This is a genomic window from Kangiella sp. (assembly GCF_014762745.1).
Taxonomy (GTDB): Bacteria; Pseudomonadota; Gammaproteobacteria; order Enterobacterales; family Kangiellaceae; genus Kangiella.
In genome coordinates this window covers 1-56138 of the sequence record NZ_JABURJ010000110.1, presented here as the reverse complement: position 1 = coordinate 56138, position 56138 = coordinate 1, and the positions used below count along the sequence as shown (strand labels likewise).

Sequence of the window (56138 nt, the reverse complement as noted above, 5' to 3'; positions counted from 1 at the left end):
TGCATATGGTGCACAGTACGATCAACTTCTTCCATCAATTGTTTTTTCCATGCGGCAAGAATATTGCGGAAGTGCTCATATTGAGCATCATTCATGTATTCTTCGCCTTTCTTCTCTTTATAAGGCTTAAGGCCTAATTTCTCGAGAGTGCTATTTGTTACTGATTGTTTACGTGGCATCTAAGCAACGCTCCATTTCGTATTAAAACCAGACGCCTCACGGCGCGCACTTGGCAAAAAAGCAAGCTTTTAAAGGGCTCGCTTTGAAAAAGTGAAACAGGGATATTATCCCTATGACCAGCAATTGAAAAGCCTAATCTGTGCAAAATACATTAAAAAAGTGCAAAAAATAGACTTTTCTGACTTAAGGTGTTGATTAACCTACTGAAAATCAGGGAATAATAACCGGTAGTTCTTTCCCTAAATATATTTCAGCCGAGCTGATATGGGTGTTATAAGCGACAATTTCAACCCCAGTCTTAGCCGCCTTATCTAATAACTTAGCATATTGTGGATCAATATGCGCAGCCGGGCTGACCGTTTTGATGCCGGTATGCTGGACCAGAAAGAACAGCACTGCCCGATACCCCTGCTCAACCATTGCCATCAGCTCGCGCAGATGCTTCTGTCCGCGAGTACTGACTGCATCGGGAAAGAAACCGGCGCCAGCTTTAAATTCATCACCTTGTTCGAGCAAAGTCACCGTTTTGATTTCTACATAGCAGTCAGGCTTATCAGTAGCCTCAAGTAACAGGTCAATGCGACTGTTCTCATCGCCATACTTCACTTCCTGTCTGACAGAATCATAACCATTAAGTTGCTTGATTTTTTTCTCGGCAATGCCTTCCATCACAATTTGGTTGGCTAGATGAGTGTTAATGCAAATAAAGTCACCATCGGGAGTTTCATCCAGCACCCAGGTGTAGCGATATTTGCGTTTCGGATTTTCAGAATCCAGCAGCCAGACGGTATCACCTTCCTGCCAACAGTTTTTCATCGAACCCGTATTGGGGCAGTGGGCTGTAAAGTCTCCCTTCTTGGTGTTGTGAACGTCGGCCAGAAATCGTTTGTAGCGTTTCTTAAGCGTGGCTTTTTCGAGTGGTAGTGAGAATTGCATAAGAATTTAATGGAAGGTTATTAATAAAATCAACTAATGAATCTATGATAAAGAAAGAGCGATGACAAGAGTGAGATATACTTTTTAGCACGTTGTTTACAGTCAAAGAACTCAAAAGTCATTAATAAATTGAGGTTAATGCAAATACGCATTGATACAAACAAATACAAAAAAACGCAAAAAGATACTACCCCCCCCCCATTGATTTGGATTAACTTCTGCACCCGTTGAAGCGCTTTAACAATTTTAATTAATCAAACTTCGACATGGAAACATGGAGAAAAGTAACAAACAAATTAGGAGAATCAAATGAGAAATTTAACAGTAGAAGAAATTACAATTGTTGCTGGTGGAAATGATGGTGGCTCATCATCTAGCAATGTTGACACTTTGCCAGAAGCAATTTGTGACTCTGGTAATGTGGATTCAGCTAGCATGATGCTTGAGGGCGAGGTTACTTTTGGGTCTGTATTTTCTGGTTCATTATCAGGTAAGGTATCAGTAACCTGTAACACTGATACTGGTTCTAATCAACCTTCGGGAGAGGGAAGCTCAAGCGGAGAAACCTCAGAAGGTTAATTATACGTTCAATTTTTTTATTCGCAATTGTAAAGGGCTCAGTAATGAGCTCTTTTATATAAGATTAGATTTTAGGTGTTGTTATGAAGGAATTAGCTTTAGATAGTTTAAATATAATAAGTGGTGGCAATGAAAGCGGGCTTACAGATAGTACTGCTTCAGAAAGACAACAGTTTGTTAGTGATGTATGCGATAGCGGGTCAGTTGATAGTTTTAGTATAGAGGTCACAAAGTCAGTTAATATTTTAGGCTGGGAATTAAATTCAGGGGATTCTCTAACTGTTGATTGTAATGAGCGGACGGTAGATGTTTCGCAAGGTGAGTAAAGGAGTTTGTAAATATGCATAGTAAGTGGAAATTAGTACTTGCACTTGTGCTTCTACTATTGTTTTCAAAGCAGGCTTTTTCTAAAGAGGATAGTTTCGAGCAAAGGGATTGCAAAGCTATCGCTCAGGATATTATAAATAGTGCAACAAGATTTTCATCTGAAAGCACAGAAATCTCAAACGGAGTTTTTTATACAAAGTCAAATGTAAAAGTTAAAATAAACTACTCTAACAATAAATACCAAGTTGAGTGCAGTAAAGCAATAGATGGCAGAAAAGACAATACTGTTAAGGTATCAATTGATGTTGTCAGAGATACTTAAAGTATTAACTGATTTAGTCAGTTCTGTGACAGTATATCCTGCGCCCATGTGGGCGCCCTTTATTAATGAAAATTGCTAGATACACGTGATTATTAGTAATTAATTAAATAAATACATTGTAGTAATGTGGCATGGTTAATTTAATTAAACCTAAATTTAAAATAGGACATTTATGTAGTTCTTGATAAGTTTTCCTCAAACAGAGAAGTTAGACCGTCCCATTTCAAAGAAATCTATTAGAAAGTTATAAGGCATATGAAGGTTTAGAAGTAGTTCTGGGTAGCAAAGATGATAAAACAAGATTGGGCATGGGATCGAGTTTGAAATATTTTCTACATAAATTATTAGAATATATGAAAATTAATGGTAAATGTCAGTCGTATAAATGATAGGGGCACTATATTTGATAGTTTAATTGAAGTTAAAGTCTTTATAGCTCATGTAAAGCAATACTAAAAAATAAATATTAGCAACTGGGAACTTAGTAAGATAGTTATCGAGTCCTTTAAATATTAAATATGGAAGATGTAAAGTTATATCGACAAGAAGCAGTAGACAACAGTTCTTCCAATATGTTGGGAAGTGTAGTTGTAAAAAATCAGCCTTTAAGTTTAGCGTTTGTGTTATTTTTTTTAGCTATAGTGCTGTCGATGGTATTGTTTCTTATACAAGGCACTTATTCCAAAAAGCAGATTGTTAATGGTTATATACTGCCAAATAAGGGAGCGCTGAAAGTATATGCTCCTTATCTAGGCACGGTGGACAAAAAGCTAGTAATAGAAGGTGACTATGTTAAAAAAGGCGATGCTATTTTGCAGGTAGCCACAGGGAGGTATTACGCGGGAGGTCATGCACTTAACGAGCAATTGATTAAGGAAGTTGAAACTCAGATTGATAGCCTTCTTGATCGTGCTTTCAACCAAGAGGAAATTAATGCATCTGAAACAGAGCAGTTGCACCAACAGATAGCGAACTTATCTGATGAGTTGTCGAAGCTTTCTGTACAAATTAAAACGCAAAGAGAGCTTGTGAAGGTAAATAAAAATGAATGGAGCAAGTATATTGATTTTAGAAAAAGGGGGTTAGTTAGAGAGGCTGAGGTTAGCTCTAGGCATAGCACTTACTTAACTCATAAAGCTAATTTGGAATCACTCAAAAGAGTAATTCTCAATAAAGAGTTGGAACTTAGCCAAGCAGAGAAGCAACTATCTCAATTACCAGTTAAAGCCAAAGAACGTCAGAATGAGTTAGAGAGTACGTTAGCTCGTTTAAAAGAAAGGATTATCGAGCTCAAAGGAGCAAGCTCTTATATTGTCAAGGCTCCTGTCTCTGGTCGTGTGACTGCTATGCAGGTAAATGCAGGACAAACTGTTAGTCCTAATAAGCCACTGTTAACTATAATACCTGAAGATACTGTACTGTATGCTGAGTTATACCTTCCCTCCCGTGCAATTGGTTTTGTTAATGAAGGACAAAAAGTATTGTTAAGGTATGATGCCTTCCCTTATCAACGATATGGGCTGTACGAAGGAACGGTGAGCAATATCGCGTCTTCGGTAATTAATCCAAACGAAGCATCGAACTTAATACAGTTGCAAGAGCCTGTTTATAAGGTGAATGTTGAGTTAAAATCCCAGTATGTAACGGCATATGATAAGAAAATGATATTGCAATCTGGCATGTCGGTTAACGCCGATATTATATTGGGTGAGAGAAGTTTAGTTGAATGGTTGCTCGAACCTATTTATAGTTTGCGTGGAAAAATATAATAATAATGGAGAATCCTTCTAAACTACTCCAGTACAGCTGGAGAAAGACGTTACCTTTAATAATCCAAACTGAAGCTTCAGAGTGTGGACTGGCCTGTTTAGCCATGATAGCTAACTATCATGGCCATAAAGTTGATCTAAACTCTCTGCGCCGGAAATTCTCAATATCGTCTAAAGGTGCCACTCTCGCTGATCTCATTAAGCTCGGTGATAACTTAGAAATGTCAGCTCGCCCTTTGAGGCTGGAATTAGAAGAGTTAAATCATTTAAAAACACCTTGCGTACTTCATTGGGATCTCAATCACTTTGTTGTACTCAAAAGTATTAAACGGGATAAGATAACAATTCATGATCCTGCAGTTGGACTAAGAACATTAAAACTTAACGAGGTTTCGAAGCACTTTACTGGGGTGGCACTGGAGTTAACACCTACGCCAGACTTTAAGCCGCAAGAGATAAAGCGAAAGACCAAACTATCTGACTTTTGGAGCAGTATTACTGGGATAAAGCGTGTTCTAGTTCAGATCTTTATCTTGTCGTTATTACTGCAAACTTTTGCTATAGCCAGTCCGTTTTACATGCAACTTGTAGTTGATGATGTAATCGTCAGCCAAGATCTTGATTTGCTGGTAGTTCTTGCTATTGGCTTTGGCTTATTAATGCTGATTAAGGTAGCTGTTACAGCGTTACGTAGTATTATTATTTTGTATATGAGTACTCAGCTGAATATACAGATGGCCGCTAATTTATTCAGACACCTTCTTAGACTGCCAATGGACTACTTTGAGAAAAGACATATTGGTGATGTTGTTTCAAGGTTTGGGTCTTTAGCAAGTATAAGGAATTTATTAACCACGGGATTAATATCGGCATTGGTTGATGGAATTATGGCTGTAGGTCTTCTAATAATGATGTTTGTGTACAGTACATTATTGGGCTTTATTGTAATTGGTGCGGTACTGTTATATACCTTACTAAGGTTGGCCTTGTATAGACCCTACAGGCAACTAAACGAGGAGCAAATAGTTGCAAATGCCAAGCAAAGCTCTAACTTCATGGAAACAGTTCGAGGGGTACAAAGCGTCAAATTGTTTGGAAATGAAGTTCAAAGACAGGCTGTTTGGCAAAATTATTATGCCGATGAAATGAATGCAGGGATCAAGGTTGGTAAGCTTAATATCACATACAACTTTCTAAATGGACTGATATTTGGGATTGAGAACGTTATTGTTATTTATCTTGCGGCAACTCAAGTAATAGATAGTCTCCTGACGGTGGGTATGTTGTATGCATTTATGTCTTACAAATCACAGTTTACCGGCAAGGCTTCGGCACTAGTTGATAAGCTTATTCAGTTTAAGATGCTTTCGCTTCACCTTGAAAGGTTAGGTGATATTGTTTTGGCTGAGCAGGAAAAACATACTGAGGGTTCAAGTAATGTAATAGATAGCAAGGGAGAAGTGGAAGTCAGAAATGTACGCTTTAAGTATTCTTCAAACGAACCCGAGATCCTTAAGGGTATAAATTACAGGATAACGCCGGGTTCATCTGTCGCAATTGTCGGAGCATCGGGAGCGGGTAAAACGACACTAATTAAAATCTTGTTAGGTTTATTAGAGCCGACCCAGGGAGCAGTAATACTTGATGGCCTTGATATACGAAAAATAGGATTAAGGAATTACCGAAAAATGATTGGAACAGTCATGCAGGATGACCAACTGTTATCAGGTAGCATTGCTGACAACATTTGTTTTTTTGATACAACTCATGACCAGGCAAGAATTGAAGAATGTGCCAAAATGGCGGCAATACACCACGATATCATGGCGATGCCAATGGGATACAACACATTGATAGGGGACATGGGAAGCAGTCTCTCAGGTGGTCAAAAGCAAAGACTGCTATTAGCACGTGCATTATATAAAGAACCAAAAGTGCTATTTCTCGATGAAGCAACTTCTCATCTTGATGTAGGACTTGAGAGAGTAGTTAATGACACTGTGAAGAGTTTAAATATCACACGAATTATTGTTGCACATCGCCCAGAAACCATCGCTATGGCCGATAGGGTTTTAGTGCTGGAAGGCGGTATGTTGCATGAGATTAAGAAATAGGTAGATAAATGAAAGGAATACTATATTTTATATTGGGAATTTCCATTGGATACGTTTTAAGGAATGTATTTGCCCTGCCAACATGGCTGGAAGTTGCAATAGTTTTTGCACTAGCTCTGGTTTTATATGTTGCTGACAAAAGATTTAGTAGTCGTAACAAAAACTAGTCTTTAAATCATAGACTCAATGGGAAAGTCATAGTCGGTAACGATAGGTGTTTTAAAATGAATAATATAGGGAAAACTTTAGTTACTCTAAGCTATATATTCTTATGGTTACTATTTCTATTCGATTATATAGTAAAAAGTTCCATGCTAATCGCTAGCGGTGTGTTTGTCTTATGGGTAATTTGGAGAGATAAACGAAGTAAAGTAGAAAGTCTGGACAGTTCAACCCAGTAACTCCACTAACGACTCTCCACCCATTGTATCAGCTCTTTAATCGGGATGGGGCGGCAGAATAAATAGCCTTGCATAAAGTCGCATTGGTGTTCGCGAAGGTATTGGTATTCTTCGTCAGTTTCGACGCCTTCGGCGACCACTTCAATATTCATCTCTGCAGTCATGCCCAATATACCGCGTGTGATGGCGGCGTTATGGGCATTCTGGTTAATATTGCCGGTGAAGCTGCGATCAATCTTGAGCTTGTTTACCGGTAGCATATTAAGGTAGCGCAAACTGGCAAAGCCGCTACCGAAATCATCAATGGCCACATCCACTCCGAGCTGGCGTAGCTCGTGCAACAGCTCGGTAATGTGGTCAGTGTCATGCACCAATACGTTTTCTGTAATCTCAACGGTTAACTCACCAGGCTGGATATTGTGGAGTTTAAGGGTATCGGCAATTTTTTCGATAAAGTCTTCGCGGTAAAACTGGATCGGTGAGAAGTTGACCGAGACAGAGTTAATGCCCAATTTTTTTAGCTGGTATATATCGCTACAAGCCTGATTAAGCACCCATTCGCTGATCGGAATGATTTGCCCAGTTCTTTCAGCGACAGGGATAAACTCAGCCGGAGAAATATAACCTTTAATCGGATGTTTCCAACGAATGAGGGCTTCCACGCCGCCAATGGTATTATCATGGCGCATGATAGGCTGATAAAATAATTCAAACTGGTTTTGTAAAATAGCGTCCTGTAGCTGGGCTCGCACAGCAACCTGCTGATTGATGTTGGTGTTCAAGTCAGCGCTATGCCAGTAGATGTAACTGCCACCTCGTTTCTTGGCCTCATACATGGCAATATCCGCTCGCTGAATCAATTCCATTGGATGCTTAAAGGTTTCTTCACTAGTTGCGATGCCAATGGCGGCGGATAGCGAAACTTCAATATCACCGACCTTATAGGTTTCGGCAACTTTGGCTAACAGTTTCTGTGCCAGCTGTTCAACTTGTTCGCGATCAGATAAGTCTTGAATCACTGCGACAAATTCATCACCACCAAATCGTGCCAGTAGATTAGGCTCAATGATTTCAGCGTTAAGGCGTTGCGCTGTTTCGACCAGTACATGATCGCCGAACTCATGGCCTAAACTATCATTTATTGGCTTAAAGCCATCGAGGTCGATAAAGAGAATATAAATATTGTCTGATTTATTTTTACCTTTGACCCAGTCGGTAAGGTAGCGTTCAAGTGCCGAACGGTTTTTCAGATGAGTCAAAGGATCATGAGAGGCATGGAACTCCAAACTTTCCTGGCGCTGAATGCGCTCGGTAATATCGTTTTGCAGACCGATAAAGTGAGTCACTTTTCCATGCGTATCTTTTACTGGCGAAATCAGCAGTTCATTCCAGAATGGAGTGCCATCTTTTTTATAGTTTTTGATAATGCTGGAAATTTCCTGATTATTTTTTAGTGCCTCGCGAATGGCCTTGCGAGTTTTCTGATCGGTTTCCGGGCCTTGCAGAATACGACAGTTCTGACCAAGTATTTCCTGTTGACTGTAGCCGGTAATGCGCTCAAATGCAGGGTTGGCGTATATCACCGGGAAGTCTTCGGCTCGGGCATCACTAATCAGCAAACCATGGGTGCTGGACTCCACGCTGCGTTCGAGGATTTTTGAGCGTTCTTCATGAAGTTTTTCTCGGGTTAAGTCCAATGCAATGCCATGAACCCCTGTCACTTCACCGTCAACAATGATCGGCATGTTGGTGATATGAAGGTGTAGTAGTTCACCCAAACTATTGTGTCCATGAATTTCATAGCGCTGGGGAATACCTCGACGCGCAGCTTCAAAGTGCTCTTTTGTTCTAGCTCGATCTTCCTCAACAACTGCTAAATTATAGTGCTGTCCTAGAAGCTCCTGCTCAGAGCATTGCATCAGTTCGCATGCGGCTTTATTGACGCTGGTAAAGTGTCCTTCAAGGTCAAGAGTATAAACTGCTTCTGGGTTATGAGTGAATAGGGAGCGATTTTGCTGCTCAAAGCGTTCTCTTTTTATTCGTTGCTGATGCTGTTCAATGATCAGAGCTGCCAGATCGCGGCTACGTAGAATCAGATCAAGTTCACCCTCTTTCGGCGAACGAGGCTTTCTAAAATATAAAGCAAAGGTTCCAACCGGTTTTTTACTGTCGCTGGTGTAGATGGGATGCGACCAGCAGGCTCTCAGGTTATAGCCATGAATGAGATCCTGAAACTGCTCAAAGCGATCGTCTTCCAGCATATCGCGGACAATAACTGCTTTACCGGTAGCTGCTGCTGCACCACAGGCTCCGACCTTTTTGCCAATCGGTAACCCTTTTAAAGATTGCAAAAAACTTTGTGGCAGTTGTGGCGATGCAATAGGGCTCAGTACTTCGCCCTGTTCATCAGCCAGCATGATTGAACTCAGTCCGTCATCAATCTGGCTTTCTATCAGTGAGCAGATATCGTCAAGCTTATCTTCGAGCGATTTGAATTTAACGACAGAATTAAGTGTTCGATATTGAGCGTTGAGAAGGTTCTTTGTGGCTATAGTTTCATCACTTGCCTTGCGCCAGAGGAATATGGCAATAACCAGTCCTGCAGCCAGCATCATGATTAAGATGAGCGGTAGCCATGATGAAGAGAAGCTGGATGTGAACGCGATGAGTGCGAGTTTGCTCAATATTTTCCCCCAACAGTGCTTATGTGAATTGTTTCACAAAAAACAGTATTAAGAATATTCCTTAAGAATGCAATAGGGCGGTAACATTTTGCAACGAAACCGCATTTAGGGAACACGATGTATGGATAATCGGTTTTTTGAGGTCGGGGGGCTACTCTGCTAAATAGACTTTGCCATTTTCTACTTCCAGCGGCACTTCGCCAAGGTGGGCTCCGGCACAGGGGCCGGCGACACATTTGCCGGTTTCAGGCTCAAAAAGGGCACCGTGAGTAAAACACATTAAATACTGTTCGTCATCCGTCATAAACTGATCGTCCTGCCAGTTCAAATCAGTACCGGCATGAGGGCAACGATTGACGTAGCCGTAAACGTTGAGGCCGCGACGTACCACAATAAGATCGCGATCTTTATAAGGAAAAGCTTTGGCTTGGCCGTCCTGGATATCGGTAACTAGGCAAATGTGTGACATACTAATATTACTCGAAGCGTTAAAATAGAATTGGGCTCTGTTAGAATGATTTGATTCTAACAGTATAAAAAGCAGACGCAATAAAAAGCTTATTGGAGTTCTATGACGACCTTACTCTGGATAATTACTATCCCACTTTTTGCTTACCTTATCTATCTTGTCAGTTTCTATTTTATTCAGCATAGGATGTTATTTCCTGTACATGAACTGCCTCCATCGGATCCTGCATTAATAGAAAATGCAGGTGGCGAGATTCACCGTCTGGAATTTTCACAGGGTGAGTTTGAGTTGGCTTACTTGCCACCTTTGCAAAATTTTAAGCAACCGTTTCCAGTGCTTATGGTGGCGCATGGTAATGGCAATATTATTGATGATTGGGCGCCACGGGTCGACTATATGCGAGAACAGGGTTACGCGGTAATACTAGTGGAATACCCGGGTTATGGTCGCTGCGATGGAACCCCAAGTTTTGACAGCATTTCCGAAACCATGAATCTGGCTTATGAGTGGGTAGAGCAGCAGGAGCAGCTGGATAAAGAGCGGATTGTGCTGCTAGGCCGTTCGATGGGCGGTGGCGCTGTGTTGACTCTGGTACCGAAACATAAGCCTGTTGCGATCGTGCTGATGTCGACCTATTCCAGCATTGTCGATTTGGCCTATAAACGCCTGTTGCCTGCTTTTCTGGTGCAGCATCCCTTTGATAATGTTAAAGCGCTGTCCGAATATCAGGGCATGGTCTATCTGATCCATGGAAAGGCTGACAGGACGGTACCGATTGATGCCTTGAATAAACTGCTGACGGTGAAAGAAGATGCCACCCATAAGATTTATGAGACGGCTCATGCGGATACGCCTGCAGACTGGGATGAATTCTGGAAAGAGTTGGAACAGTTTTTAAAGCCCGTGGTATTCAAGGAATAAAAAAGCCGGACTAGCCGGCTTTATAAGTCATGTCTTGTTAAAGATTAGAGTGAACCCACGCAATCCATACCAAGCTGCATGCCCATTTCCATACCGGCTGCTTCGGCATCAGCGACCAGCTGTTCATTGCCAAGACTTAGAATATCGTTTTCATATTGAGTGTACACTCGCATATCTTCAGCAGTCATATCTGGCATGGGTAAGTCTTCGCCAGTTTGAATCCGCACAACGATACCAAATTTTTTGCCTGTTTCTGTTTGGAAGAACTCAGCTAGTCTAACCGCTGTATGTTGGTCAAGGTTAGACTGATAGACGGGAATAAACATCTCATACAGCATGTCATCGGTAAGGTTATCATTCACGCAATTGGCAAATTCATCAGTGATATCGCCCGATGTATCTTCTGCAAAAGAACTCATCATTGCACGACGTGTGATATTGGGTGTATCAATCGCATCCAAAATATCGATAATGGCCTGAGTGTGCGCATTATTAGGTTGACCTCGATCATTCGCTAATGAGGCAGTGGAACATAAAATAGTAAATAGGATTAGAGCCAGGGATTGGGGGAGTTTCATCATATGTCCTCGAATTATAGTAGCCATCGAATATTATCATGCTGTTTCTGCTTTGAACATGGTGTAAAATGGCGGTTTCATTCAATTAAATACCCCGGAAGACGGTTTAATGACGCATAAAGATAGCTTGAGCGCACGCTTACCCACCCCTTGGGGCGACTTCACGATTCACGCGCTTGAGGCTGATGATGGTAAAGAGCATGTGGCTCTAACCTTTGGCGACTGGGACAGCAAACAGCCAGTATTAGCGCGCATTCACTCGGAATGTTTAACTGGTGATGCACTATTTAGTCTGCGCTGTGATTGCGGTTTCCAGCTGAAAGCAGCTTTGCAGAAAATCGCTGAAGAGGGCGCTGGCGTTTTGCTTTATCTGCGTCAGGAAGGTCGCGGTATTGGCCTGACCAATAAAATTCGTGCCTATTCCCTGCAAGATCAAGGTATGGATACGGTACAGGCCAATGAGCATTTGGGATTTGGCGCTGATGAGCGTGACTTTAAGGTTGCTTCGGATGCGCTGGATAAGCTGGGCATTCAAAAAATTCGTTTGATGACCAATAACCCGCGTAAAGTCAGTTCTATGATTGATGCAGGAATTGATGTGGTGGAACGGGTTCCTCTCAAATATGGTCATAACCCTCACAACGAAGACTACCTTTCAACCAAACAATCGAAACTGGGCCATTTGTTTTAGATGCCGCCTATAGGGACGGTTTCTAGACAACAACTTGATAAGGATTGGTATGACATTAAAAGTTTTGTTATCAACAGACAGCGCGCCTGCGCAATGGGGCGAAGGTGCATTACTAAGCTATAAAGAAGATGCAGTAACCATTCACGCCGAAGGTTCCGACCTGGTGCAAATGGCTGCCAGAAAGCTGGTCAGTCAGGGATTATCCTTTTTCACCCTCGAAGGTGATTGGGAATTAGAACAGCAATGGGCATTTTTCCAGGGCGCGTACGATCCGAAGATTGACGTACAAATCGACTTTGCCGAACTTTCTGATGATGACAACAAAGAACTGGAAGCCCGTATTCAGGTCAGCCGCTGGATGCGCTCCATGGTCAATGAAACGCCAGAAGTTCTGGCGCCGCAGGTTTTGGCTCAGGAAGCCGCTGACTTTATTCAAAGTCTGGCTCCCGACAATGTGCGCTATCAGATCGTATCTGGGCAGGATCTTGAGAAACAGGGCCATGTCGGCACCTGGGAAGTGGGGCGCGGCAGTACCAGGCCACCGGCTATTTTAAAGCTTGAGTTTGACCGTAAGAATGACAGTTCAGCCCCTGTGGCTGCCTTGGTCGGTAAAGGCATTACCTTTGATAGCGGTGGTTATAGCATCAAGCAAAGCGCAGGTATGGTCCACATGAAGGCCGATATGGGTGGTGCCGCGACTGTGACTGCAGGTTTGGCATTAGCCATTTTGCGCGGCCTTGATAAGCCGGTTCATCTCTATCTATGCTGCGCGGAAAACCTGATCAGTGGTCATGCTTACAAGTTGGGTGACATCATTACTTACCCTAACGGTATCTCGGTTGAAATTCATAACACCGATGCAGAAGGCCGATTGGTACTAGCTGATGGTCTATTGCTGGCTGGCCAAACGGGCGCACCACTAATTATTGACGCAGCAACGCTTACTGGCGCAGCCGTTACAGCCGTCGGCGAAGACTATAATGCGGTTTTTGCACTGGATGACGATGAGCGTAATGACTATCTCAATGTCGCAAAAAGCGAGAACGAGCGCCATTGGCCGTTACCGCTGGAACCATTCCATGCCGCCAAGTGTCCATCTAACTTTGCCGACACTGCCAACAGCCGTGCGGTAAAAGGTGGTGGACCAGGTGGCGCCAGCAATGCAGCCGGTTTCTTGTCGCGCTTCGTGCCGAATGATGGCAAAGGCTGGGTTCACGTGGATCTTGCCGGAGCCTATAACGACAGCCCCACTGCTTATTTTGCAGCAGGCGGAACCGGTCATGGCTTCAGAACCATAGCTAGGAAGTTGTTGAAGTAATTTGCGCCTGTTATTGAGAGCGTGAATCGAAAGGGAGCCAATGGCTTCCTTTTTTGTAACCATTTTTAAGCGTATCGGACAATATAAACTGGTGGTTATTTTTTTGTTGGATGGGTATTATCGGAAGGGTTTGGGGGTACAGAGTTATAATTTGTTGTGCATATGACTGATGAAAGAACCAATAATATGGCATTTAGTACCAGTCATTTTTACGTGACGATTGTATCTGACTCTGATGAGTCATTTTATGTTTCCCTGCTGACGGATCCAATAACAATGCGGTGCATTGAGAAGCCTTTAAATCAACGCGGAGCTATTGAGCGTTTTAATAAGGAATTGTTTAGCTTAAGCCAGCCCCAACCCCGAAGTTTTTTATGGGCTATAAGAAGAAAGAGTGACAATTCAAAGGTTGGTCTGATTGGAATATCCCAGCGAAGAATGTTTGAGGACGGCTGGGAATTAGGCGTGATATTGAGCAAAGATTCTGTTAATCAGGGTATCGCTAAAGAAGTCATTGAGGGATTGGTTAATAAGATTTTAGTAAAGATAGGGATAAGCAGGTTATACGGACGAATAAAGCATGATAATTTAATCAGTATAAGTATGGTCATTGGCCTTGGTTTTTATAACTATAAGAACGATCCAGATTATGGCTATTGGGTGTACGAAGAAAGAACTGGGGATAAGTTTTGAACAAGAAGGGTCGACTGGTCTGTGTAGGAACTGGAATCAAGCTCATGGTGCACATGACCCCCATATCAAAACAGCAAATCGAGCAGGCTGATATCGTGTTCATAGCCGTTGCAAGTAGCTTGATGGGAAGCTGGATAAAAGAGCTTAATCCGAATACTCACGACCTAGGTCAATATTATCAGTCGGGAAAGTCGCGGCTTGAAACCTATAAAGAAATGATTGCCGCGATAATGCATGAAGTAAGAGCAGGCAAGAATGTGTGTGCAGCATTCTATGGTCACCCTGGGGTGTTTGCACTTGCTCCTCATCGAGTAATCGAAACAGCGAAGAGGGAAGGCTTTGAGGCTCATATGGAGCCAGGAATTTCGGCAGAAGATTGTCTATATGCTGATTTAGCTATTGACCCAGGCAGGTTCGGCTGTCAGCATTACGAAACGACCCAGTATATGGTTCATAACAAAAATATTGAGCCGAGCGCCTATCTGGTGCTTTGGCAAATAGGGATTGCAGGGGATCAGGAACTCACAGAGTTTGAGACAACAGAAGAAAAGCTTGGATTACTCAAAAAGAAACTGAATGCAATATATCCTGAAGACCACGAAGTCATTCTTTATGAGTCATCAACACTATTATTAAAAGAATCAAGAATAGAAAAAATACAATTACAACAATTAGCAAATGTTGAGACCAGTCTGGAAACAACGCTTGTGATACCACCGTTAAGGAAAAAATCGTAACTAATGGTCTTATCAACACTTAAAGGAGATTACTATGAGCCAAAATTTACAACTTCTTGAAACTATTGCTAACCTTACTTCAGAGCAATCATTATCAGTATCTAAGTTAAAGGCATTAGGCTTAGAAGAAGAGCTTGCAGAAGCGATAAAAGAAAAAAATATCGCTAAATTAGAAAGTTTATTAGGGGCTAATACCAATGTGTCAGTAATTTTGGCTCCTGCGGAAGATGACGAGGATGCTTCAGAAGATGATTCCAGGGAAGAAGAAATCAGGGTCGCATAGCTTCCTTCGATCGATTTACAAACTTTCAATAATAGTAATTGGTATTTTCGGTGGCTTGTTGCAGGCTACCGAAATTACTTATGTCGAAGAGCTAAAAATAGCAAACCATCTTAGAACAACAGATCCCCAGCAGTTCTTACAGCAAGTCAACTATATCTCAGAGTTAGAGCTTCCCGATATAGAGAATAAGGCCTTAAGAGATTATTTATTAGGTTATGCTGAAGCCTTAAAAGGCAATTCGGAACAGTCTATTGCCCACTATCAGAAAGTTATCGCCAGTCAGGTTAATAAGCCCTTAGTCATTAGAACTAAATTAGCTTTAGCAAACCTGCAGGTTTTGAATAAAGATTATGTTGGTGCTCTTGAGTTGATAAAAAATGTATTAACAGAAGCCGGTGGTGCCGAAGATTCGATTCGTAATTATATCTATCAGGTTGCTGCGATTGTTTATAACGAAGTGGGGCAATATGAGCTTGCTGAAGAAACATTAGGCAAGTTAAATGAACACAGTAGCTTATCTAATCTTAAAGAGAGGTGTTTGCTCGCTGCTGTTAAGGCTCAAACATGGTATGAGCTAACTAAAATCCGTTCTGAGCAAACTGCCTATATTAATAAGTCTTATAGTGACTGCTTTGAGAAAGAACCGGTTTATGCTTTGTCTGCTAAATTTTACTTGCTGGCCAATAGTGTAAGAAGCAGACAATTTGAGCAGGCTAAATTGGATATTGAGCGACAACTGCCAGCAGTTGAGAAATTGGGATACAGTTATTTAACAACAGGGTACTACACCTTATACGCTTTGAGTTTAAGCGGTGTTGATGACAGCGTTTCAGCTCAGCTTTATGCAACAAAAGCAATTGAGACTGCTGAAAAGAATAATAGAGAAACAGTAACGACCTGGTTGTTGGAGGCCTATTATTTAAATTCTCAGCTACTAAAAGAGCGAGGTAACTTGGAGCAGGCTTTAGAGTTTCTAGAAGAGTATTTGGTTAAAATCAACCGATACAAAAATGATGAATCATCGAAGCAGTTGGCTTATCAGTTAGTAGAGCATGAGACCGAGAGTAAGCAGCAGAAAATAGAGCAGCTTAATCAACAGAACTTATTGCTCCAGCTTGAGCAGGATTTAGCAAAAAAAGAAGCGGTTAATAACCGTCTGGTATTGGCTTTGGCTTTGGTGCTTCTGGGAACCTTAGCTTTTTGGACCTATCGTATCAAGCGTCATCAAATTCGTTTACGCAAACAATCGCAAACCGACCAGCTAACGGGTTTAAGTTCTCGTCATCATTTCTATGAAACAGCTAAGGCGATTTTACAGCGGAGCGAGCAAGAAAAGCAGGATGTCGGCTTTATTCTGTTCGACATGGATTATTTTAAATCGATCAATGATAAGTATGGTCATTTAGTGGGTGACTGGGTGTTGCAGCAAACGGCGGAAGTGGTTAAAGCCAGTTGTCGCCAGAATGACTTGGCTGGGCGTCTGGGTGGTGAAGAGTTTGCCATTTTCCTGCCGGCCTGCAACCTTGAAAAAGCACAGCAGCTGGCGGAAAGCTGTCGTCAAGCAGTTTCCCGTATTGATACCACAGAAACTGGCTATCGTTTTGATATATCAGCGAGTTTTGGTGTGACCAGCACCGAGCTGTCCGGTTACGACTTGATGGATTTGATTGCCGACGCTGATAAAGCCATGTATAGCGCTAAAAGCAAAGGTCGTAACCAGATTGTTGTAGTAGATAGTTTGGTTAAAGAATTTGAGCAGCTCATTTCTTAAAATGACTCAGTTAATGCATTAGGCCTCAGTCTTTAATGCCAAAAAACTGTTCTTTAATGGTTGGCTCATAGGTTGGCCACTCTTCGATGACCTCATAATAAACACCTTTCTGATTAAACTGAGACTCCATTAAACAAAAATGATTAACCTTTAGTTGGTGGTGAACTGACTGAGTTATTTCCGTGTTAACCACGGCATCGCGATAAAGGGTAATGTGGGGACGAAAGGGTTTAGTGGACTGTTTGATGTGAATCCCGGCCTGCTTGAGATTGCGGCTGATATGTTGATGAAGTTCTGTGAGTTTCTCACTAGGAGCGACTTCAAGACAGCCCACTTCGGCTTTAGGGTAATAAGCAAACTGGTTAAGTTCAATCTGGAAAGGTTTAATAGCCGGAATTACAATGGCTTCGATAATGTCATCCAGCTGTGTACGTGGAAGTTCACCCAAAAATAGCAGGGTTATGTGGAAATTATGAGCGCTGACGGGGCGTCCAGTGAATGGACACATCTTTTGCAGTAGCTCCAGCTTGTTTCTCAGATCCTGCGGTAGCGCTATGGCAAAGAACAGACGCGCCATATTTTTGTCAGATTTTGCTATAGAAGGCATAACATTAGTGTGCTTGAATTTGCTACTATCATAGTCACGAGATTGATACCGATAAAGTGAAATGGCTAAAAAACCAGTAAAGAAAAGCGCAAAATCCTCGAAAAAGAAGCAGTCAAAGCAAACTAACCAATCCTTCTGGCGCAAAATACCCTGGAAAAAGGTATTTTTGCGGGGAGGCCTGATTTTCGTTGCCTTGTTTACTGCCTTTGTTATCTATTGCGACATGGTGATCAAGCGTCAGTTTGATGACAATCGTTGGCAGCTGCCAGCCAAGGTCTATGCGCAGCCGCTTGAGCTGATGAATGGCAAGTCACTGACTCCCACTCGGCTTGAGCAGGAGCTGGAGCTTCTGGGTTACCGCAAGGCTGTCAAAGCGACGCGAGCGGGTGACTACGAACAATATGGCGATTATTATTATATCCATGTTCGTCCATTCGTCTTTTGGGATGAAAAGCAGCCAGCCCGTCAGATTGCTTTTAGCCTGCGTAATGGGCGCGTCAGCCAACTAAAAGATCATGTGTTGGGCGAGCCATTACAGATGGCAAGACTTGATCCTTTACTGATTGGGCAGATTTATCCAAACCGTCTGGAAGATCGTATTCTGGTTAAACTGGATCAGATTCCTGAGCACCTGATCAAGGCATTGATCATTACTGAAGACCGCGATTTTTATGAGCACAGCGGCGTGTCACCCAAAGCGATTGCACGTGCTTTGTGGCACAACGTAACCTCCGATGGTGGTACTCAGGGTGGCAGTACGCTAACGCAACAACTGGTCAAAAACTATTTCCTGACTAATGAACGCAGCCTGTGGCGTAAATTCCGCGAAGCGGTGATGTCGGTTTTGCTGGAGGTTCATTATGAAAAGGATGAAATTCTGGAAGCCTATTTCAACGAAGTCTATTTCGGGCAGGATGGCCCACGAGCCATTCATGGGGTAGGGCTTGCCAGCAAATTCTTTTTCGATAAAGAAGTTGAAAATTTAACGCCAGCTCAATCAGCTTTGCTGGTGGCTATTTTAAAAGGCCCTTCAGTCTATGACCCGCGCCGTCATCCTGAGAATGCCATGAAGCGACGTAACCTGGTGCTTGAATTGATGCATCAGTCCGGCACTTTGACTGAGCGCGAACTCAAGCAGGAAAAACAGACGACCTTATCTTTGGTCAGAAAGCCAAGTATTCATTTATCAAATGTGCCGGCCTTTATGGATTTGGTGGGTCGTCAACTACAGGATTCTTACTCGGATGATGAATTAAATTCAGAAGGACTGAATGTTTTCACCACGCTTGACCCGGTGATTCAGATGTACAGCGAGCGTACCGTTGAAAAATCCATTAACGATATCGAAAAGCAGCGTCAGCAGGAAGAGGGTAGCCTGCAGGCGGCCGCGATTATCAGCGATAGCCAGAGCGGACATATTCTGGCAGTAATTGGTGATCGAAAGGCAGGCTTCGCTGGTTACAACCGCGCGATTGATGCTCGACGTCAAATTGGTTCCGTGATCAAGCCTTTCGTTATGTTGGCTGCGCTGGAGCAAAATTCTGATTATAACCTGTCGTCAAACGTCAGCGACTTCCCGTTATCCTTAGAGCAAAGAGATGGCACCATGTGGGAGCCGCAAAACTTTGACCGTAATTTCCACGGCATGGTACCGCTCTACCGGGCGCTAAGTGAGTCCTACAATGTAGCGATGGCACGTTTAGGTCAGGAAGTCGGAATTCAACGATTAGCTGATTTTGTCGAGAAATCTGGTGTTGAAAAAGAAGTTCGCCCTTTGGATGCTTTGCCACTTGGCGTACTTGAACTGACACCGCTGGAGTTGTTGCAGCTTTATCAATCCATTGCCAGTAACGGATTGCGTATTAAGCCTTCATCAATCATCGCCGTGACTGATAACGGCGGCCAGTTGCTGGATCGCTATCCGGTCGATTCAGAAAGAATCGCCAGTGAGCTGAATGTGTATCTGGTTAAGGCCGCCATGCAATTGGCTGTCGAGCAGGGCACGGCCAAGTACCTTCATCGATCCAATCCATTTACGTCGTTTGCCGGGAAAACGGGCACAACCAATGACCTGAAAGACTCATGGTTCGTGGGGCTGTCAGGCGAACATCTGGCGGTAGTCTGGGTTGGTCGAGATGACAACAAGGATGCTAATATCACCGGTTCTACTGCGGCGCTACCTGTGTTCACGGATCTGTTTGCGGGTATTAATACGGCTCCGATCGATATCGGCTATCATGACAATATTGAATGGAAGCTGGTGGATTATCGCAGCGGATTGTTGGCAACGGATGACTGCCAGAATGCAGTGAGCGTGCCTTATCTTCGAGGAACAGCACCCAAAGCGACCGCTGATTGCCAGCCAATTTTGTCACAGCAATAAAGACAGGAAACTAAGGATGTTTAATGAGTTTTACCTTAAATGAAACATTAGCCCAGGACACTGTTGAACTGGGCAATTTTAATTTATGCAAATTGCTATGGATGAACGACAAGCAATACCCCTGGGCCATTCTGGTGCCAAGAGTTAATGATATAAAAGAACTGTATCAACTGTCGGTAGCGCAACAGATCAATGTGATGGAAGAGTCCAACTTTCTCTTACAAACCATGGCAAAGGTATTTAAGGCGGACAAGATGAATGTGGCGGCGCTGGGGAACCTGGTTCCTCAGTTACATATTCATCACATTGCACGTTACAAAAACGATCCAGCCTGGCCTGGCCCTATCTGGGGAGTGAAGAAGCCGATTCATTATGGTGATAATGAGCTAATTAAGGAAGTCAGCCCCTTGTTAGCCGAGCTGAAGGGAAATTTTGGCTTTAAAGAGGTTTAGCTTTAGGTCAAAAAAAAGTAGGTGTTGGGTTACGAGATAATATCTGTAACCCAACCTGGATACGCGAAATAACTTATGGACGTGAAAATTTAAAGTGAGGATTTTCTTTCCATACCACCTTGGTATCCGCTGGTAAGTTAGCAACCGCTGCTGCAATCACTTCGGAAAGGGCTACCAGATTCGGCACATCAATAATGTCTGCTTCATCATGTACCTGATGGTAATGATCTTGACCACGCCAAACCGAAATTGCATGCATTGGAATGCCGGTAATATCAGCCTGTTGGCCATGCTTAAATACCTGCTCTGCTTTTTGTTGAGTCAAATCCATTAATGCAAAAGGCGCGTTGTCCGAACGCATGAACAAACCCATCTGCGCAAAAGGATCGGCATCCAGTGACCAGCCCGCTTTAGAAAAGTCATCCTGTAATAGCGCGAACAAATTGGAATATTGATTACCCGTCATCCAGGCGCTTTGTGGGTGCTCCTCAACTGGAGTGCCTACTAACTCAAACATGATGCCTGTTTCGATCTGCTCAAGTGGAATCAGAGGGTTTTCGGCAAAGTGTTTGGAGCCAAGCAGTCCCATCTCTTCGGCATCCCAGGCAGCGATAATGATATTGAACGGAAGAGATTCCTGCTTCGCTAAAAGTTCTGCAATGACTAAACTCGCAACCACGCCACTGGCGTCATCATCGGCACCATTAAAAGTGATATCGCCTTCCAGCTCGGGGTTCTGGCCAACGTGATCATAATGCGCGCCAATCATAATGAACTTGTCGTTGTCACACTGGCAGTCAATGAACCCCAGGTAATTAACCGCATCGATTGATGTACCTTTGCGATCAAAAGAGAATTCCTGACGATAGGAATCGGTTTCTGGCAACGGCTTTAGCCCTATAGCTTTAAAGCGCTGGTCAAGCCAGGCATGAACCTGCTTCATTTCTGGAGTGCCGGTTTTACGCCCTTTAAGTTCGTCACTGGCCAGAAAATTGATCCATTCCTGGGCTCGTTCAACACGGGCTTGTTCGGTAGCCTGCGGAACATTATTAGCGCTAGATGTGTTTGATAAGACTAAGCCTAACAATACGGCAAGGCTGGAAACTAAAACTGATTTCATTGTAGATAATCCTTTGGTAACACGGATAACTGGTCTTGAACCAAGTGAGTAGCAAGTGTCCAGTCTACCCGATCCAGACTATCAATATCCTTAGCAAGTTGTTGCAAAATGTTAGCCTGGACGGCACCACGACTTTGCGCCTGAGCATAAGGTATGTGATGGAACATGACCATTGAGTAGCGTGGAATGAATTGTTCAGGGAAGCGCTTCTCTAATTCAAAGGCGATAGCCTTTTTAAGGTGGAACTTGGGGTCACGCACAGAATCACGCATCTCAATATAGTTGTCCAAAGCCATATCGGCAATCGCATTGGCATTATCGCGACGTGCTTGATTAAAAGCCGGGAAAACTTTTTGCCAGTCGTCGTTAAATTGATTTAACAAGGTATTCAACTCAGCGCAATCTTCGAAGCCGCAGTTCATGCCTTGTCCATGAAAAGGCACAATGGCATGGGCCGCATCACCAAAAATCATGGCGTTGCCATGGAACCATTTCTCGCTACGCACTGTACCCAGAACGCCGGTCGGATTATCGAAAAACAGTTCGGTTAAATTAGGGATCAGAACATACGCATCTTTGAAATACTTTTTGAAAAAGCTGTCGACTTTTTCTGGTGTGTTTAAGTTAGCAAAGCTGGCTTCGCCGTTCTTGGTTGGCATAAACAAGGTAACCGTAAAAGAACCATCAAGATTCGGCAGCGCAATCACCATATAACCACCACGTGGCCAGATATGCAGGGCTTCCTTTTCAATCTGAAAATTGCCGGCTTGATCGGCAGGAATGGTTAACTCTTTATAGTTATGTGCAAGTAGCTCTGAACTGAACTGACCAACCTTGGCCGCTTCCATAAATTGACGCACTGGCGAACCAGCCCCATCGGTTGCCAGCAAAATGTCATAGTTTAAGGTTTGCTTGTTACCCGTCATGGCATCTTCAACAGTAAAGCTCTGCTTGTCGAAATCGATGTCGACCAAAGGGTGCTTAAAGTGGAAAGTAACATTGCCAGTGGCTTCGGCTTCGTCGCGCAATAGACTGACTAAGCCAGCACGGGATACCGAATAAATGACCTCTTCAGGGCGTTGTCCGTAAGACTGGAATTGGAGCTCGCCCGCTTCATCATGCAGCATGCGACCTTTCATGGGGATCAGCAATTTCTCAACCTGCTCCATGATGCCAACCTGCTGCAAAGGACGAATGCCGCGATTAGCCAGCGCCAGATTGATTGAGCGACCAGCCGGAATATCTTCCAGGCGAATGTCCGGCAGTTTTTCGTAAACATCGACTTTGTAGCCGCGCAAGCCCAAATAGATACTGGCCAGCGAACCAACCAGACCGGCGCCAATGAGAGTGATGTGTTTATCTTGAGTTACTGACATGGCAGGCCTCACTGTAAACTATCTTTTAAGATGGTTACAAAGCGGTAAGCATCTTCAAATGAGTTATACAAAGGAACCGGAGCAACACGAATGACATTTGGATGACGGAAATCACAGGTAACGCCAGCAGCTTCAATACGATCAAAAACAGTTTTGCCATCAAGGCCATGCAAGTTTACGGTCAAGGATAACTGGCAACCGGAAGCCTTTTCATCGGCAGGAGTTAAAATATTAATTTCATCTGCCAGTTCCTGTTCTAACAGGTCACGCAGGTAACGAGTCAGCTTCAATGACTTTTTGCGAAGCGCAAGAATACCGCCTGCATCTTTTATCGTATCTAACGAGGCACGAATGGCAGCTAAGGACAGAATAGGTGGGTTGGATACCTGCCAGGCTTCTGCACTCTGCATTGGCACAAACCGATTTTCCATTCTAAAGCGCGATTCTTTGTCGTGTCCCCACCAGCCAGCAAATCGAGGAAGCTCTAAATTGGTGTGATGCTTTTCATGCACGAAACAACCGGCCACTGAACCCGGACCAGAGTTTAAATATTTATAAGAACACCAGGCGGCAAAATCCACATCCCAGTCATGCAAACTCATCGGAATGTTGCCGGTAGCATGAGCCAAATCGAAACCCACCATACAGCCCTTGGCATGACCGGCTTCGGTAATGGCTTTCATATCGAGAACTTGACCGGTGTAATACTGAACGCCGGGCAGCATGATTAGCGCTATTTCTTCACCATGCAGTTCGATCAGGTTTAAAAGATCTTCCGTGCGTAAGGTTTCTTCACCCTCGCGTGGTTTAGCTAACAGCATTGCTTGGTCTGGATCAAAGCCATGAAAGCGAACTTGTGATTCAACCGCATAATGATCAGAAGGGAAGGCATGGTCTTCGATTAGAATTTTATTACGCGTTTTATTGGGGCGATAAAAGCTGACCATCATAAAGTGCAGGTTAGCGGTTAGCGAGTTCATGCAAACCACTTCAGAATTTTTTGCGCCAACTAGTTTGGCAGACTCTTCGGTTAGAAATTCATGGTAGGGCATCCACGGAAACTCACCCGAAAAGTGACCTTTAACGCCCAGCTTTTGCCACTGGCTCAGCTCATAGTTTAAGTATTCCTGTGTGCGTTTTGGCTGTAAGCCAAGCGAGTTACCACACAGGTAAATTTCATCATCACCATTGTCTTGTTTCGGAATATGAAATTGTTCACGCATCTGCTTTAACGGATCCTGTTGATCGAGTTGTTGCGCATGCTCAAGTGAAAAAATAGTATTCATAATGGTTTCTTCTTAATGCTTTATTGTTCTTGTTCTGAATGTGTTTCAGAACATTCAATTAATGGGTAAAGAATCGGGCGGCTCGGTGCTGCGTCTAATTCAAATGCGGGTATTTGCAGGTTGAGGCAATAGATGCCATCAGCAATATCGTCAGGCACAAATATCATTTCAGTAATGGTTCTATCGCAACGTGCGGTGTCCGTCAGCTGATGACTATCAGCTTCCAAGTTCCAGTATATATGGTGATTGGTTAAATGGCCCTCATCATACATTTTGTCCACCGAAGGAAAATCAACCAGTAAGTGCTTTATAGGACTATCCGCCAACCATTGCATTGCTTCTTGAGTAAAGAATGGTGGCTGATTGGTATCATCGTACCGGTATGACTTTTTAACATCATGATTGGGAGCACAGCGCACTACTAAGCTTTCAATGTTGTTCAGCGTATCGTTATCAATAGCCTGCTGCAGTTGTGCCATATCAATGACTCGATCAGCATCTTCAAGAGTTGGTCGATAGCTATCGTTAGTGGCTTCTGCCAACATTGGCTCAATGCTGATCACGCAAGCAACAGACAAGCTATTATTAAAAATGGCGCCGACCGAGACCTTTTGATCACAAATATGATGAATCGATTCAGTATGGGTGCCATTGCAATGAGGAACCAGTTGAATCGAATCAACATTACAACTGCCGCCTTTAGTGGTGTCACCAATAAAGCTGCCAGCCTGAAGCGGCTGTCGTTTAGCAATTTCAGCACCAAAATGATTGGGCTGCTTGCCATCAAAGTTTAAAGGAATCGCTATCGAGTGAGGATGTTTTATATCTACCTGATAACGCTTGCCCATAAACTCTGTGATTAGGTTGAACTTACTCATTTGAGAAAGCGTCCTTTATCCAGATTGAGCCACTCAAGTGCGGTTCCATGCAGTAAGCGATCCGAAACCGCTTTATCATAGTTCATGGACTCAATTAATTTACCCGGCTCAAGCTCTCCTAATGGGAATGGATAGTCGGTACCGAGCGCCAGTTTATGGGGGCCCATTAAATCAACCAGGTACTCAAGCATCTTCGGATCATGGACCAGTGTATCAAGATATATTTGTTCAAGATATTTACGCGGATGATGCGGATTATCGACGCGCATCAAATCAGGACGAACTTCATAGGCATGCTCGATACGACCGAGTGTTGCGGGGAAACTTCCGCCGCCATGGGCAAAAGCAATTCGCAGATTTGGCAAACGTTCTAAAACACCACCAAAAATCATTGAGCAAATCGCCAGAGAACTTTCCGCAGGCATACCCACTAACCAGGGCATCCAGTATTTCTGCATTTTCTCTTTGCCAACCATGTCCCATGGATGAACAAAGATTGCTGCACCTAATTCTTCTGCCGCGGCAAAGACTTCAAACAGGTTTTCGTCGTTCAAATTCCAGTCATTGATATGCGAACCAATTTGCACGCCAGCCAGCCCCAGCTCCTTAACACAGCGTTCCAGTTCCTGAATCGCTAACTTAGGTGACTGCATCGGTAAAGTGCCGAGGCCAACAAAACGGGTAGGGTAACGCTCTACCACTTCAGCGATGTGGTCATTGAGAAAACGCGACAAATCTAGGGTGTCTTCTGGTTTGGCCCAGTAGTTGAACATGATTGGCACTGTAGACAAGACCTGAACATGAACGCCGTGATGATCGCAGTCTTTCATGCGCACTTCCGGTGACCAGCAGTTTTCCTGAACTTCGCGGAAGAACTTACCATCGACCATCATTCGCGCACAGTCGCACTTATGATGCTCCAATTGCACAAAGCCGCCATAGCCGTATCTTTCTTTTAAGTCCGGCCAATTTTTCGGAAGAATATGAGTATGAATGTCAATCTTCAAATCAGACATAAATTAAAGATCCAGTTTGTTTTGTTTAGGCATCACCGTACCGCACTTGTCGCAGGTACGATGCTCTTCGTTTTCTAAAAAGCGCTCGAAGACCGGCAGGAAATCTTTTTCTACATTGGTTAGATGGAAATACTCTTCATATAATTTGTTATCGCAGTTCTCACAGAACCACATCAAGCCGTCTTGCTCATGCTCCAGTCGTTTACGTTCAACTACCAGACCAATAGAGTTTTCGAAACGAACCGGCGAGTGCGGAACTCTCGGTGGCAACAGGAATATTTCCCCCGCTTTAATCGGGTAATTGACACGTTCGCCATTTTGAATGGTACGTAATTCCATCTCGCCTTCCAGCTGATAGAAAAACTCAGGACCTTCATCATAATGATAATCGCGACGACCATTAGGGCCACCAACGACCATTACAATAAAGTCATCCTGTTCAAAAACCTGTTTGTTGCAAACAGGCGGTTGTAACAAATGACGGTTCTCATCTATCCATTTCTGAAAATTAAAAGGTGGAACCGGTGTTAATGTCTTATCACTCATGGCGATTCTCCTTAATCATCGTAAATAGTGGCGATGCATTTCAGCTCAATCGCAATCGGAGTGGGTAGCGAACTGATTTCAATGGTGGTGCGACAAGGTTGATTGTCAGCAAAGTATTCTGCGTAGATTTTATTGTAGGTTTTGAAATCATCTTTCATGTTGGTCAGAAACACCTGCACATCCACCAGTTGATCCCAGCTTGAACCCGACTCCAGCAAAATGGCACGAACGTTTTCAAAGACACTACGACATTGCGTCTCAATGCAGTACTCAATGATATTGCCCTCATCATCTAAAGTGACACCAGGAATATCCTTGCTGCCTTTTTTGCGTGGGCCAACACCCGACAAGAACAGTAAGTGACCAACACGACGCGCATGGGGATACAGACCGACGGGTTCCGGGGCTGACGAAGATACGAATTTCTCACTCATAGAAACCTCAAATCAAATTAGCTAGCCAATTTCAAATTCAATAAGTTACAGCGCGAACGAATCGAAAACACTGTCAATCAGCTAGAAAAATAACGAAACGATTAAACGAAAATACTAGGAAAAACAGGTGCGCGCAATCGGCGCAAGAAAGGAATGCGTATTCAATCGAGAATCCATTTACAACCACCCTGGTGGGCAAAGATGAATCCTGATGTTTTTTGATGTGGAAAATAATGCATGGGCTCTTTTATAGCCGAAAAGCCCCTCTTAGGCAAGGGGCTCAATGATTGGGGTAGGGGCAGGCCAATGTGCCTGCCCGAAAACATCAATCCCTGAAATTCTTAAACTGAAACGGCTGCCCCAGCTCTGCCTGTCTGACCAGTGCCATAACCTGCTGCAAATCATCACGTTTTTTACCCGTCACTCGCACTTCTTCGCCCTGAATCGCTGCCTGAACTTTTAACTTGGAGTCTTTTATCAATTTGACAATTTTTTTAGCGATATCTTTATCAATACCCTGCTTGAAAGTGGCCGTCTTATAAAAGGTCTTGCCGGAATGGGTGGCATCATCGGTGATATCCAACGCATTGGTATCAATATCACGCTTAACGCAGGCTTTATAAAGAATATCGATCATCTGATCGACCTGAAACTCGGCTTCGGCAGTGATTTTAATGCTCTCGCCAGTCTGCTCAAAGCTTGCATCCACTCCGCGGAAATCAAAACGAGTCGATAGCTCTCGGTTGGCATTATCAACAGTATTGGTAATCTCGTGTTTATCCACTTCAGAAACAATATCAAAAGATGGCATGGTCAGTCCTATCAATCAAATAAAGAATAGCCGCTATTATAAGGCAAAATTATCAGCAGGCCAGTTATGAGGTGTTAGTTTCGTAGTCCGTAGGCTGGTGATGAACGAAGTGAATCCCAGCAATATTTTGAGTTATGCCTGAAATGCTGGGATTCACTTCGTTCATCGCCAGCCTACAAGAAAAATAATGTATAGATGAAAAGGTGTAGAATTGTGACCGGCTCAGCAACAATGACTATCGCCGCTGATTTACCCTGAACCTGCGCATGTGACATTTGTCCGATTATCATTAATAATCGTTCCACACAAACAATATAAAGGGTGTAGGTATGTCTTTCACAAAACGAGTTAATCGTAAAACTATGGTTAGTCTGTTGGTTAGTGCTGCTCTACTGAGTGCGGGCTGTCAGCAAGAAGAAGAGCAGCAGGAGAAGGCGAGTCAGCAGCAACAGGCTGAGACAGCGGTTTCTAAGGAGCAGGCGCACAAGCAAACCAAAGTTACTCCTGAAGTTCTTTATGACAAAGTTACAGCCACTCTATTTGCTGCTCGTCCTATGGACGCAACCATGTATGGTGTCAGCCAGGAGATCGCTGGTGGTTACTATCAGGATAAGCTGCCCGATTATTCGCCTGCTGCCGAAAAGGCTCTGCGCCAGAGTTTACGCCATTACGCCGACCAGCTAGCGGAGCTGAATTCGGATACTATTCAGGGCGAAGAGAATCGAAAGGTAGTCATTGATCTGGCTCAGTACTATTCAGGCGAAAAGCAGTTTGATATTGGTTTCATTGACAGCTGGATGGGGCACTCTCCCTTTATCGTCAGTCAAATCAATGGGCCAGCAATTGATGTGCCTAACCTGCTGCAAAACAATCATCCGATTAAAAACGAGCAAAATGCTAAAGACTATATCGCCAGAATGGCACAGTTTGGCGACATGATTGAAAGTGTTAAGAGTAAAGTGCTGGCTGATGCTGAACAGGGCTGGGTGCCGCCCAAGGTTATCGTCAATGGCGCGCTTAACTTCCTGAATGGTTTTATCGCAGCAGAACCTGAGCAACATGCGCTGGTGACTAACTTACAGACCAAATTGGATAAGCTCGATATTCCTGATGAGGAAAAAGAAAAAATGATGTTTGATGCGGTCAGCATCACCAAGACCACGATTTACCCTGCTTATAAAACCCTGGCGATGGTAATGGAAGATTTGCTGGAAAAGGCGCCCGAAGAGTCTGGGATCTGGGCGCAACCGAACGGCGCAGAGTTTTATCGCTATGCGGTCAGTGAGTTGGGCGATACTGATTTGACACCGGAAGAAGTGCATCAGATTGGTCTTGATGAAGTGGAACGAATTACCGCAGAGATGGATGCGATTCTGAAATCGGAAGGGTATGAAGAAGGCACTGTCGGGGAACGCATGGCTTCTTTGAATGACGAAGACCGATTCATTTACGAAGATTCAGATGAGGGCCGGCAGAAACTGCTGGATGATCTTAATGGGATGCTTGCAGAGATCAATGAAGTGATGCCAACCCGCTTTGCAACCATTCCTCCTTACGATGTTGAGATTCGACGTATACCGGTTGAGCGACAAGACGGTGCTCCTGGCGGACAATATACGCCACCGCCACTGGATGGTTCTGAGCCAGGTGTTTATTGGATCAACCTTAAGGACATGAAGGCCAATCCTAAGTTTGATTTGAAGACGCTGACTTACCATGAAGCTAATCCGGGCCATCACTGGCAAATCGCATTAAATATGGCGCAAGAAAGCTTGCCCCTGATCCGCCGTATCGCTCCGTACAATGCCTACGTCGAAGGTTGGGCTTTGTACTCAGAGTTAGTGGCCTGGGAAATGGGCATGTACAAAGATGACCCTTATGGCGACTTAGGACGCCTCAAAGCGGAACTGTTCCGCGCCGTTCGTTTAGTGGTTGATACCGGACTGCATCATAAAAAGTGGACACGCGAACAAGCGATTGACTATATGGCCGAAAAAACCGGTACGGCTCAGTCCAGCGTCGTATCAGAAATCGAACGCTACATGGTATGGCCCGGCCAGGCATTGGGTTATAAGCTCGGCATGTTGAATATCGTCGATCAGCGCGAAAAAGCCAAAGAAGAACTTGGTGAAGCATTCGACATCAAAGAGTTCCATGATTTAGTGTTACTCGGTGGTGCCGTATCCATGTCAGTGCTTAATGATAAAATTGACGCCTGGATTGAAAGCAAGAAACCGAAGTACTAAAAACAGTAGCAATAGAGTTGAGGCGAGCCAATGTGCTCGCCTTTTTAGTTTTAGAAAACGTCGACTGGTGATGTATCAGGGGGGCAGGATTTTTTGTTGCTCGATCTGGATGTAGGTTGGTGATGAACGAAGTGAATCCCAACAAATACTTATTGAATTACATTGCTGTTGGGATTCACTTCGTTCATCACCAACCTACTATTATCATTTATCGTGCATCTCATCGTCATCCCAAGGCACCATCCTCACGTATTGTCATTCCGGCCTACGAGCCGGAATCTGCTCTTTGTAATATTCTAAGCCACAGCAAATATGCCGTTCTTGTGTAAGACATATCTCACAATCGATCATGCAATCGCTGAAAACACATCAAAAATCCAATGCAAATATGAAAATCAATGAGTTACAGCTTTTCGCATATTGTCAAGGCTTACAAAATTCATAATATAACTCCTGCTTATATGGAATAAGCGATCAATCAACAAGGAGTAAGTTTTATGAAAAAAAGTTACCTTAATACAAAAAAATGTGCAGTGCTGGGTGCAGTTCTTTCTGCGCTAACATTTGCATCTCTACCCACCATAGCATCAATGAATGATTCAAAAGGAATTGAATCACTTGCAAAAGAAGCTCAACACATTGTTCAAGGAAAAGTGGTCAACATTGACTACAAGGACTCTGTGGAAGGCATTCCTCACACCTTTGTGACTTATCAAATCGAAGATGATTTCCAAGGTCGACAAAATGGTCGCCAAGTAACACTACGTTTTATTGGCGGCATTAAAAAAGTCAGCGATACGCAATATGATGTGCTTGAAGTATCCAATGTTCCTGAGTTCAATCTTGGCGAAGAGAACATTTTGATGCTTGCTGAAAAAGACGATGGCCAATGTCCATTGGTTCGTTGCTCCGAAGGCTTCTTCAAAGTGAAAAGTGGCGAAGTCTTTACTGAGAGCGGTAAGCCTGTACAAATTGGTAAGGCTGCTGAAAGAGCACAGCGTCCAGCTATGATGGATGATGAGCAAGGCGAAGTTGTCGGCAAAACATTGCCAGCGCAAGCTCAAGCTCAAGCAAAAGGTGCTTCAGTTCAGCAATTTAAGAAGGCTGTTCAGTCTGCTATGAAAGGTAAGCCAGCTAAAGAAATCAAGAGCGAGAATATTGCGCAAAGATTCTCGGCGGCGATTCCTGTTGCTATGTCAGCACCTGCTGTTCCAGCGCGTGCCAAGCAGCCTGCTCAAGACATCATCGATGATGTCGACCATCAATAATCACTACTTCACGGAGGAAGTACAATGAAGAAATTAATTTTAATCTCTAGCGTAATCGCTGCATCGTTTTTAGGAATGGAAACGCAAGCAGCAACTTTGGATACATCATGTAATGGTGTCTATAAAAAGTGGAACACCAACAGTGTGACCTACCGAGCAAGCTCTGTGGGATTTCCAGCGGGCAATGATTACCGCACAGCACTTGGTCATGTCATTACTCAGTTCAACAAGAACCCCAGTAAAATCCGTTTCTCAATGCTATACGATGACACTTCAATCGGCATGAATAACGGTCAGAATGAAGTCTGGTGGTCAAGCAGTATTAGTGCACCAGCAGTAGCTTATACCTGGAGTTCATGCAGCTGGTTCTTTGGCTGGAGCAATAACATTACTGAGTCTGACATAGTGTTCAAAAATACGGTGAATTACACGCCAGGTGTTGAATACGGCATTCGTGCACGTGCTGATACTTTAACTCCATATGGCGGATCATCTCGTCCGTTTAAAACTACTGCATTGCATGAATTTGGCCATGGCGCAGGTTTAGGTCATGAAAATGGTCGTTACAGCATCATGGGACAGGACTGGGATCACATCCATCGTAACTACGTCTACGCGCTAGCTTACATGGGTGAAGACGCAAACTATGGTCTACGCCAGTTGTACGGTAACAACGCAGGCAATATTCAGGATGTCGGTCTGGTTCACTGGAAATACAGCGGTGCCAGTGGTGCATATAGCTCACACATTCGTACCAAGCTGTATAATACTTCGGGCGTAGAACTGCCATACACTACTGTCAATGGCGAGCGTCGTTACAATGTCAATAAAGGTCAGCAGGTTCGTATGGAGTTAACCTATGAAAATAATGGTGAGTCAGGTCAGGCGCCAACGATTTACTATTACGTTTCAACCAATAACTTCATCAGTACTGCAGATCGCTTGATTGCGAGCACCTCCTTCTCATTGCAGCCTGAAGGTAGTGTCTATACTTCAACACGTACCGTGACGATTCCATCAGACCTGAACTCAGGTCAAAACTACTTCTTAGGTGGCTTGTTAGATCCAAACAACACCATTGCAGAAGTAGAAGAAAGCAACAATGCAACCTACATTCCGATTCGCGTGAATTAATATTCAAAAGTAGGAAGGGCGGCCCGATGTGGCCGCTTTTTTTGTATAAAAGAAGTCAGACATACTACCAAATAAAAAGTCCTAAAAAGGCTTACACCAACTTAATATTTTGTCATTACGGCCTCCGAGCCGGAATCTGCTCTTGGTTGTAGGGTGGGCCTTGGCCCACCAGAATAACAAGCTTTAGGGTATACACCTAACCAAAGATACGATCATCCTGTGGTTTAACCGCAGGATCCAGTGGCTTTAACAGGAAAAAATCAGGAGTATTTGTTTACGAGTTTTATGCTGACAAATGGTATAAGCAGTGTGATTAGATAAGCATGCTCATAGGAGAATGAAAGCATATGATCTAAATAGGTAAAAAATTTTATATCACTTTGATAGTTTAACTGTGGTAAGAGGTTAATTGAGAATAAGAAAAGAGGATTAAGAATTAGAAGTAACAGAATACTAATCGTGAGAAAGTAGCAGTAGCTGACGATGATATAGCGAAATGGTTTATTAACTTTTCTCCAAAGACTTATTACTACTGGAGAAAGAGTACAAGCAAATGTAATTATGTATAGTAGGGCACTCATTCTATATCAGACCTGTTATAACCCAGTTTCTTTAGGGTCTTTTTTAAAGCAAACCCCGCAAAGTAACTTAGCAGAAAGCTTAGACCGCCTATTAAAATTAATGAAATCCAAGCATTACTGACTTCTTTAAATGTTAAATAAAAAGCAAGATTGAAGACTAAGCCTCCTACAATAAAAGAAGTGAGAAGACCAGTGATAGGAAGCTTAGAAAACACCTTGTTCATACCTTACCCATACTTCACACACACATTCTTGGCTTCGGTGAAAAAGCGTAAAGCTTCTAAGCCACCTTCACGTCCTACGCCCGAATTTTTGACGCCACCGAAAGGCGTTCGCAAGTCGCGTAGTAACCAGCAATTGATCCAGACGATGCCGGCTTCAATTTCTTTGGCGACGCGGTGCGCACGCTTGAGATCGTTGGTCCAGACGCTGGAGACTAAACCGTATTCAGTGCCATTGGCGAGCATGATGGCTTCATCGTCTGTATCAAATGGCATGATGGTGCAGACTGGACCAAAAATTTCTTCCTGATTAGTTCGGCAATGATTGGTCAGGCCTTCAATCACGGTTGGCTCGACAAAGTAACCATTTTCGCAACGGCCTTTTAAAGTTACCTGATTACCACCAGTCAAAATAGTGCCGCCTTCTTCTTTTGCCAGTTCAATGTAGGAGAGCACTTTTTCCATGTGCGCTTTGGAAACCAGTGCGCCATGTTGGGTGTCAGCTTCTAGCGGGTCCCCAATCTTGATTTGTTTTACTTTCTCCACGAAAGCCTGCTTAAACTTTTCGTAAATAGGGCGCTCAATGTAAATGCGAGAACCGCACAAACAAATCTGACCTTGATTCGAAAAGGCTGCGCGAACAACATTATTCACCGTATCTTCAAAGTCACAATCGGCAAAGACCAAAGTTGGGTTTTTACCGCCCAGTTCGAGCGATAACTTCTTGAACATGCCCGCAGTGACTTTGGTGATCTGAGCCCCGGTAGCTGTGCCGCCGGTAAAGCTTATCGCCTTGATTTTCGGATGAGTGGTCAATGGGCCGCCAATACTGGGGCCTGTGCCATGCAGGATATTCAAGACACCATCGGGCAGACCTGCTTCTATGCACAGCTTGGAAAACAAAAATGCGGTCATTGGTGTGATTTCCGATGGCTTGGCAATGACTGCGTTACCGCTGGCTAGTGCTGGCGCGATTTTCCAGGTGAATAAATAGAGTGGTAAATTCCAGGGAGAGATACAACCGACCACGCCAATCGGATCGCGCAGGGTATAGTTAATGGCCACATCTTCCATGGCATGGCTTTCGCTGGAGAACTGAGTAATGGCGTGCGCAAAAAATCGAATATTGGCCGAGGCGCGATAAATATCAACATTCTTGGCCAGAGTAATCGGCTTGCCGTTATCAATGGCTTCAGCTTGCGCCAACATGTCGGCATTGGCGTCGATGATATCCGCCAGACGACACAAAATTTCCGCGCGCTTCTCAAGCGGAGTATTAGCCCAGCCTTTTTGCGCATGTTCCGCGGCAACGACTGCCTGCTCTAAATCATGCTCATCCGAGTTTGGGATTTTGCTGTAGACCTGCCCAGTGGCCGGTTCAACATTATCAATGTATTGACCGGCAAACGGATCGAGCAATTGGCCATTAACGTAGTTCTTGATGATTTGCATAGTGGTTCTCTAGTGCTGATTACAGACAGCTGGTGCGTCCGCCATCTACCGGCAAATTAATACCTGTAATATAAGCCGCCGCGGGCGAAGCTAAAAACGCTACCGCATTAGCGAACTCTTCCGGTTCACCGAAACGGCGCATAGGAATGATCGACTTTTCTTCTTCTTCCATCTCCTCGATGGAAACGCCTTGTTTCTTTGCCTTGTTCTGAATAATGGCTTCCAAGCGCACCGTATTGGTCGCGCCCGGTAACACGTTATTGACCGTGATATTGAACTGGCCCAGCTCATTGGCTAACGTCTTCGCCCAGTTGGCTACCGCCCCGCGCACCGTATTCGACACGCCAAGGCCGTGCAAAGGCTGCTTAACCGAAGTAGAAATCACATTGATGATACGCCCATAATTCGCTTCTTTCATACCCGGTGTTAACAGCTTCATCAACTCATGATTACAGATCAAATGCTGATTGAAAGCCGCCAGAAAATCGTCAGTTTCGGCTGAATTGGCAGGACCCGGCGCAGGACCGCCCGTGTTATTAACCAGAATCTCAACCAGACGACCACTCTTCAAAAACTCAGCTACTGTCGCCTTAACCTGCTCGGGATAAGCAAAATCCGCCACCAGAACCGCATGCTGCTGACCTTTGGATGTATCCAGCCCATCGCGCACTGCCTCAAGCTTCGCCTTATTCCGCGCAAGAAGAATCACCGACGCACCCTGCGACGCCAACTGCTCCGCAATCGCCTTACCCATGCCCTGACTCGAACCACAGACCAAAGCACTTTTACCCGTCAAATCTAAATTCATCATAGGAAATCATCGAAATCTGTAAAAAGAAGCATTTAAGCATATTTCGCCGGGGATTTTAATCGGTTTGGTAAGGTGATGAATTGATGATAGATTATCAATCAAAAGAGCGGCACCCCTAGGGCAGGATCTGCGTCACGACGCACCTTACGGTGACAGAGATTTGTAGTATGAGTTTAGATATACATAAGCTTCAAAATGGACAGCCTGCAGAATTATTAATTTCAATAAGCAGTACAGAATACGAAGAGTTATATCCAGCAATAGAAAGATTTAAGTCAAAGACCGGTCTGCTGATTGATCAATACAGCGATCTTAAACTTAGCTCCGGAGTGCTCCCACTAATCCAATCAATCGAGGAAGTCAGTACAGAAAGCGTTTTCTATAATTCTCTATTGAAAGTATTGAAGCAGTCTGAAGCTGATGGGTATGGCATAATGTTTGTCGGAGACTAGTTAACGTAGGGTGCGTCGTGACGCACCGATAAATTCAAGGAGGGCATGGATGCCGAACTATCGAAGAGCAAAGGTAAAGGGAGGTACCTATTTCTTTACCGTTAACATATTGGATCGTAAGAGTGGGTTATTAACCCGTCATATCAATGAGCTTCGTCAATCGTTTAATCACGTCAAAAAGCAACTTCCTTTCAAACTTGATGCATTGGTTATTTTACCGGATCATTTTCATATGGTGATGACGTTACCGCAAAATGATGACGATTATTCAAATCGATTGAGATTAATTAAAGAAGGTTTCACCAAGCGGCTTAATCTCAATGCTATCGATCACATTTCAAGAATAACTCGTAATGAAAAAGGTGTATGGCAACGACGTTTTTGGGAGCATCAAATTCGAGACGAAGAAGATTATATAAACCATATCCATTATTGTTATATCAATCCTGTGAAGCATCAGTGGGTTAAGAGGGTGAGAGATTGGCCTTATTCGACATTCCATCGTGATGGCAAACGAGGCTTGTTTTCAATTGACTGGGCCGGATGTGGTGAATTTGAAGGCAGATTTGGTGAGGTTTAAGTTTGGTGGTAGATTGCAGGTTATAAGAGCGGTACCCCTAGGGCAGGATCTGCGTCACGACGCACCCTACGATATGGAGTGAGGTTTAGTATTTTATGAGTTCTGAAGTTTTAGAGTCTGATTGGAAAGTTTATAGGAAAAGTCTTGAAGGCTGGCGTGAGCGATATTTGGCTAAGCAGAATGAAAAGCTGATAAAGATTGTTATTAACACTGAGCACACTCCCACAGAGCAATTCTGGAATGCAAAAGGGTTTGTTGATGAACAAGCAAAAATTCTTCAGGATTGTCTAGATCATCATTCAAGGTCGAATATGTTTATGAGTCTTTTGCTGATGCTTAGATATGAGTTAATTAATGAGTCGGACTTGAATGAGTTTAGCGAAGATTTGCGCAGTAGGTTAGTGCAATTGATTAATTCTTAAGAGCGGCACCCAAGGGGCAGGATCTGCGTCGCGACGCACCCTACGGTTAAGAAAACGCTTCTAACTTCTGCACTCCTTCTGGAGCTTCTTTTTTATCCTCTTCCCAAATGTTTAAGGCGTTCTGCATATTGAGCCACGAAGCAACGGTGGTGTTGGTCATGTAAGCTAGGCGGTGGGCGAGCTCTGGCGTGCAAGATACTTTGCCATTGACGAAATTGGATAAACGTTTTCTAGTTATACCTAGCATGTGAGCCGCTAGTGTAATTGAAAGCTTCAGTGGTTCGAGTATATCTTTTTTTAGAATGAGTCCTGGATGAGTTGGTTTGCGTTTCAATTTACTCATGATGCTTTCTCCTTGATTACCAAATTAATGGTAATCAAGGAGGTTAAGTTTTACAACAACGCTTTTCTCATTGCATTCAAAGTTAACTCGAGTTCTTCTTCGCCATGGGCGGCTGAAACAAAACCTGCTTCAAACGCAGACGGTGCCAGGTAGATGTGTTGGTCTAGCATGTCATGGTAGAACTTTTTGAAGCGTTCCAGATCACCGTTGGCGACTTGTTGGTAACTGGTGACAGTTTCGGCGTCGTTGAAGAAGAAGCCGAACATGGAGCCGACATGATTGGTGGTGAATGGGATGCTGGCTTCGTGGGCTATCGCGCGCATGCCGTCTACTAATTTTTCGGTGTAGTCGAACAGTGGCTGGTAGAAGCCAGGCTTTGATAATTCATTGAGGGCGGCCAGGCCTGCGGCCATGGCTACTGGGTTGCCTGATAAAGTGCCTGCCTGATAGACAGGGCCAAGTGGCGCCAGCTGTTCGAAGATTTCTTTTTTACCGCCAAAAGCGCCTACTGGCATACCGCCGCCGATGACTTTGCCTAAACACGTCATGTCAGGTTTGATGTTGTAGTAACCTTGTGCGCCATCAATGCCCATTCTAAATCCGGTCATCACTTCGTCGAAAATTAATACGGCGCCGTGCTGATCGCACAGTTCGCGCAGGCCTTCGAGGAAGCCCGGAACAGGCGGAATGCAGTTCATGTTACCGGCAATTGGCTCGACGATAATACAGGCGACGTCTTCGCCAAACTCTGACAATAGCGCCTTAACGCTATCAAGGTTATTAAACTCAGCGGTTAAGGTGTGTTTGGCAAAATCCGCTGGTACGCCCGGTGAGGTGGGTTCGCCAAGGGTTAATGCCCCAGAACCTGCTTTAACTAATAGGCAATCGGCGTGGCCGTGGTAACAACCTTCAAATTTGATGATCTTGTCGCGACGGGTGTAACCACGCGCCAGACGAATCGCACTCATGGTCGCTTCGGTGCCTGAGTTGACCATGCGCACCATTTCAATCGATGGAATCAATTCGCAGATCTTTTCCGCCATTTCCGCTTCGACTTCGGTCGGCGCGCCGTAGCTCAAACCTTTTTCAGCCGCTTTAATCACAGCTTCTAAGATCGCTGGGTGGTTGTGGCCAAGAATCATTGGCCCCCATGAGCCAACGTAATCGACGTAATGTTTGTTGTCGGCTGAGGTGAAGTAGGCACCGTTTGCAGACTTGAAGAAAATCGGAGTGCCACCAACGCCGTTGAAAGCACGAACAGGAGAGTTGACGCCACCAGGAATGTGCTGTTTGGCGCGATTAAAAAGTTGATCTGATGTGGTCATAAAAATTCCGATAATTTGGTATGAAAATTGAGATACGAATTAAAGCTTGTTCGAGTGCCAGCTGACCGGAGCTTCGTATTGACTGAGCTTGTCTTCAACACCCAGCACGAGCGCAAACAAGGCCATGCGCACTTTGACGCCGAAATAAGCCTGACGGAATATCGCCAGATTAGGATTATCATTCATGTCATTGCTCAGCTCATTGGCTTCCGGGCGTGAGTCGCGTGGTAGCGGATGCATGATGATGGTGTTCGGGTCGCAAAGTTTTTCGTAAAGCGATTGGTTGAGTCGATATTTGCCGCGGTATAAATCCGCTTCGCGTTGCGTTTCGAAACGCTCTTCCTGAATGCGCGTCTGGTATACGACATCCTGACCTTGCAGGCCGTCTTCGAGGCTTTCGGTAATGGTGACGCGATGATTATGTTTATCGCAAACCGCTAAGACTTTGTCTGGCATGGCCAAGGCATTGGGCGCGACAAAGGTAAAGTCTATATTCGGGAAGACACACAGCAATTGTGTCAGTGAATGAACTGTGCGGCCGTTTTTCAAGTCGCCCATCATTGCGATGCGCAAATTCTCGGTGCCTTTTTGAATGCGGTTCAGTTCATTGAAGATGGTATAGATATCAAGCAGAGCCTGGGTTGGGTGTTCATTCGGGCCGTCGCCACCATTGATCACCGGGATTTTGCTGCCTGCTGCAAACTCAGCTACAGAGCCAGCTTGCGGATGGCGCATGGCCACCACATCTGCGTAAGTCGAAAGTACCTGAGCAGTGTCGTACAGCGATTCGCCTTTAGCTAGGGACGAGGTCGACATGCCAACGGTTTCGCGCACATGGCCGCCCAGTAGATTAAAGGCTGTGCCGAAGCTGATACGGGTGCGGGTGCTGGGCTCGAAGAACATATTAGCAAGCACTGCGCCATCCAGGACGCGACAGCTTTTTTCGCGAGCCACGTAGGGGTGCATTAAATCAGCAACTTGAAGGATTCGCTCAACCGCCTCGCGGTCTAATTGGTCAATGGAGAGAATATGTTGGCCTTGAAAAACCATGCGTGCACCCAAATGTTTATTATGACTTTTAAGTTGGCGCAATTCTAACATGAAGTTACCCAATTGGTGTATCTTTGGCCTATTTGTCCCCTCAGTTGCTAGCAATTCAGCGCAAAATGCTTACAATGTGGCCCTGAAAAGCCCATACAGATAGAGATTCGAGAGGTTTAGCTGGTGGAATATAGAAAATACCGTTGTCTGGTTTGTGATTTTGTTTACGACGAAGAACTCGGCTGGGAAGAAGATGGCATCGCGCCCGGAACCCGCTGGGAAGATGTGCCAGAAGACTGGTACTGCCCGGACTGCGGCGTCGGCAAAGAAGATTTCGAACTGATGACCGACGAGTTCAAGAAAAGTCTTTAAGCGATAGATTTTGTTAAGAAGAAGCCTCCGATTGGAGGCTTTTTTGTATCTAGTAGCCAGCGTTAGCGCCAATAATCATCAGGAGGACTGTGAATAACAGGACAACCGATGAAAACACTACACCAAGGATTGGCAGAATTTTCTTGTAGCCTTTTTGTACGAAAGCACCGATGCCAAGACCTATGGCAACTAGCGCTAAAAGAACAAACAATATTAAAAACAATCCAATAACCACCGCTTGAGTGGAATTTGGATCCATACCCCCATAACTGGACGCTTCTGCAATCGCCGCGAAGATGATGCAAAGAATTAAACCGATCGGCGCAATTAACCCCAAGACGAATGTTGTGATACCCAAGCCAGAATGTTTTAGTTGTTCCATGTGTTTGCTCTCTTATTTTTGGTGAAGTGACTAAGAGTAATTAAGTCCTTGATAAATGGCAAGTTGATATAGGTGGGTTGTTGAGAGACAAAGGCTGAGTTGGGGTTTTAGGGGCGCCATGCTGGGTTATCTTTATATATCTTCAAAAGTCACTGGATACCGCGGTCTAGCCGCGGTATGACAGAAGCGTGAGGCTTAGTAGTAGAGTGTGCTTTGGCACACCGCGAGTCTTATTTTAATTTTTCCAACTGCTTATCGTGCCATTTGCTCAAGGTGAGCAATGCAATAATAGCGCCGAGTAAACACCACCACATGTCGGATTGGGTGTCCCAGACATAGCCCTGGGTGCCGAGGAAAGCTTCGGCAGCCTGTTCAGAAAGAAGCGCGACCCACCATTCAATCAATTCATAAAAGGCGCTGAATCCGAGGCTGAAACTGATGATAAAAAAGGTGCGCCATTTAGCGCTATTAAAAACATTGAGTCGTATCATGAGTTCGCGGGCGATCATGGCAGGGATAAAACCCTGTACAAAGTGCCCCAGTTTGTCATAGTTGTTGCGTTCCCAGCCGAACCATTGTTTCATGTCGTCGAACAGCGGCACTTCGGCATAAGTATAGTGGCCGCCGACGATCAGGATGATGCTGTGTATGAGTATCAGGATGTAAAGCATTGGTGTCAGCGGGAAGCGTTTGTAGGTGATAACTAGTGCGATAAAACCGAGCACTGCCGGCGCCACTTCCAGCATCCAGGTCATACGATCTTTAGGACCTATCCCTGACCAGATGAAAACGACCATGAAAATGGCAATCCAGATGCTGATGGCTATTCTGTTATTTTGCATGGCCGCTTCGTTCCTTAGTCGTCTTTTTTGTCTTCGGTGTTGGTATCGAAGTCTTTAGCATCATGGCGTTCATGCAGCTGTTCATGCGGCTCGCCCCAGGTGCGATTGACCATACGGCCACGTTTCACCGCGTCACGACCAGCGATTTCTTTCGCCCAGCGCATCACATGTTTATAGGTATCGGCCTGTAAAAACTCGGCGGCTTCATAGACTTCGTTAAGTACCAGACAGCCGTACCAGGGCCAAATCGCCATGTCGGCAATGGTATATTCATCACCACAGATATATTTATTGTTGGCCAGACGCTTATCCAGAACATCCAGCTGGCGCTTGGCTTCCATAGTGAAGCGGTCAATGCAGTATTCGATTTTGATTGGCGCATATTTAAAGAAATGGCCGAAGCCACCGCCGACATAAGGCGCGCTCCCAACCTGCCAGAAAAGCCATGACAACAATTCAGCGCGTTGCTCAGGTTTGCTCGGCAGAAAGGCATTAAATTTTTCAGCAAGATATAACAGAATGGCGCCTGATTCGAAGATACGAGTCGGTGGGGTGGTGCTGTGATCAACCATCGCTGGGATTTTTGAATTGGGATTAATCTGCACAAAGCCACTGCTGAATTGATCACCTTCGCTGATATCAATCAGATAGGCATCGTATTCTGCTTCGGTAATACCTTTGGCTAGGAGTTCTTCCAGCAGAATAGTCACTTTAACGCCATTGGGCGTGGCTAGGGAATATAGCTGTAGAGGGTGTTTCCCTACTGGTAAATCTTTAGCGTGTGTAGGACCCGACACAGGGCGATTAATCTTGGCAAATTTGCCACCACTTTCTTTTTCCCATTTCCAGACTTTTGGTGGGGTATAGTCGGATGTGTTACTCATAGTAGCTTCCAGTTGTTCTTTTCGGTAATTACTATTGAAGCGTTACCCCACCGCGAATGTCAATGGTGATCACTGATAGTGGTTATGCATGACAGGTATTTTACTGTTATGTGGGCTGATCAGCGGTGAGGGTTAGTTTTTTGGCATATGTAGCAGTAACTGCTAAACGCATAGATAGCCCCATCAATAATGCCATAAAGCCAACTAGAACTGAGTCAGCAGCCAGCAACCCAAAAAGCTCCCAGCCGGTTGCACCCATCGCCCAATCAAGCCCCAGTTTGTAGTGCAATATCATTGGTGCAGTCAGTAACAGAGCAGTGAATAGAAACATTAATATTTCAAAAAGATAAGAGCGCTGAGAGAGTTTCCTTCTATGTTAATTCCCGATAAGCGAAGCAACATCTTTAAAAAGGGTTGGCGCAACAGAGCCATTGGAATGAGCAGAAGTATAACAGGCATGAAAGGTAGCAATCCTTGAGGGATATTAAGTAGGCTATTCAGCCAGGCGACTACAGGAGCGCTGAAATAGAAAACAAAAATGAGCGCTAGCAATAATGACAGCGGAACTGCAATGAATACTTTCTTTTCGAATGAGGTTAAGGGAAATAATTGACGTTTATCCCATTGATTAGCGGCCAGCTTGAGAATTAACAATGCGGGGATTGTTATGCTGATAACTTTAAAATAACCAAATAGTAAGCGAATAGCTTTTTCTTTGCCGTCCTGAACACCGTCACCAATGGTGAACATTCCAAGTTGTACTTCAACAAAGTGTTGTAAGCCTTCTATCAGGGCTGGAATAATCCAGAAAAGTGGTGCGATAAAAAGAAGTGTGTAAAAACCCTTCCCAAGGTCTTTGAGGATATTCATGTTGTTTCCCTATTGTTTCAAATAATACCGAAGTGAGTATAGTAACTGTTTGTATTTACTTCAATTAATGATATTAAGAAAACGGTTAGATGATACTAATATTGGCAGCTGTTATAGCTTTTGGGTTTATCATGCTATAACTTTTAGGATAAAAATTATAAATAATGGAATAAAACCGTTAACTCCTCGTTAAACCATTGAGAACGACAACAAGAGGGCAAAGTCATTGTCGCAGGAATTGATTGATTACAGCCGAAAAGCCTTAATTTTTGCAGTGCAACTATTGGGTAGTCAAACTGATGCGGAGGATGTGGTGCAGGCCAGTGTAGAAAAGGCTCTGGCGCATCCAAAGGCTCCAAAAGGCGGTATCGATTTGCAGAAATGGCTTTATCGGGTCGTGCGTAATGCCGCGATTGATCGGATTCGGCAATTGTCGCGAGCGGATGAGCTGGATACTGAACAGCAAAGTTCATCAACTCAGTCGCCGGAAAGACAACTTGAGCAACTGCAAATTAAAACGCGATTAATGACAGCCTTGAATGCTTTGCCACTGATGCAACGTGAGTTGATTGTGTTGCGCGATTATCATGGTAATAGCTATGAGGATATTGCGGAAATATTAGCGATTCCGGCTGGCACTGTGATGTCGAGATTACATCGGGCTCGAATGGCATTGCGAGAACTTTTGAAAAACGAATTGAATGAGGTGAATCATGAATCAGTGTGATAAAACCCAGGAACTTATCAGCGGTTATATCGATCATGAATTAAACCAGCAGGATCGACAAAGAGTGCGTGTGCATATTGAATCATGCGACCAATGCCGAGCCGTGTATGACGATTTATTGGCGATTAAGCAGGAAATGGGTAACTTGCAATATCCTGAATGCGAGGAGGCACAATTGGATAAAATCATGAAAGAGCCCGTGGCCAACGGTATGGCAATTGTGGGCTGGATTATTTTAATTATCGGCTTTGTCGGTTTTATGGTGTGGCAGTTGTTTACCTTCTACACCGAACCATCAGTTCCATTGTGGGTAAAAGCTGGCGTGTTTCTGATTGAAGCCGGTGTGCTGTTGCTATTGGGTAGCGTACTGCGCCAAAGACTGATAGCTTTGAAAACAGATAAATACAAAAACGTTAAATTTTAAAAGAAGGAATAAAACGATGAGCGATATTGAAGTCTATACAGTGGAGCAAGTGCCTGGTCATAAGGTTAGTAAAGTGATCGGTTTAGTGCGTGGCAATTCCGTGCGCACACGCCATGTGGGTAAAGATATTCTGGCAGGCTTGCGTAATCTGGTTGGCGGTGAAGTGCATGAATACACCAAGTTGATGGCGGAAAGCCGCGAGCAGGCGATAGACCGCATGTGTGACGAAGCTAGAATGCTCGGTGCTAACGCTGTGGTCGGCGTGCGCTTCGAAACCTCCATGATCGCCAGCATGGCTGCTGAGTTGTTAGCCTTTGGCACAGCGGTGGTGATGGAAAAGGAATAGCCTATAGAGTGTAGGTATGAACTAATAACTAAACTTTATGTAACATTTCAGCAGAAAGGTCATCTAACTCACTGTGTACTGACGATCGCCGAATTTTGACTAAATTTTCATGGCTCTTTGTACATACTAAATCCATCCCTGAATAATGGTGTGAGTTAGATGAAATATCTTTCTGTTTTTATCGTCACAGTTTTGGTTGTCATTGGGCTTGCTTTTGTGATGATGCGAGCTCAATCTGCAAGCTTATCCAAGCAACCCTTTGTTAATAAAGAAAAACCTGAAAGCCTTGAGCAGGATATGCCAGCGACCAAGCATGTGGATACCATTGTGCTGGGCGAGGGTTGTTTCTGGGGTGCTGAGAAGCGTTTGGAGGCTTTACCGGGTGTGATTGATGCGGAAGTGGGTTATGCCGATGGTCGCGGTCATCCTGCGACTTATGCCGAAATCACCAAGGCAAAACATAAGTCTAATCCAGATAATTATGCGGAAGTGGTTAAAGTGACTTTTAATCCGCAGCAAATCAGTCTTGAAACCATTATCAAAGATTATTTCGAGTCTCATGACCCGACTCAATTAAATCGTCAGGGAAACGATGTCGGAACTCAATACCGTTCCACCATTTTGACCAATAGTCCTGAGCAGGAAAAAATTGCCAATCGTTTAAAAGACGAGTTCCAGGAACTGATGAGTAAAGCTGGTTACGGCAAGATTGTGACCGTGATTAAACCACTCGATAAATTTCATCCTGCAGAGGAGTATCATCAGGATTATCTGCGCAAAAATCCGAATGGATATTGCCCTGACTTTTCCACTGGTGTGACTTTTGACGGCAAGCAGGATCTTGATGAAGCCGATAACAGTGCATTGTTAAGTGGCAAACAGATTGTGATTGTCGATTCGCAGGACTATTGCCCTTATTGTGAGAAATTCAAAAAGGATGTGGCGAACGATTATCAGGGCACCATTCCTATGACGTTCCGTTATGCTTCTCAGTTAGATGGGCTTGAGATCAAAACACCAACCTGGGCAACGCCGACCATTCTGTTTATTGATAATGGCGAAGAGGCTTTAGGCTACCAGGGCTACTTATCAGCGAAGGAATTTTACAAAGCGCTAGGTTACTTCAAGCTGGGTGATTCGGAGGCTTTCAATGTGGCGTTCCAAAAAGGCACCGATGGTCGCTTCTGTAAGCAGTATGAAGTGTTCAAGAATACACCCGATGGCGTTTTTGTGGATAAGCTCAGTGGACAGCCATTATTCGATACGCGTGATAGATTTAACTCAGGAACTGGCTGGTTATCGTTTACAAAACCAGTAGACGGCTCAGTTACCTATCATGAAGATAATAGTTTCGGTATGCAACGCACCGAACTTCGCTCTGCTTCAACTGGTATTCATCTTGGGCATGTATTTGATGATGGTCCGAATGGTAAGCAACGCTATTGCATCAATGCTACAGTCCTGGAGTTTGTGCCAAGAGAGAAGCTGTAACAACCATTAACAGAATTGGCCATAATTACGCAGGATTTTGCCCAATAAATTAGGTAGTATCATTCCATCAACTGGGGAATGGCACTATCTAAATGAAGAATATCAAACAGTTTGTGCATGAGTTCTGGATCTTTGGTTTGAAGCAGGCCTATGCCTGTATGTTCGGTGGTTTCCTGCTGGCTGTGATGCTGGTGACCAAGTATTGGTATCCGATTGAAGGTTTGCACCGCTACGACTTTATCTTCCTTGCCGCGATCATGTTTCAGGTTTTCATGTTGTTGTTTAAGCTGGAAACCTGGAAGGAAGCCTTGGTTATCATCGTCTTCCATCTGGTGGCGACTGTCATGGAGTTATTTAAGACCTCCGATGCGATTCAGTCCTGGCACTATCCTGAAGAGTTTATTTTTGGCATTGCTAACGTGCCGCTATTTACGGGTTTCATGTACAGTGCGGTAGGCAGCTATCTGGCTCGGGTCTGGCGCATTTTTGATTTTCGTTACAGCAAGTATCCGCCAAAGTGGACGACGGTTGTTTTAGTGGTTGCGGTTTATATCAATTTCTTTACTCACCATTATTGGTATGACTTACGTTGGGTCATTTTGGCAGTTACTTTTTATCTGTTCTTCAGTACCCAGATTCACTTTAAAGTCATTAAAACGCACCGCAAAATGCCATTGCTGTTCGGCTGGTTTCTGGTCGCGCTCTTTATCTGGTTCGCCGAGAATATCGCGACTTATGCCAATATCTGGCTTTATCCCAATCAAAAAGAAGCCTGGCAAATGGTACCACTTGCCAAGCTGTCGTCCTGGTATTTATTGATGCTGTTGAGTTTTGTTTTGGTAACGTTGGTTAATGGCATTAGGCCTTTGGAAATGAAATTACCTTTACTAAAAGCTGAGAAGATAAATCCATGGTGGTTACATTGGTTTTAAATTCATTAAGTCTTGTCAGTAGTTTGCAAACAATCTTGGGCAAATATTAGTTAGATAAGAATCAAGTACTAATGGTTCGGGTATATTAGTTTCTTTAGAATAGGCTTTTATCCCTTTTAGCCCTTCAGCTATATATCTTTCTGTTAGTAATGCTAGGTCAATGTGTTGAGTATATTTAGCCTCAATACTTTCAACGATCTTAGCTGTATCCTTAGTAGCTAACTTCACGTCGCACATAGGGTTGATTATTTTGTATTGTCCTTCATTTTTAGCAAAATATAGCGTCATACGCTTTGTGCCCTTTTGTGGACAGATCTTGTCATCGCTCTTCGAAGTAAACTTTAAAGTTATATTAGCTTCATGGCTGGGAATCATTTTGAAATTTAGACCTTGTCGAGAGTTGGTTTCTGTACTTAAGTATTTGTATGTTTCTTTTCCAGCATCTTTGTAGCTTAATCCTTTTTGTAGATACTCAGCAAACTTGATATTTTTAGTGACTTCTGAACGATAAGCCATCTTATAGTTCTCTATAGCTTCAGTTGTCATAGAACTAACTTCAAAATTCAGCTCATGTAACTTTTCTGGAAAATTAACTTGGTCTAAAGAGCACTTATAATGCTCATCTAAGTAAAGGCTTTCCAATTTTGATAAATTTTTTGTCTCTATAGATTGCTTGAATTCAGTGATTAGAGTTTCGGGTGATTGTGAGTCGCAACCTAACATCGAGAACACAATAATAAAAATAAGAAGGTATTTCATTTTAAATAGTCCCTTAAAACGGCTTCACAATCGCCAGAATTAGAGCTCCCAGCAGAATCAGAACCGGCAGTTCGTTAAAGATGCGAAAATAGGTGTGGCTTTTGTTGCAGGTTCCATCGGCGAATTGCTTCTGGTACATACCGCAAACGAAGTGGTAAATGATGAGCAGGGCGATGAGTGTCATCTTGGCGTGGAACCAGCCAGAGCTCATGTAATAGCTCCAGTTATAGGAAGCCAGCCAGAAGCCAAAGATTACTGTAAGCACCATGAATGGGGTAATAAAGCGATACAGCTTGCGCGCCATGATGTTGAGCTGATTGAAGGCGCCATCGTTTTCTGTCATCGCCAGGTTGACGAAGATTCTGGGCAGGTAAAAAATTCCTGCAAACCAGGCGACCATAAAAAAGATATGAAAGGTTTTGATCCACAGCATGCGCTAAGCCTTAGGGTTTATGTGTGTAAACGTATTGGTCAGTAATCATATCGCGGGTAATGACGCCATAAATACGCTCTTGGCCGTCGTGTGTGATCCGGTAGACATAAGCGGCTGACATTTTTGCCTGTTCCATCTTATCAAATGTTTCTTCAAGCGTTGCCTGCAAGTTGATGGAAACCAGATCCTGACGATTGGCTGGTATTTTTAACAGATTAATGACTTTGCGTTTTTGCTCTGCGTCAGGTTTTGGTGTTTCTTCCCGCTGTTTTTCTTCTCGCTCCATCATGTAACGAACCAGATCGCTGGCTACCATCAGGGAAGTGACATGGTCGTCTTCCATAACCAGAACCCAGCGTGGTTTGTCTTTAAGTGCTATCTGAATTTCGTCAGGTGTAGAGCGGAAGTTGAGTGTTGCCATGCTGCGTGACATCACGCCTGCGACACCAATACTTCGAAGCACTTGTTTGATTGGGCTGACGCGCAGGTCGAGACCGCGATCGGTCATCTGGGTTTCCCAGAAAGATTGTTGCTTGAACAGCTGGGTCACGACCATATTGCCGATTACGATGGAAAACATGCCGGGGAAAATAATGTTGGGGTTATTGGTCAGTTCCAATAAAGCCATCAGGGCAGCAAGCGGCGCCTGCAGTACTGCACCCATGACGGTTGCCATACCAATCATTGCATAAAAACCTGTGTAACTGGCATGGTCAGGGAATAGTTCGCCACCAATATCGCCCATCACGCCGCCCAGCATGGCGCCCATAAACAGGGCCGGGCCGATAACACCACCCGGTAGCGACAAGCCCGAACAGATTATGGTTGCGATGACTTTGCCGACCAGAGCCAGAGCGAGAATCGTCAGCGCCAGCTCGCCCTGCAATGCGCTATTGACTGAGTCGTAACCAATCCCCATTACCTGAGGAATACCAATCGCAATAATCCCGACACTGGTGCCTGCCACGGTGGTTTTTAGCCACACAGGCCATTCGCGCGAAATTTGCCGAACCTTGCGGGTCGCGATGATAAAAATACTGGCTAATACACCGCCGGCAAATCCCACCAGCAGGAAGTAGGGCATTTCCCAAAGAGACTGGATGTCGAGTTTGGAAGGCACGTCGAATGAGGCACCATCACCGAATACCAGGCGGGTTAAAATGGCACCGGCAACCGAAGCCAGAATAATCGGAATAAAGCTGGCCACCGCATATTCCATGATGATGATTTCCATGGCGAAAATCACCCCGGCCAGTGGTGTATTAAAGTTAGCGGAAATTGCTGCGGCGCAACCACAGCCGACCAGAATGCGGGTGCTGTTATTGGGCAGTTTCAGTTTTTGGCCAACCCAGCTGGCCGATGCTGAACCTAAGTGAATGCCCGGACCTTCACGACCAACAGACTGGCCCGAAGCAATGGTCAATCCACCCAGCGCAAACTGCACAAAAGCATTCTTCGGGGGGAGGTGTCCCTGGTGGTAAGCCATGCGCTCAAGAACATGGGAAACACCCACCTGACGATTTTCTGGTTTCAACTGTTGTAAAAGCAAGCCCACGATGAGGCCACCAATGGTCGGCAGCAGTAATCGATACAGCCAGTCCATGGTTTCATAATCAGTTTTAGTGTTGGGATCAGTTGCCCAGAGAACCAGCGAGCTTTCGGTAAAGAGTCGAAACAGAATGTTGGAACCGCCGGCAAGAAGACCGCAAATCAAGCCAATAAGCGCCATAAGAGCTAATGCGTCAAAGCCCCCAAGTCGTAATCGTAAGCGGTCGATCAGTGTCATTGGCGTTGTGAGTTTGTGATAAGTTTTGTTCCCTGCGAAGAATAAATTTGCTCTAATCGCAAATTATCGTCGCTGTGGTGAAGGCTAAAAAAATTAGCCATTGTATTCAATTAGTTACATAATAAGAAAATGCAGCCGCAAGAACAAATGATTTCAACAATTTATGACTAAAGATTCCCATCAGCCAGACTATATTATTCGTAAGCGTCGCAAAGCCAGCTGGTACTGGAGCTGGGCAGCTTTCATGCTGATCATTTTACTGGGTGCTATTGGCCTGGGTTATTGGCTCAGTGAGCGCCAATATCAGGGCTACGGTTCAGCCAATGAGCGTTTAGGCAATCTTCGTAGCCAACTGGAAGAATCCAATAACAGCCTGATTCACTGGCAACAGCAGTATCAGGTTGAGCATCAGGTAACTGCAGAGCTGAAGAAAGATATTCAAAAGCTCAATACGCAGATACATAACCTGGAAAAAGAGAAACAGGCATTTTTACGTATATTCGATCCCAATGCTGTAGAAAGTGGCTTGCAAATTGCTAGCTTTGTATGGGAGTCTGTAGCAGGTAAAGTTGATCAATTTAACTTTCGACTCATGCTGATTCAGGCCGGCCAGCAGCAGCGAGATGTATCGGGTTCTTACTCTATTACCCTGGTTGGTAAACAAGATGGTGAGGACAAAAGTTACAGCCTGCAGGAATTGGAAGCTCTGTCTCAGCAAGATACTCAATTTAAGTTCCGTTATGTGGCGAGCCACAGAGGAACATTTAATATTCCAGAAGGTTTTGTACCTGAGCTGGTTCGGGTGCAAGTCACATCTTCTGGACGTGGTGGTGAAACGGTATTGCAGGACTATCCTTGGCAAGCCGAATCGCAACAACAAACTCCAAATGAGGTAGAAGACAATAATGTGGGGTAATAAAAGTAAATCACACAATGTGGATACACTGATAGCAGAAGGAACCAGCATCAAAGGCGACCTGACTTTTGAGGGCGCTTTGTTTGTCGATGGAGTGATTGAAGGTGATATTCATGGTACCAATCATGAGCAGTCAGTTTTGTCAGTTGGGGTTCACGGCAGAATTGAGGGAAATATTGAATCGCCGTTCGTGGTGATTTTTGGCCAGGTTGACGGTGATGTGCGCGTATCGCAGAAAGTAGAGCTAAAACCTGGTGCCAAAGTAAACGGTGACCTTTATTACAAGGTTATGGAAATGAACGCTGGCGCAACCGTTAATGGTAAAATGGTTAATCTGGGTGAGCCGCATGCGCTAGAGCACAAGCCTGATCATAGCGAAGTGGTTTCTGAAGCTAAAGTCAGCAAGGAGTCATCAGACGAAAAAAAGTCTGAAAATTCAATCCACTCCGATGATAGTGAAGCTGTAAGAGCTTAATGTTATCTGTTATTAAGACGCTACTTGAGGCTTTGTCCGAGTAGCGTTTTTTTATGTTCGTCTTGTCTGTCCCTTTGTTTGCATAACTGCTATTCTCTTGAGATCTTGAAGTCAGGCCCCCATATTCGGGTATAATAGAAGCATCAATGTGTTTAGGTAGATTTGAATGTCAATTACAGTAACAGAAGCTGCAAGCCGAAAAGTCAAACAGTTGATCGAGGAAGAGCAGAACGATCAGCTTAAATTGCGCGTCTTTGTGACGGGCGGAGGTTGTTCTGGCTTTCAGTATGGTTTTACTTTTGATGAAAAGCAGAATGATAACGACATGGCAATTGAGCAGGATGGCGTTAAAATTCTGATCGATGCACTAAGCTTTCAGTATTTGATGGGCTCGGAAGTCGATTATACCGAAGGTTTGCAGGGCTCTCGTTTTATTATTAGCAACCCGCAGGCAAAAACGACCTGTGGTTGCGGTTCTTCGTTCTCGTTATAAAACAAAGAACAAGCAGCTGAGAATGCCAATGGTCACAGGTCATTGGCATTTTTTTATGGCTGTAGTAAATGAAAGCTTAAGCAGGATAAATGCTGCCTAGAATAACTTCACGTTGAGCGCCAGTGACTGCGGGCAGGTTGCCCGACAAATTATTCAGGCAGCGATGTGCTAACCAGGCGAAAGCCATGGCTTCGATCCAGTCCGGAGCAATGCCAAACTCTTGGGAACTCATGATCTTAAACTGAGTCAGTTTTGTTGCTAGGCGTTCTTGTAAGACTGGGTTGTAGGCTCCACCGCCACAGAGAATGACCTTACCCTCCTGAGTGTGGCTTTGAATGGCCTCGGCAACAGTCTGAGCCGTCAGCTCCAGCAAGGTGGCCTGAACATCCACTGGCTGGTATGAGTCAATGGCAAACTGTTTCAGCCAGTTAAGATTAAAGTGTTCTCGGCCAGTGCTTTTGGGATGTGCTTGTGTAAAGTATGGGTCGCCCAGAAAGTCCTGCAAGAGTTCTGGAATCACTTTGCCCTGTTGTGCCCACTCACCATTCTGGTCATAACTTTTGTTTTGATGTCGCGCGATCCACTGATCCATTAAGGTATTGGCAGGGCCTGTATCGTAGCCAAGCACCTCGCCTTGGGTAGCAAGATAAGTAATATTTGCGATACCACCGAGGTTAACAACGATACGATCCTGTGCTGGATCGTGGAAAATGGCCTGATGGAATGCTGGCACTAATGGAGCGCCCTGGCCACCATAGACCATATCGCGAGTACGAAAGTCGGCTATGGTTGCGATACCGGTTTGAGCGGCAATGCTGTGTGGATTGCCTATCTGAATGGTAAAGGGGTGGTAAGCATCTGGGCGATGGCGAATGGTCTGCCCATGGCTACCAATCGCTCTGATTTCATTTTTTGTGTGTACACTATCTTTCAGCAGATCATCGACAGCTTCAGCGAATAACTCACCCAGTTCACGATCCAGCAAAGCCATTTCTTCAATCGGATCATGGGTATACTCAGCGTTACTGAGTGAGTGAATCTGTTGCTGGATGACTTTGGGAAAAGCGAGGCTTTTACTGTGTATAAGCTGGATGGGTTGAGAAGATGTGTCATCGATGTTGCAGAGTACCGCGTCGATTGCGTCGACGCTGGTACCCGACATCAAGCCAATATATAAGGCCATGGATGATTACTTTTGAAGCTTGCTGTTATTGTTGTTACTGCCAGACTCTGTTAAGCGCGCGAAGTAAGTAGTTCGCTCAGTTTCAAGTTGGGCTAATAATGGCTTGCTCTGTTCTCTAAAACGTTCCATTTCTTCTTTCGGCACAGGAGCTGCGTGCGGTAATTTCACGGTTCTAGGATTACGGTGAACGCCATTGACCACAAACTCATAGTGCAGGTGCGGTGCTTGTGACATACCGGTTGAACCGACATAACCAATGATTTGGCCCTGCTTCACTCGCTCACCTTGTTTCACCGCTCGCTTAGAGAAATGCAAATATTTGGTGGTAATATTGTTGCCGTGTTTCACAAACACATAGTTACCATTGTATTTGTTGTAAGCGGAGTGAGTAACGCGACCATCACCCGCGGCACGAACTGGCGTACCAATTGGTGCGCGATAATCAACGCCACGGTGCGGCTTTACACGCTTCTGAATTGGGTGGAAACGTTTTGGATTAAAGTTCGAGCTGACATAGTTGAACTGCAATGGAGCCCGCAGGAACGATTTACGCAGTGCCTTGCCTTCAGGTGTGTAGTAGGCGGTGCGACCATTGGTATCGGTATAACGCACGGCTGCAAAAGAGTCGCCTCGGTTAGTAAATTCGGCAGACAGGATGTTGCCATAACCGACTTTTTCACCATCAATATATTTTTCTTCGTAAAGTACTGAGAAGTTGTCGTCTTTACGGATTTCTAACGCAAAATCGATATCATATTCAAACACGCCTGCCAGCTCCATGATGATGCCATCAGGAAGGCCAGCTTCTTTACCCGCCATGTAAAAACTGCTGGTAATGGTCGCCGTTGCAAAACGGGTCTTGAATTCAATTTCTTTTTCGTCAATCGCAACGTCGAATTTTTTGTCTGCCAGCTTGGTTACCTGGAGGGTTTCGCTAACACTGTAAGGATAGCGTAGACCAAGGAAGCTGTTGTCCTCATTACTGGCAAATTCCAGGGTATGGCCAGGGCGAATTTTCTTGAGTAACTCAATTTTCTCGTCGCTTAGCATCATATAATGAAGATCAGAAGCGCTATAACCTTTGCGCTTAAAAATTTTAGCCAGGCTGTCGCCATTCTCAACGGTCAGGCTCTGCCACTCAATCTGTGGTTCCTGGGGTTCTGGCTCAATCACTTCTTCCTGGATGACCGGAGCGTTCTCACGGCTTGCTTTTAATGCAATTTCAGTCAGAGATAATTTGTCTAATGAGTTGCTTCCCATAGCCCGATCACTATCAGAAGCCTCATCAGAAGAAACTTCTGATAACTGGATGGTTTGTGTTTCGTCCGATGAAAGGTTTAATTGAAGGGTTTCAGTATCTTGTTGTGTGGTTTGTTGCTCTGACTCTTCTCCCGGAGTCATCTTTATGAAGCTGGTCACTGCTAAAAGAGCGATAAACGTGGCGGAAAATAGCAAAATGCCCTTTCGCCGTGTTTTTTTACGGGAAAAGAGTGGTTTGCTTTTCTGAAAGCCTTTGTAATCTCGGTTAATCATCGCATTAGTTAAGAAGTTGGTTGAACAGATTTTGCGCAATAACCTTAACCATAATAGGTGTTTTGGTCAATGTAAAATGATAAAAACAGGGCGTTTTTTCGATCCAAGATCGAAAAGTGTGAAAAAGACGATATTTTGTGAACTGTGTCGCGGACCTTATTGAAGTGCAAATTCGTTGCATCCTCGGGGTTTTCGTGTATCTTTGTGCCCAATGTAAATAGAGGAAATACGAGACAATGACTGATGTTCAAGCGGCTTTCGCAGAAATTAAGCGAGGTGCCGAAGAGATTCTGTTAGAAGACGAATTACTTGAGAAACTGAAATCCGGTAAGCCATTGAAAATTAAGGCTGGCTTTGACCCGACCGCACCTGATTTGCATCTTGGTCACACGGTATTGATCAATAAAATGCGTCAATTTCAGCAGCTGGGCCATGAGATTATTTTTCTGATCGGTGATTTCACAGGCATGATCGGTGATCCGACTGGAAAAAATGCTACTCGTAAGCCGTTAAGTCGTGAAGAAGTGCTTGCTAACGCAGAAACCTATAAAGAGCAGGTATTCAAAATTCTTGATCCAGCAAAAACTACCATTGCTTTCAATTCCGAGTGGTGTGAGAAACTGGGTGCGGCAGGCATGATTAAACTTGCTTCGCATACTACCGTTGCTCGAATGCTGGAGCGTGATGATTTTAAAAAGCGCTACGGTAATGAGCAGCCAATTGCTATTCATGAATTCCTCTATCCATTGGTTCAGGGCTACGATTCGGTTGCACTCGAATCTGATGTTGAGTTGGGCGGCACGGATCAGCGCTTTAACCTATTAATGGGGCGTGAGTTACAAAAGCATTATGGGCAGCGTCCACAAACCGTATTAATGATGCCTTTATTAGAAGGTTTGGACGGGGTGCAGAAGATGTCCAAATCGCTAGGAAATTATGTGGGTATCACCGAAGCACCAGGTGTTATGTATCAGAAATTACTTTCTATCCCAGATAGCATGATGTGGCGCTATTTTGAGCTGCTGTCTTTCCGTCCATTGAAAGAAATTGATGAGTTGAAGCAACAAGTTGCACAGGGCGCTAATCCACGTGACATCAAAATTGAATTGGCAAAGGAAATCATTGAGCGCTTCCATGACAAAGATGCTGCCGATAACGCTCATAAAGCTGCTGGTAACATTATCAAGGAAGGTGAAGTGCCAGAAGGAACGCCTGAGGTTGAGGTTGATATGGAGGGAGCCGAGCAATTTCCAATTGGGGCGGTGATTAACCGGGCAGGACTTGCCACCAATTCAGCACAGGCAAAAGACATGCTAAAAAATGGACGGGTGAAAGTGGATTGGGAAGTTATCGAGCCATCCTTAATGTTGAAACCCGGTAAATATCTCATACAGGCAGGTAAGAAAAAGATTGCCTACGTAACTTTGAAGTAGAGATATAAGGTGACTATATATCCATAGTTACCTACCTTTATTATCCGTTTATAAAGGTCACTTCGGTGGCCTTTTTTAATGTTTGTATTAAAAGTGAGCGATAACAGTCTGATTTATAGACATTTTGAGCATAAAACAGACGGTTTAAAATAAATTTAAAAAAACTTTCAAAAAGAGCTTGCGAAGTCGCAAAGGGTGCTTATAATGCGCACCACTTTCGAGGCAGAAGTCGCGGAAGGCAAGCCCAGGAAGGGCGGTTTCAGAAGCGGTAAAAAAAGTTTCAGAAAAGGTGTTGACAG

General features: G+C 44.3%; 59 protein-coding genes (1 of these 59 running past the window's edge). 30 read left to right on the top strand and 29 right to left on the bottom strand.

Annotation, left to right across the window (positions count from 1 at the left end; genetic code table 11):
* Positions 1-179, bottom strand: the 5' end (the start) of a protein-coding gene (gene dksA, locus HUJ19_RS09135) for an RNA polymerase-binding protein DksA (protein ID WP_290623649.1). 268 nt of this gene lie to the left of the window's left edge; only the first 179 of its 447 coding nucleotides appear in the window; its start codon is at positions 177-179; its stop codon lies beyond the left edge, outside the window.
* Positions 180-390: 211 nt separating this feature from the next.
* A complete protein-coding gene (gene sfsA / locus HUJ19_RS09130; RefSeq protein ID WP_290623647.1) occupies positions 391-1116 on the bottom strand; it encodes a DNA/RNA nuclease SfsA in 726 nt (241 codons plus the stop codon).
* Positions 1117-1425: 309 nt separating this feature from the next.
* Here sfsA and HUJ19_RS09125 point away from each other — a divergent pair, with 309 nt between their 5' ends.
* From HUJ19_RS09125 to HUJ19_RS09105, 5 genes are all read left to right on the top strand, one after another.
* Positions 1426-1695, top strand: coding sequence for a hypothetical protein (locus tag HUJ19_RS09125; RefSeq protein ID WP_290623645.1), 270 nt, complete (start codon positions 1426-1428; stop codon positions 1693-1695).
* A gap of 83 nt (positions 1696-1778) precedes the next feature.
* Complete coding sequence (locus HUJ19_RS09120; RefSeq protein WP_290623643.1) at positions 1779-2021, top strand: hypothetical protein; 243 nt, start codon at positions 1779-1781, stop codon at positions 2019-2021.
* 14 nt (positions 2022-2035) lie between these two features.
* On the top strand, positions 2036-2344 hold the full coding sequence (locus tag HUJ19_RS09115) for a hypothetical protein (protein WP_290623641.1): 309 nt from the start codon (positions 2036-2038) through the stop codon (positions 2342-2344).
* Positions 2345-2862: 518 nt separating this feature from the next.
* Positions 2863-4113: an HlyD family efflux transporter periplasmic adaptor subunit gene (locus HUJ19_RS09110; protein WP_290623639.1), complete on the top strand. Its 1251-nt coding sequence runs from the start codon at positions 2863-2865 to the stop codon at positions 4111-4113.
* Between the two features lie 5 nt (positions 4114-4118).
* Positions 4119-6227 carry a peptidase domain-containing ABC transporter gene (locus HUJ19_RS09105; protein WP_290623637.1) on the top strand — a complete coding sequence of 703 codons (2109 nt, stop codon included), beginning with the start codon at positions 4119-4121 and terminating at the stop codon, positions 6225-6227.
* A 406-nt stretch (positions 6228-6633) separates the two neighbouring features.
* Here HUJ19_RS09105 and HUJ19_RS09100 read toward each other — a convergent pair whose 3' ends face one another.
* Together HUJ19_RS09100 and HUJ19_RS09095 are read right to left on the bottom strand one after the other, a co-directional pair.
* Complete coding sequence (locus HUJ19_RS09100; RefSeq protein ID WP_290623635.1) at positions 6634-9312, bottom strand: EAL domain-containing protein; 2679 nt, start codon at positions 9310-9312, stop codon at positions 6634-6636.
* Between the two features lie 151 nt (positions 9313-9463).
* Positions 9464-9781 (bottom strand): Rieske (2Fe-2S) protein, encoded by a 318-nt coding sequence (locus HUJ19_RS09095; protein WP_290623633.1) that lies wholly within the window; start codon positions 9779-9781, stop codon positions 9464-9466.
* A gap of 102 nt (positions 9782-9883) precedes the next feature.
* Between HUJ19_RS09095 and HUJ19_RS09090 the strand changes: the two genes are divergently transcribed.
* Complete coding sequence (locus HUJ19_RS09090; RefSeq protein WP_290623631.1) at positions 9884-10702, top strand: alpha/beta fold hydrolase; 819 nt, start codon at positions 9884-9886, stop codon at positions 10700-10702.
* Positions 10703-10746: 44 nt separating this feature from the next.
* Here HUJ19_RS09090 and HUJ19_RS09085 read toward each other — a convergent pair whose 3' ends face one another.
* Positions 10747-11280 (bottom strand): hypothetical protein, encoded by a 534-nt coding sequence (locus HUJ19_RS09085; RefSeq protein ID WP_290623629.1) that lies wholly within the window; start codon positions 11278-11280, stop codon positions 10747-10749.
* Positions 11281-11389: 109 nt separating this feature from the next.
* Between HUJ19_RS09085 and ribA the strand changes: the two genes are divergently transcribed.
* From ribA to HUJ19_RS09055, 6 genes are all read left to right on the top strand, one after another.
* A complete protein-coding gene (gene ribA / locus HUJ19_RS09080) occupies positions 11390-11971 on the top strand; it encodes a GTP cyclohydrolase II (RefSeq protein WP_290623627.1) in 582 nt (193 codons plus the stop codon).
* A gap of 49 nt (positions 11972-12020) precedes the next feature.
* The gene (gene pepB, locus HUJ19_RS09075; protein ID WP_290623623.1) at positions 12021-13289 is read left to right on the top strand and encodes an aminopeptidase PepB; all 1269 of its coding nucleotides are present in this window, start codon (positions 12021-12023) and stop codon (positions 13287-13289) included.
* A 186-nt stretch (positions 13290-13475) separates the two neighbouring features.
* Positions 13476-13982, top strand: a complete 507-nt coding sequence (locus HUJ19_RS09070; RefSeq protein ID WP_290623621.1) for a GNAT family N-acetyltransferase — start codon at positions 13476-13478, stop codon at positions 13980-13982.
* Positions 13979-14719, top strand: a complete 741-nt coding sequence (locus tag HUJ19_RS09065; protein ID WP_290623619.1) for an SAM-dependent methyltransferase — start codon at positions 13979-13981, stop codon at positions 14717-14719. The genes HUJ19_RS09070 and HUJ19_RS09065 overlap by 4 nt, the downstream gene beginning before the upstream one ends.
* A 34-nt stretch (positions 14720-14753) precedes the next feature.
* Complete coding sequence (locus tag HUJ19_RS09060; protein WP_290623617.1) at positions 14754-15002, top strand: hypothetical protein; 249 nt, start codon at positions 14754-14756, stop codon at positions 15000-15002.
* Positions 14968-16773 carry a GGDEF domain-containing protein gene (locus HUJ19_RS09055; protein WP_290623615.1) on the top strand — a complete coding sequence of 602 codons (1806 nt, stop codon included), beginning with the start codon at positions 14968-14970 and terminating at the stop codon, positions 16771-16773. The genes HUJ19_RS09060 and HUJ19_RS09055 overlap by 35 nt, the downstream gene beginning before the upstream one ends.
* A gap of 25 nt (positions 16774-16798) precedes the next feature.
* On the opposite strand, the gene thpR is transcribed toward HUJ19_RS09055, so the two are convergent.
* Positions 16799-17380: an RNA 2',3'-cyclic phosphodiesterase gene (gene thpR, locus HUJ19_RS09050; RefSeq protein WP_290623613.1), complete on the bottom strand. Its 582-nt coding sequence runs from the start codon at positions 17378-17380 to the stop codon at positions 16799-16801.
* A 61-nt stretch (positions 17381-17441) separates the two neighbouring features.
* Here thpR and mrcB point away from each other — a divergent pair, with 61 nt between their 5' ends.
* The gene (gene mrcB / locus HUJ19_RS09045) at positions 17442-19763 is read left to right on the top strand and encodes a penicillin-binding protein 1B (RefSeq protein ID WP_290623611.1); all 2322 of its coding nucleotides are present in this window, start codon (positions 17442-17444) and stop codon (positions 19761-19763) included.
* 23 nt (positions 19764-19786) lie between these two features.
* Complete coding sequence (locus HUJ19_RS09040; RefSeq protein WP_290623609.1) at positions 19787-20215, top strand: HIT family protein; 429 nt, start codon at positions 19787-19789, stop codon at positions 20213-20215.
* Positions 20216-20288: 73 nt separating this feature from the next.
* On the opposite strand, the gene HUJ19_RS09035 is transcribed toward HUJ19_RS09040, so the two are convergent.
* The 8 genes from HUJ19_RS09035 to HUJ19_RS09000 all read right to left on the bottom strand — a co-directional run bounded on the left by HUJ19_RS09035 (position 20289) and on the right by HUJ19_RS09000 (position 27682).
* Positions 20289-21335, bottom strand: coding sequence for a M20/M25/M40 family metallo-hydrolase (locus HUJ19_RS09035; RefSeq protein WP_290623607.1), 1047 nt, complete (start codon positions 21333-21335; stop codon positions 20289-20291).
* Positions 21332-22711 (bottom strand): NAD(P)/FAD-dependent oxidoreductase, encoded by a 1380-nt coding sequence (locus HUJ19_RS09030; protein ID WP_290623606.1) that lies wholly within the window; start codon positions 22709-22711, stop codon positions 21332-21334. The genes HUJ19_RS09035 and HUJ19_RS09030 overlap by 4 nt, the downstream gene beginning before the upstream one ends.
* An 8-nt stretch (positions 22712-22719) precedes the next feature.
* The gene (gene kynU, locus HUJ19_RS09025; protein ID WP_290623604.1) at positions 22720-23997 is read right to left on the bottom strand and encodes a kynureninase; all 1278 of its coding nucleotides are present in this window, start codon (positions 23995-23997) and stop codon (positions 22720-22722) included.
* 20 nt (positions 23998-24017) lie between these two features.
* Positions 24018-24875: a cyclase family protein gene (locus tag HUJ19_RS09020; protein ID WP_290623602.1), complete on the bottom strand. Its 858-nt coding sequence runs from the start codon at positions 24873-24875 to the stop codon at positions 24018-24020.
* Positions 24872-25891 (bottom strand): amidohydrolase family protein, encoded by a 1020-nt coding sequence (locus HUJ19_RS09015; protein ID WP_290623600.1) that lies wholly within the window; start codon positions 25889-25891, stop codon positions 24872-24874. Before HUJ19_RS09015 ends, HUJ19_RS09020 begins: the two co-directional genes overlap by 4 nt.
* A 3-nt stretch (positions 25892-25894) precedes the next feature.
* Positions 25895-26437: a 3-hydroxyanthranilate 3,4-dioxygenase gene (locus tag HUJ19_RS09010; RefSeq protein ID WP_290623599.1), complete on the bottom strand. Its 543-nt coding sequence runs from the start codon at positions 26435-26437 to the stop codon at positions 25895-25897.
* 11 nt (positions 26438-26448) lie between these two features.
* Complete coding sequence (locus HUJ19_RS09005) at positions 26449-26871, bottom strand: RidA family protein (protein ID WP_290623597.1); 423 nt, start codon at positions 26869-26871, stop codon at positions 26449-26451.
* Between the two features lie 325 nt (positions 26872-27196).
* Positions 27197-27682: a YajQ family cyclic di-GMP-binding protein gene (locus HUJ19_RS09000; protein ID WP_290623595.1), complete on the bottom strand. Its 486-nt coding sequence runs from the start codon at positions 27680-27682 to the stop codon at positions 27197-27199.
* A gap of 329 nt (positions 27683-28011) precedes the next feature.
* Between HUJ19_RS09000 and HUJ19_RS08995 the strand changes: the two genes are divergently transcribed.
* From HUJ19_RS08995 to HUJ19_RS08985, 3 genes are all read left to right on the top strand, one after another.
* Positions 28012-29928, top strand: coding sequence for a DUF885 domain-containing protein (locus tag HUJ19_RS08995; protein ID WP_290623593.1), 1917 nt, complete (start codon positions 28012-28014; stop codon positions 29926-29928).
* Between the two features lie 497 nt (positions 29929-30425).
* Positions 30426-31196, top strand: a complete 771-nt coding sequence (locus HUJ19_RS08990; protein ID WP_290623591.1) for a hypothetical protein — start codon at positions 30426-30428, stop codon at positions 31194-31196.
* A 24-nt stretch (positions 31197-31220) separates the two neighbouring features.
* Complete coding sequence (locus HUJ19_RS08985) at positions 31221-32330, top strand: CARDB domain-containing protein (protein ID WP_290623589.1); 1110 nt, start codon at positions 31221-31223, stop codon at positions 32328-32330.
* A gap of 808 nt (positions 32331-33138) precedes the next feature.
* Here the strand turns inward: HUJ19_RS08985 and HUJ19_RS08980 are convergent.
* Together HUJ19_RS08980 and HUJ19_RS08975 are read right to left on the bottom strand one after the other, a co-directional pair.
* The gene (locus HUJ19_RS08980) at positions 33139-34584 is read right to left on the bottom strand and encodes an aldehyde dehydrogenase (RefSeq protein ID WP_290623587.1); all 1446 of its coding nucleotides are present in this window, start codon (positions 34582-34584) and stop codon (positions 33139-33141) included.
* A gap of 19 nt (positions 34585-34603) precedes the next feature.
* Positions 34604-35395 carry an SDR family oxidoreductase gene (locus tag HUJ19_RS08975; RefSeq protein WP_290623585.1) on the bottom strand — a complete coding sequence of 264 codons (792 nt, stop codon included), beginning with the start codon at positions 35393-35395 and terminating at the stop codon, positions 34604-34606.
* 167 nt (positions 35396-35562) lie between these two features.
* Here HUJ19_RS08975 and HUJ19_RS08970 point away from each other — a divergent pair, with 167 nt between their 5' ends.
* From HUJ19_RS08970 to HUJ19_RS08960, 3 genes are all read left to right on the top strand, one after another.
* Positions 35563-35847, top strand: a complete 285-nt coding sequence (locus HUJ19_RS08970; RefSeq protein WP_290623583.1) for a hypothetical protein — start codon at positions 35563-35565, stop codon at positions 35845-35847.
* Between the two features lie 49 nt (positions 35848-35896).
* The gene (locus tag HUJ19_RS08965; protein ID WP_290623581.1) at positions 35897-36427 is read left to right on the top strand and encodes a transposase; all 531 of its coding nucleotides are present in this window, start codon (positions 35897-35899) and stop codon (positions 36425-36427) included.
* A 95-nt stretch (positions 36428-36522) separates the two neighbouring features.
* Positions 36523-36849: a hypothetical protein gene (locus HUJ19_RS08960; RefSeq protein WP_290623579.1), complete on the top strand. Its 327-nt coding sequence runs from the start codon at positions 36523-36525 to the stop codon at positions 36847-36849.
* Positions 36850-36895: 46 nt separating this feature from the next.
* Here HUJ19_RS08960 and HUJ19_RS08955 read toward each other — a convergent pair whose 3' ends face one another.
* The 3 genes from HUJ19_RS08955 to HUJ19_RS08945 are packed head-to-tail and all read right to left on the bottom strand — an operon-like array spanning position 36896 to position 39567.
* Positions 36896-37192, bottom strand: coding sequence for a HigA family addiction module antitoxin (locus tag HUJ19_RS08955; protein WP_290623577.1), 297 nt, complete (start codon positions 37190-37192; stop codon positions 36896-36898).
* A gap of 50 nt (positions 37193-37242) precedes the next feature.
* Complete coding sequence (gene hemL / locus HUJ19_RS08950; RefSeq protein ID WP_290623575.1) at positions 37243-38517, bottom strand: glutamate-1-semialdehyde 2,1-aminomutase; 1275 nt, start codon at positions 38515-38517, stop codon at positions 37243-37245.
* Between the two features lie 39 nt (positions 38518-38556).
* Positions 38557-39567 (bottom strand): aspartate carbamoyltransferase, encoded by a 1011-nt coding sequence (locus HUJ19_RS08945; RefSeq protein ID WP_290623574.1) that lies wholly within the window; start codon positions 39565-39567, stop codon positions 38557-38559.
* Positions 39568-39741: 174 nt separating this feature from the next.
* Here HUJ19_RS08945 and HUJ19_RS08940 point away from each other — a divergent pair, with 174 nt between their 5' ends.
* Positions 39742-39930: a rubredoxin gene (locus HUJ19_RS08940; protein ID WP_012800329.1), complete on the top strand. Its 189-nt coding sequence runs from the start codon at positions 39742-39744 to the stop codon at positions 39928-39930.
* Between the two features lie 49 nt (positions 39931-39979).
* Here the strand turns inward: HUJ19_RS08940 and HUJ19_RS08935 are convergent, their stop codons facing one another.
* From HUJ19_RS08935 to HUJ19_RS08915, 5 genes are all read right to left on the bottom strand, one after another.
* Positions 39980-40312, bottom strand: coding sequence for a hypothetical protein (locus tag HUJ19_RS08935; RefSeq protein ID WP_290623572.1), 333 nt, complete (start codon positions 40310-40312; stop codon positions 39980-39982).
* 230 nt (positions 40313-40542) lie between these two features.
* Complete coding sequence (locus tag HUJ19_RS08930; RefSeq protein WP_290623570.1) at positions 40543-41154, bottom strand: DUF2238 domain-containing protein; 612 nt, start codon at positions 41152-41154, stop codon at positions 40543-40545.
* A 14-nt stretch (positions 41155-41168) separates the two neighbouring features.
* On the bottom strand, positions 41169-42038 hold the full coding sequence (gene yghU, locus HUJ19_RS08925) for a glutathione-dependent disulfide-bond oxidoreductase (protein ID WP_290623568.1): 870 nt from the start codon (positions 42036-42038) through the stop codon (positions 41169-41171).
* Positions 42039-42144: 106 nt separating this feature from the next.
* Positions 42145-42369, bottom strand: a complete 225-nt coding sequence (locus tag HUJ19_RS08920) for a hypothetical protein (protein WP_290623566.1) — start codon at positions 42367-42369, stop codon at positions 42145-42147.
* Positions 42369-42908: a hypothetical protein gene (locus HUJ19_RS08915; RefSeq protein ID WP_290623561.1), complete on the bottom strand. Its 540-nt coding sequence runs from the start codon at positions 42906-42908 to the stop codon at positions 42369-42371. Before HUJ19_RS08915 ends, HUJ19_RS08920 begins: the two co-directional genes overlap by 1 nt.
* A gap of 226 nt (positions 42909-43134) precedes the next feature.
* Between HUJ19_RS08915 and HUJ19_RS08910 the strand changes: the two genes are divergently transcribed.
* From HUJ19_RS08910 to HUJ19_RS08890, 5 genes are all read left to right on the top strand, one after another.
* A complete protein-coding gene (locus HUJ19_RS08910; protein WP_290623559.1) occupies positions 43135-43635 on the top strand; it encodes a sigma-70 family RNA polymerase sigma factor in 501 nt (166 codons plus the stop codon).
* The gene (locus HUJ19_RS08905) at positions 43622-44059 is read left to right on the top strand and encodes a zf-HC2 domain-containing protein (protein ID WP_290623557.1); all 438 of its coding nucleotides are present in this window, start codon (positions 43622-43624) and stop codon (positions 44057-44059) included. Before HUJ19_RS08910 ends, HUJ19_RS08905 begins: the two co-directional genes overlap by 14 nt.
* Before the next feature lie 16 nt (positions 44060-44075).
* Positions 44076-44405 (top strand): YbjQ family protein, encoded by a 330-nt coding sequence (locus tag HUJ19_RS08900; RefSeq protein ID WP_290623555.1) that lies wholly within the window; start codon positions 44076-44078, stop codon positions 44403-44405.
* Positions 44406-44564: 159 nt separating this feature from the next.
* Entirely contained in the window at positions 44565-45896 is a 1332-nt protein-coding gene (msrA, locus tag HUJ19_RS08895) for a peptide-methionine (S)-S-oxide reductase MsrA (protein WP_290623553.1), read from the top strand.
* Between the two features lie 92 nt (positions 45897-45988).
* Positions 45989-46828: a DUF817 domain-containing protein gene (locus tag HUJ19_RS08890; protein ID WP_290623551.1), complete on the top strand. Its 840-nt coding sequence runs from the start codon at positions 45989-45991 to the stop codon at positions 46826-46828.
* A gap of 15 nt (positions 46829-46843) precedes the next feature.
* Here the strand turns inward: HUJ19_RS08890 and HUJ19_RS08885 are convergent, their stop codons facing one another.
* Genes HUJ19_RS08885 through HUJ19_RS08875 form a run of 3 tightly spaced genes read right to left on the bottom strand, consistent with a single transcriptional unit; the run spans position 46844 to position 49806 of the window.
* The gene (locus HUJ19_RS08885; RefSeq protein WP_290623549.1) at positions 46844-47587 is read right to left on the bottom strand and encodes a hypothetical protein; all 744 of its coding nucleotides are present in this window, start codon (positions 47585-47587) and stop codon (positions 46844-46846) included.
* Between the two features lie 13 nt (positions 47588-47600).
* Positions 47601-48020, bottom strand: a complete 420-nt coding sequence (locus tag HUJ19_RS08880) for a CopD family protein (protein WP_290623547.1) — start codon at positions 48018-48020, stop codon at positions 47601-47603.
* A 10-nt stretch (positions 48021-48030) separates the two neighbouring features.
* Complete coding sequence (locus tag HUJ19_RS08875; RefSeq protein ID WP_290623545.1) at positions 48031-49806, bottom strand: chloride channel protein; 1776 nt, start codon at positions 49804-49806, stop codon at positions 48031-48033.
* Positions 49807-49969: 163 nt separating this feature from the next.
* Between HUJ19_RS08875 and HUJ19_RS08870 the strand changes: the two genes are divergently transcribed.
* The 3 genes from HUJ19_RS08870 (at position 49970) to erpA (ending at position 51690) form a co-directional block, all read left to right on the top strand.
* The gene (locus HUJ19_RS08870; RefSeq protein ID WP_290623542.1) at positions 49970-50722 is read left to right on the top strand and encodes a DUF6776 family protein; all 753 of its coding nucleotides are present in this window, start codon (positions 49970-49972) and stop codon (positions 50720-50722) included.
* Positions 50712-51197 (top strand): polymer-forming cytoskeletal protein, encoded by a 486-nt coding sequence (locus HUJ19_RS08865; protein WP_290623540.1) that lies wholly within the window; start codon positions 50712-50714, stop codon positions 51195-51197. Before HUJ19_RS08870 ends, HUJ19_RS08865 begins: the two co-directional genes overlap by 11 nt.
* Positions 51198-51363: 166 nt before the next feature.
* On the top strand, positions 51364-51690 hold the full coding sequence (gene erpA / locus HUJ19_RS08860; RefSeq protein WP_290623538.1) for an iron-sulfur cluster insertion protein ErpA: 327 nt from the start codon (positions 51364-51366) through the stop codon (positions 51688-51690).
* 76 nt (positions 51691-51766) lie between these two features.
* Here the strand turns inward: erpA and HUJ19_RS08855 are convergent, their stop codons facing one another.
* Positions 51767-52873 (bottom strand): anhydro-N-acetylmuramic acid kinase, encoded by a 1107-nt coding sequence (locus HUJ19_RS08855; protein ID WP_290623536.1) that lies wholly within the window; start codon positions 52871-52873, stop codon positions 51767-51769.
* Positions 52874-52879: 6 nt separating this feature from the next.
* A complete protein-coding gene (locus tag HUJ19_RS08850) occupies positions 52880-54274 on the bottom strand; it encodes a peptidoglycan DD-metalloendopeptidase family protein (protein WP_290623534.1) in 1395 nt (464 codons plus the stop codon).
* Positions 54275-54642: 368 nt separating this feature from the next.
* On the opposite strand from HUJ19_RS08850, the gene tyrS reads away from it, so the two are divergent.
* On the top strand, positions 54643-55839 hold the full coding sequence (tyrS, locus tag HUJ19_RS08845) for a tyrosine--tRNA ligase (RefSeq protein WP_290623532.1): 1197 nt from the start codon (positions 54643-54645) through the stop codon (positions 55837-55839).
* The last annotated feature ends 299 nt before the right edge of the window (positions 55840-56138 follow it).

What these genes read in the sequence shown, in the direction of transcription:
- sfsA (WP_290623647.1), bottom strand. Translation starts at nt 1,116, where the DNA reads ATGCAATTCTCACTACCACTCGAAAAAGCCACGCTTAAGAAACGCTAC.
- HUJ19_RS09125 (WP_290623645.1), top strand. Translation starts at nt 1,426, where the DNA reads ATGAGAAATTTAACAGTAGAAGAAATTACAATTGTTGCTGGTGGAAAT.
- HUJ19_RS09120 (WP_290623643.1), top strand. Translation starts at nt 1,779, where the DNA reads ATGAAGGAATTAGCTTTAGATAGTTTAAATATAATAAGTGGTGGCAAT.
- HUJ19_RS09115 (WP_290623641.1), top strand. Translation starts at nt 2,036, where the DNA reads ATGCATAGTAAGTGGAAATTAGTACTTGCACTTGTGCTTCTACTATTG.
- HUJ19_RS09110 (WP_290623639.1), top strand. Translation starts at nt 2,863, where the DNA reads ATGGAAGATGTAAAGTTATATCGACAAGAAGCAGTAGACAACAGTTCT.
- HUJ19_RS09105 (WP_290623637.1), top strand. Translation starts at nt 4,119, where the DNA reads ATGGAGAATCCTTCTAAACTACTCCAGTACAGCTGGAGAAAGACGTTA.
- HUJ19_RS09095 (WP_290623633.1), bottom strand. Translation starts at nt 9,781, where the DNA reads ATGTCACACATTTGCCTAGTTACCGATATCCAGGACGGCCAAGCCAAA.
- HUJ19_RS09090 (WP_290623631.1), top strand. Translation starts at nt 9,884, where the DNA reads ATGACGACCTTACTCTGGATAATTACTATCCCACTTTTTGCTTACCTT.
- HUJ19_RS09085 (WP_290623629.1), bottom strand. Translation starts at nt 11,280, where the DNA reads ATGAAACTCCCCCAATCCCTGGCTCTAATCCTATTTACTATTTTATGT.
- ribA (WP_290623627.1), top strand. Translation starts at nt 11,390, where the DNA reads ATGACGCATAAAGATAGCTTGAGCGCACGCTTACCCACCCCTTGGGGC.
- pepB (WP_290623623.1), top strand. Translation starts at nt 12,021, where the DNA reads ATGACATTAAAAGTTTTGTTATCAACAGACAGCGCGCCTGCGCAATGG.
- HUJ19_RS09070 (WP_290623621.1), top strand. Translation starts at nt 13,476, where the DNA reads ATGGCATTTAGTACCAGTCATTTTTACGTGACGATTGTATCTGACTCT.
- HUJ19_RS09060 (WP_290623617.1), top strand. Translation starts at nt 14,754, where the DNA reads ATGAGCCAAAATTTACAACTTCTTGAAACTATTGCTAACCTTACTTCA.
- HUJ19_RS09055 (WP_290623615.1), top strand. Translation starts at nt 14,968, where the DNA reads ATGATTCCAGGGAAGAAGAAATCAGGGTCGCATAGCTTCCTTCGATCG.
- thpR (WP_290623613.1), bottom strand. Translation starts at nt 17,380, where the DNA reads ATGCCTTCTATAGCAAAATCTGACAAAAATATGGCGCGTCTGTTCTTT.
- mrcB (WP_290623611.1), top strand. Translation starts at nt 17,442, where the DNA reads ATGGCTAAAAAACCAGTAAAGAAAAGCGCAAAATCCTCGAAAAAGAAG.
- HUJ19_RS09040 (WP_290623609.1), top strand. Translation starts at nt 19,787, where the DNA reads ATGAGTTTTACCTTAAATGAAACATTAGCCCAGGACACTGTTGAACTG.
- HUJ19_RS09035 (WP_290623607.1), bottom strand. Translation starts at nt 21,335, where the DNA reads ATGAAATCAGTTTTAGTTTCCAGCCTTGCCGTATTGTTAGGCTTAGTC.
- HUJ19_RS09030 (WP_290623606.1), bottom strand. Translation starts at nt 22,711, where the DNA reads ATGTCAGTAACTCAAGATAAACACATCACTCTCATTGGCGCCGGTCTG.
- kynU (WP_290623604.1), bottom strand. Translation starts at nt 23,997, where the DNA reads ATGAATACTATTTTTTCACTTGAGCATGCGCAACAACTCGATCAACAG.
- HUJ19_RS09020 (WP_290623602.1), bottom strand. Translation starts at nt 24,875, where the DNA reads ATGAGTAAGTTCAACCTAATCACAGAGTTTATGGGCAAGCGTTATCAG.
- HUJ19_RS09015 (WP_290623600.1), bottom strand. Translation starts at nt 25,891, where the DNA reads ATGTCTGATTTGAAGATTGACATTCATACTCATATTCTTCCGAAAAAT.
- HUJ19_RS09010 (WP_290623599.1), bottom strand. Translation starts at nt 26,437, where the DNA reads ATGAGTGATAAGACATTAACACCGGTTCCACCTTTTAATTTTCAGAAA.
- HUJ19_RS09005 (WP_290623597.1), bottom strand. Translation starts at nt 26,871, where the DNA reads ATGAGTGAGAAATTCGTATCTTCGTCAGCCCCGGAACCCGTCGGTCTG.
- HUJ19_RS09000 (WP_290623595.1), bottom strand. Translation starts at nt 27,682, where the DNA reads ATGCCATCTTTTGATATTGTTTCTGAAGTGGATAAACACGAGATTACC.
- HUJ19_RS08995 (WP_290623593.1), top strand. Translation starts at nt 28,012, where the DNA reads ATGTCTTTCACAAAACGAGTTAATCGTAAAACTATGGTTAGTCTGTTG.
- HUJ19_RS08990 (WP_290623591.1), top strand. Translation starts at nt 30,426, where the DNA reads ATGAAAAAAAGTTACCTTAATACAAAAAAATGTGCAGTGCTGGGTGCA.
- HUJ19_RS08985 (WP_290623589.1), top strand. Translation starts at nt 31,221, where the DNA reads ATGAAGAAATTAATTTTAATCTCTAGCGTAATCGCTGCATCGTTTTTA.
- HUJ19_RS08980 (WP_290623587.1), bottom strand. Translation starts at nt 34,584, where the DNA reads ATGCAAATCATCAAGAACTACGTTAATGGCCAATTGCTCGATCCGTTT.
- HUJ19_RS08975 (WP_290623585.1), bottom strand. Translation starts at nt 35,395, where the DNA reads ATGATGAATTTAGATTTGACGGGTAAAAGTGCTTTGGTCTGTGGTTCG.
- HUJ19_RS08970 (WP_290623583.1), top strand. Translation starts at nt 35,563, where the DNA reads ATGAGTTTAGATATACATAAGCTTCAAAATGGACAGCCTGCAGAATTA.
- HUJ19_RS08965 (WP_290623581.1), top strand. Translation starts at nt 35,897, where the DNA reads ATGCCGAACTATCGAAGAGCAAAGGTAAAGGGAGGTACCTATTTCTTT.
- HUJ19_RS08960 (WP_290623579.1), top strand. Translation starts at nt 36,523, where the DNA reads ATGAGTTCTGAAGTTTTAGAGTCTGATTGGAAAGTTTATAGGAAAAGT.
- HUJ19_RS08955 (WP_290623577.1), bottom strand. Translation starts at nt 37,192, where the DNA reads ATGAGTAAATTGAAACGCAAACCAACTCATCCAGGACTCATTCTAAAA.
- hemL (WP_290623575.1), bottom strand. Translation starts at nt 38,517, where the DNA reads ATGACCACATCAGATCAACTTTTTAATCGCGCCAAACAGCACATTCCT.
- HUJ19_RS08945 (WP_290623574.1), bottom strand. Translation starts at nt 39,567, where the DNA reads ATGGTTTTTCAAGGCCAACATATTCTCTCCATTGACCAATTAGACCGC.
- HUJ19_RS08935 (WP_290623572.1), bottom strand. Translation starts at nt 40,312, where the DNA reads ATGGAACAACTAAAACATTCTGGCTTGGGTATCACAACATTCGTCTTG.
- HUJ19_RS08930 (WP_290623570.1), bottom strand. Translation starts at nt 41,154, where the DNA reads ATGCAAAATAACAGAATAGCCATCAGCATCTGGATTGCCATTTTCATG.
- yghU (WP_290623568.1), bottom strand. Translation starts at nt 42,038, where the DNA reads ATGAGTAACACATCCGACTATACCCCACCAAAAGTCTGGAAATGGGAA.
- HUJ19_RS08920 (WP_290623566.1), bottom strand. Translation starts at nt 42,369, where the DNA reads ATGTTTCTATTCACTGCTCTGTTACTGACTGCACCAATGATATTGCAC.
- HUJ19_RS08915 (WP_290623561.1), bottom strand. Translation starts at nt 42,908, where the DNA reads ATGAATATCCTCAAAGACCTTGGGAAGGGTTTTTACACACTTCTTTTT.
- HUJ19_RS08905 (WP_290623557.1), top strand. Translation starts at nt 43,622, where the DNA reads ATGAATCAGTGTGATAAAACCCAGGAACTTATCAGCGGTTATATCGAT.
- HUJ19_RS08900 (WP_290623555.1), top strand. Translation starts at nt 44,076, where the DNA reads ATGAGCGATATTGAAGTCTATACAGTGGAGCAAGTGCCTGGTCATAAG.
- msrA (WP_290623553.1), top strand. Translation starts at nt 44,565, where the DNA reads ATGAAATATCTTTCTGTTTTTATCGTCACAGTTTTGGTTGTCATTGGG.
- HUJ19_RS08890 (WP_290623551.1), top strand. Translation starts at nt 45,989, where the DNA reads ATGAAGAATATCAAACAGTTTGTGCATGAGTTCTGGATCTTTGGTTTG.
- HUJ19_RS08885 (WP_290623549.1), bottom strand. Translation starts at nt 47,587, where the DNA reads ATGAAATACCTTCTTATTTTTATTATTGTGTTCTCGATGTTAGGTTGC.
- HUJ19_RS08880 (WP_290623547.1), bottom strand. Translation starts at nt 48,020, where the DNA reads ATGCTGTGGATCAAAACCTTTCATATCTTTTTTATGGTCGCCTGGTTT.
- HUJ19_RS08875 (WP_290623545.1), bottom strand. Translation starts at nt 49,806, where the DNA reads ATGACACTGATCGACCGCTTACGATTACGACTTGGGGGCTTTGACGCA.
- HUJ19_RS08870 (WP_290623542.1), top strand. Translation starts at nt 49,970, where the DNA reads ATGACTAAAGATTCCCATCAGCCAGACTATATTATTCGTAAGCGTCGC.
- HUJ19_RS08865 (WP_290623540.1), top strand. Translation starts at nt 50,712, where the DNA reads ATGTGGGGTAATAAAAGTAAATCACACAATGTGGATACACTGATAGCA.
- erpA (WP_290623538.1), top strand. Translation starts at nt 51,364, where the DNA reads ATGTCAATTACAGTAACAGAAGCTGCAAGCCGAAAAGTCAAACAGTTG.
- HUJ19_RS08855 (WP_290623536.1), bottom strand. Translation starts at nt 52,873, where the DNA reads ATGGCCTTATATATTGGCTTGATGTCGGGTACCAGCGTCGACGCAATC.
- HUJ19_RS08850 (WP_290623534.1), bottom strand. Translation starts at nt 54,274, where the DNA reads ATGACTCCGGGAGAAGAGTCAGAGCAACAAACCACACAACAAGATACT.
- tyrS (WP_290623532.1), top strand. Translation starts at nt 54,643, where the DNA reads ATGACTGATGTTCAAGCGGCTTTCGCAGAAATTAAGCGAGGTGCCGAA.